The 55,881-nt window shown below is 72.4% G+C and carries 45 protein-coding genes and 1 pseudogene (1 of these 46 running past the window's edge); 28 read left to right on the top strand and 18 right to left on the bottom strand.

All coding sequences use genetic code 11. The features are described 5' to 3' along the window. Positions 1–155: 155 nt before the first annotated feature. Both ACZ3ZD_RS14230 and ACZ3ZD_RS14225 read right to left on the bottom strand, forming a co-directional pair. Complete coding sequence (locus ACZ3ZD_RS14230; RefSeq protein ID WP_467396490.1) at positions 156–560, bottom strand: cupin domain-containing protein; 405 nt, start codon at positions 558–560, stop codon at positions 156–158. Continuing rightward, on the bottom strand, positions 557–2,005 hold the full coding sequence (locus tag ACZ3ZD_RS14225) for an MFS transporter (protein WP_467396488.1): 1,449 nt from the start codon (positions 2,003–2,005) through the stop codon (positions 557–559). The genes ACZ3ZD_RS14230 and ACZ3ZD_RS14225 overlap by 4 nt, the downstream gene beginning before the upstream one ends. A gap of 57 nt (positions 2,006–2,062) precedes the next feature. Between ACZ3ZD_RS14225 and ACZ3ZD_RS14220 the strand changes: the two genes are divergently transcribed. Beyond that, the gene (locus ACZ3ZD_RS14220) at positions 2,063–2,731 is read left to right on the top strand and encodes a TetR/AcrR family transcriptional regulator (RefSeq protein ID WP_467396486.1); all 669 of its coding nucleotides are present in this window, start codon (positions 2,063–2,065) and stop codon (positions 2,729–2,731) included. 39 nt (positions 2,732–2,770) lie between these two features. Further along, positions 2,771–3,047 (top strand): annotated as a pseudogene (locus ACZ3ZD_RS14215) (helix-turn-helix domain-containing protein); the annotation flags it as partial. On the opposite strand, the gene ACZ3ZD_RS14210 reads toward ACZ3ZD_RS14215, so the two are convergent. The 4 genes from ACZ3ZD_RS14210 to ACZ3ZD_RS14195 form a co-directional block, all read right to left on the bottom strand. Then, a complete protein-coding gene (locus ACZ3ZD_RS14210) occupies positions 3,035–3,694 on the bottom strand; it encodes a M15 family metallopeptidase (RefSeq protein WP_467396484.1) in 660 nt (219 codons plus the stop codon). The pseudogene ACZ3ZD_RS14215 and the gene ACZ3ZD_RS14210 sit on opposite strands and share 13 nt — an antisense overlap. Positions 3,695–4,084: 390 nt before the next feature. Further along, positions 4,085–4,285, bottom strand: coding sequence for a hypothetical protein (locus tag ACZ3ZD_RS14205; protein WP_467396482.1), 201 nt, complete (start codon positions 4,283–4,285; stop codon positions 4,085–4,087). Between the two features lie 183 nt (positions 4,286–4,468). Next, positions 4,469–5,182 (bottom strand): class I SAM-dependent methyltransferase, encoded by a 714-nt coding sequence (locus ACZ3ZD_RS14200; protein ID WP_467396481.1) that lies wholly within the window; start codon positions 5,180–5,182, stop codon positions 4,469–4,471. Positions 5,183–5,391: 209 nt separating this feature from the next. After that, positions 5,392–5,643 carry a hypothetical protein gene (locus tag ACZ3ZD_RS14195; protein ID WP_467396479.1) on the bottom strand — a complete coding sequence of 84 codons (252 nt, stop codon included), beginning with the start codon at positions 5,641–5,643 and terminating at the stop codon, positions 5,392–5,394. Between the two features lie 415 nt (positions 5,644–6,058). Here ACZ3ZD_RS14195 and ACZ3ZD_RS14190 point away from each other — a divergent pair, with 415 nt between their 5' ends. The 7 genes from ACZ3ZD_RS14190 (at position 6,059) to ACZ3ZD_RS14160 (ending at position 13,621) form a co-directional block, all read left to right on the top strand. After that, the gene (locus tag ACZ3ZD_RS14190; protein ID WP_467396477.1) at positions 6,059–7,441 is read left to right on the top strand and encodes a hypothetical protein; all 1,383 of its coding nucleotides are present in this window, start codon (positions 6,059–6,061) and stop codon (positions 7,439–7,441) included. Between the two features lie 394 nt (positions 7,442–7,835). Further along, the gene (locus ACZ3ZD_RS14185) at positions 7,836–8,969 is read left to right on the top strand and encodes a type III polyketide synthase (RefSeq protein ID WP_467396475.1); all 1,134 of its coding nucleotides are present in this window, start codon (positions 7,836–7,838) and stop codon (positions 8,967–8,969) included. Next, on the top strand, positions 8,966–9,910 hold the full coding sequence (locus ACZ3ZD_RS14180) for an aldo/keto reductase (protein WP_467396473.1): 945 nt from the start codon (positions 8,966–8,968) through the stop codon (positions 9,908–9,910). Before ACZ3ZD_RS14185 ends, ACZ3ZD_RS14180 begins: the two co-directional genes overlap by 4 nt. Beyond that, on the top strand, positions 9,907–10,317 hold the full coding sequence (locus ACZ3ZD_RS14175) for a nuclear transport factor 2 family protein (RefSeq protein ID WP_467396471.1): 411 nt from the start codon (positions 9,907–9,909) through the stop codon (positions 10,315–10,317). The genes ACZ3ZD_RS14180 and ACZ3ZD_RS14175 overlap by 4 nt, the downstream gene beginning before the upstream one ends. A gap of 288 nt (positions 10,318–10,605) precedes the next feature. Further along, a complete protein-coding gene (locus ACZ3ZD_RS14170; RefSeq protein WP_467396469.1) occupies positions 10,606–12,027 on the top strand; it encodes an FAD-binding oxidoreductase in 1,422 nt (473 codons plus the stop codon). Positions 12,028–12,817: 790 nt separating this feature from the next. After that, entirely contained in the window at positions 12,818–13,237 is a 420-nt protein-coding gene (gene panD / locus ACZ3ZD_RS14165) for an aspartate 1-decarboxylase (RefSeq protein WP_467396467.1), read from the top strand. A 39-nt stretch (positions 13,238–13,276) separates the two neighbouring features. Further along, a complete protein-coding gene (locus ACZ3ZD_RS14160) occupies positions 13,277–13,621 on the top strand; it encodes a GNAT family N-acetyltransferase (protein ID WP_467396465.1) in 345 nt (114 codons plus the stop codon). A 705-nt stretch (positions 13,622–14,326) separates the two neighbouring features. Here ACZ3ZD_RS14160 and gndA read toward each other — a convergent pair. Beyond that, positions 14,327–15,766, bottom strand: a complete 1,440-nt coding sequence (gndA, locus tag ACZ3ZD_RS14155; RefSeq protein ID WP_467396464.1) for an NADP-dependent phosphogluconate dehydrogenase — start codon at positions 15,764–15,766, stop codon at positions 14,327–14,329. Positions 15,767–16,037: 271 nt separating this feature from the next. Between gndA and ACZ3ZD_RS14150 the strand changes: the two genes are divergently transcribed. Beyond that, on the top strand, positions 16,038–17,243 hold the full coding sequence (locus ACZ3ZD_RS14150) for a transglycosylase family protein (protein ID WP_467396462.1): 1,206 nt from the start codon (positions 16,038–16,040) through the stop codon (positions 17,241–17,243). Here the strand turns inward: ACZ3ZD_RS14150 and ACZ3ZD_RS14145 are convergent. After that, on the bottom strand, positions 17,233–18,441 hold the full coding sequence (locus ACZ3ZD_RS14145; RefSeq protein WP_467396460.1) for a DMT family transporter: 1,209 nt from the start codon (positions 18,439–18,441) through the stop codon (positions 17,233–17,235). The genes ACZ3ZD_RS14150 and ACZ3ZD_RS14145 overlap by 11 nt on opposite strands. A 227-nt stretch (positions 18,442–18,668) precedes the next feature. On the opposite strand from ACZ3ZD_RS14145, the gene ACZ3ZD_RS14140 reads away from it, so the two are divergent. The 7 genes from ACZ3ZD_RS14140 to ACZ3ZD_RS14110 all read left to right on the top strand — a co-directional run bounded on the left by ACZ3ZD_RS14140 (position 18,669) and on the right by ACZ3ZD_RS14110 (position 28,567). Continuing rightward, complete coding sequence (locus ACZ3ZD_RS14140) at positions 18,669–19,514, top strand: (2Fe-2S)-binding protein (RefSeq protein ID WP_467396458.1); 846 nt, start codon at positions 18,669–18,671, stop codon at positions 19,512–19,514. Positions 19,515–19,560: 46 nt separating this feature from the next. Next, positions 19,561–20,706 (top strand): glycogen synthase, encoded by a 1,146-nt coding sequence (glgA, locus tag ACZ3ZD_RS14135; protein ID WP_467396456.1) that lies wholly within the window; start codon positions 19,561–19,563, stop codon positions 20,704–20,706. 50 nt (positions 20,707–20,756) lie between these two features. Continuing rightward, positions 20,757–21,977: a glucose-1-phosphate adenylyltransferase gene (gene glgC, locus ACZ3ZD_RS14130; protein WP_467396454.1), complete on the top strand. Its 1,221-nt coding sequence runs from the start codon at positions 20,757–20,759 to the stop codon at positions 21,975–21,977. Between the two features lie 126 nt (positions 21,978–22,103). Beyond that, positions 22,104–24,425, top strand: a complete 2,322-nt coding sequence (locus ACZ3ZD_RS14125) for a GH92 family glycosyl hydrolase (RefSeq protein ID WP_467396452.1) — start codon at positions 22,104–22,106, stop codon at positions 24,423–24,425. Positions 24,426–24,572: 147 nt separating this feature from the next. Beyond that, positions 24,573–25,904, top strand: a complete 1,332-nt coding sequence (locus ACZ3ZD_RS14120) for a wax ester/triacylglycerol synthase family O-acyltransferase (protein WP_467396450.1) — start codon at positions 24,573–24,575, stop codon at positions 25,902–25,904. 505 nt (positions 25,905–26,409) lie between these two features. Beyond that, on the top strand, positions 26,410–27,927 hold the full coding sequence (locus ACZ3ZD_RS14115; RefSeq protein WP_467396448.1) for an SDR family NAD(P)-dependent oxidoreductase: 1,518 nt from the start codon (positions 26,410–26,412) through the stop codon (positions 27,925–27,927). Between the two features lie 466 nt (positions 27,928–28,393). Further along, positions 28,394–28,567, top strand: coding sequence for a hypothetical protein (locus ACZ3ZD_RS14110; protein WP_467396446.1), 174 nt, complete (start codon positions 28,394–28,396; stop codon positions 28,565–28,567). A gap of 37 nt (positions 28,568–28,604) precedes the next feature. On the opposite strand, the gene ACZ3ZD_RS14105 is transcribed toward ACZ3ZD_RS14110, so the two are convergent. Continuing rightward, on the bottom strand, positions 28,605–29,957 hold the full coding sequence (locus ACZ3ZD_RS14105; protein ID WP_467396444.1) for an amidase: 1,353 nt from the start codon (positions 29,955–29,957) through the stop codon (positions 28,605–28,607). 277 nt (positions 29,958–30,234) lie between these two features. Between ACZ3ZD_RS14105 and ACZ3ZD_RS14100 the strand changes: the two genes are divergently transcribed. Beyond that, the gene (locus ACZ3ZD_RS14100) at positions 30,235–33,255 is read left to right on the top strand and encodes an alpha-mannosidase (RefSeq protein WP_467396442.1); all 3,021 of its coding nucleotides are present in this window, start codon (positions 30,235–30,237) and stop codon (positions 33,253–33,255) included. Between the two features lie 11 nt (positions 33,256–33,266). Here ACZ3ZD_RS14100 and ACZ3ZD_RS14095 read toward each other — a convergent pair whose 3' ends face one another. After that, positions 33,267–34,688, bottom strand: coding sequence for a lipase maturation factor family protein (locus ACZ3ZD_RS14095; RefSeq protein ID WP_467396440.1), 1,422 nt, complete (start codon positions 34,686–34,688; stop codon positions 33,267–33,269). Between the two features lie 127 nt (positions 34,689–34,815). On the opposite strand from ACZ3ZD_RS14095, the gene ACZ3ZD_RS14090 reads away from it, so the two are divergent. The 3 genes from ACZ3ZD_RS14090 to ACZ3ZD_RS14080 all read left to right on the top strand — a co-directional run bounded on the left by ACZ3ZD_RS14090 (position 34,816) and on the right by ACZ3ZD_RS14080 (position 38,960). After that, positions 34,816–35,877, top strand: a complete 1,062-nt coding sequence (locus ACZ3ZD_RS14090; RefSeq protein WP_467396438.1) for a DUF6777 domain-containing protein — start codon at positions 34,816–34,818, stop codon at positions 35,875–35,877. Between the two features lie 95 nt (positions 35,878–35,972). Continuing rightward, positions 35,973–38,039 carry a SpoIIE family protein phosphatase gene (locus ACZ3ZD_RS14085; RefSeq protein WP_467396436.1) on the top strand — a complete coding sequence of 689 codons (2,067 nt, stop codon included), beginning with the start codon at positions 35,973–35,975 and terminating at the stop codon, positions 38,037–38,039. Between the two features lie 57 nt (positions 38,040–38,096). After that, positions 38,097–38,960, top strand: coding sequence for an Fpg/Nei family DNA glycosylase (locus ACZ3ZD_RS14080; protein WP_467396434.1), 864 nt, complete (start codon positions 38,097–38,099; stop codon positions 38,958–38,960). 37 nt (positions 38,961–38,997) lie between these two features. On the opposite strand, the gene ACZ3ZD_RS14075 is transcribed toward ACZ3ZD_RS14080, so the two are convergent. From ACZ3ZD_RS14075 to ACZ3ZD_RS14065, 3 genes are all read right to left on the bottom strand, one after another. Continuing rightward, positions 38,998–39,654 carry a zf-HC2 domain-containing protein gene (locus tag ACZ3ZD_RS14075; RefSeq protein WP_467396432.1) on the bottom strand — a complete coding sequence of 219 codons (657 nt, stop codon included), beginning with the start codon at positions 39,652–39,654 and terminating at the stop codon, positions 38,998–39,000. A 150-nt stretch (positions 39,655–39,804) separates the two neighbouring features. Further along, positions 39,805–40,317 (bottom strand): hypothetical protein, encoded by a 513-nt coding sequence (locus ACZ3ZD_RS14070; RefSeq protein WP_467396430.1) that lies wholly within the window; start codon positions 40,315–40,317, stop codon positions 39,805–39,807. A 140-nt stretch (positions 40,318–40,457) separates the two neighbouring features. Beyond that, the gene (locus ACZ3ZD_RS14065; RefSeq protein ID WP_467396429.1) at positions 40,458–41,006 is read right to left on the bottom strand and encodes a sigma-70 family RNA polymerase sigma factor; all 549 of its coding nucleotides are present in this window, start codon (positions 41,004–41,006) and stop codon (positions 40,458–40,460) included. A 218-nt stretch (positions 41,007–41,224) separates the two neighbouring features. Between ACZ3ZD_RS14065 and ACZ3ZD_RS14060 the strand changes: the two genes are divergently transcribed. Next, positions 41,225–42,373, top strand: a complete 1,149-nt coding sequence (locus ACZ3ZD_RS14060; protein ID WP_467396427.1) for a CapA family protein — start codon at positions 41,225–41,227, stop codon at positions 42,371–42,373. Positions 42,374–42,401: 28 nt separating this feature from the next. On the opposite strand, the gene ACZ3ZD_RS14055 is transcribed toward ACZ3ZD_RS14060, so the two are convergent. Both ACZ3ZD_RS14055 and ACZ3ZD_RS14050 read right to left on the bottom strand, forming a co-directional pair. Then, entirely contained in the window at positions 42,402–43,856 is a 1,455-nt protein-coding gene (locus tag ACZ3ZD_RS14055; protein ID WP_467396426.1) for an amino acid permease, read from the bottom strand. 131 nt (positions 43,857–43,987) lie between these two features. Beyond that, on the bottom strand, positions 43,988–44,464 hold the full coding sequence (locus ACZ3ZD_RS14050; RefSeq protein WP_467396424.1) for a universal stress protein: 477 nt from the start codon (positions 44,462–44,464) through the stop codon (positions 43,988–43,990). 96 nt (positions 44,465–44,560) lie between these two features. Between ACZ3ZD_RS14050 and lysX the strand changes: the two genes are divergently transcribed. Next, positions 44,561–47,839: a bifunctional lysylphosphatidylglycerol synthetase/lysine--tRNA ligase LysX gene (gene lysX / locus ACZ3ZD_RS14045; RefSeq protein ID WP_467396422.1), complete on the top strand. Its 3,279-nt coding sequence runs from the start codon at positions 44,561–44,563 to the stop codon at positions 47,837–47,839. A 92-nt stretch (positions 47,840–47,931) separates the two neighbouring features. After that, positions 47,932–48,768 (top strand): polysaccharide deacetylase family protein, encoded by an 837-nt coding sequence (locus tag ACZ3ZD_RS14040; protein WP_467396420.1) that lies wholly within the window; start codon positions 47,932–47,934, stop codon positions 48,766–48,768. 39 nt (positions 48,769–48,807) lie between these two features. On the opposite strand, the gene ACZ3ZD_RS14035 is transcribed toward ACZ3ZD_RS14040, so the two are convergent. Next, entirely contained in the window at positions 48,808–49,479 is a 672-nt protein-coding gene (locus tag ACZ3ZD_RS14035; protein WP_467396418.1) for a class F sortase, read from the bottom strand. A 332-nt stretch (positions 49,480–49,811) separates the two neighbouring features. On the opposite strand from ACZ3ZD_RS14035, the gene ACZ3ZD_RS14030 reads away from it, so the two are divergent. Then, positions 49,812–50,675, top strand: coding sequence for a hypothetical protein (locus tag ACZ3ZD_RS14030; RefSeq protein ID WP_467396417.1), 864 nt, complete (start codon positions 49,812–49,814; stop codon positions 50,673–50,675). A 166-nt stretch (positions 50,676–50,841) separates the two neighbouring features. Here ACZ3ZD_RS14030 and ACZ3ZD_RS14025 read toward each other — a convergent pair whose 3' ends face one another. Beyond that, positions 50,842–51,606 (bottom strand): bestrophin-like domain, encoded by a 765-nt coding sequence (locus ACZ3ZD_RS14025; protein ID WP_467396416.1) that lies wholly within the window; start codon positions 51,604–51,606, stop codon positions 50,842–50,844. Between the two features lie 33 nt (positions 51,607–51,639). Continuing rightward, entirely contained in the window at positions 51,640–51,768 is a 129-nt protein-coding gene (locus tag ACZ3ZD_RS14020) for a hypothetical protein (RefSeq protein ID WP_467396415.1), read from the bottom strand. A 778-nt stretch (positions 51,769–52,546) separates the two neighbouring features. Here ACZ3ZD_RS14020 and ACZ3ZD_RS14015 point away from each other — a divergent pair. The 3 genes from ACZ3ZD_RS14015 to ACZ3ZD_RS14005 form a co-directional block, all read left to right on the top strand. Then, positions 52,547–53,512 carry an SCO0930 family lipoprotein gene (locus ACZ3ZD_RS14015; protein ID WP_467396413.1) on the top strand — a complete coding sequence of 322 codons (966 nt, stop codon included), beginning with the start codon at positions 52,547–52,549 and terminating at the stop codon, positions 53,510–53,512. 277 nt (positions 53,513–53,789) lie between these two features. Further along, positions 53,790–54,602, top strand: coding sequence for an SAM-dependent methyltransferase (locus tag ACZ3ZD_RS14010; protein ID WP_467396411.1), 813 nt, complete (start codon positions 53,790–53,792; stop codon positions 54,600–54,602). Continuing rightward, on the top strand, positions 54,599–55,881 hold the 5' portion of the coding sequence (locus ACZ3ZD_RS14005) for a putative bifunctional diguanylate cyclase/phosphodiesterase (RefSeq protein ID WP_467396409.1). Its footprint extends 862 nt past the window's final position; the window shows 1,283 of its 2,145 coding nt (coding positions 1–1,283); its start codon is at positions 54,599–54,601; its stop codon lies beyond the right edge, outside the window. The genes ACZ3ZD_RS14010 and ACZ3ZD_RS14005 overlap by 4 nt, the downstream gene beginning before the upstream one ends.

The raw sequence follows: 55,881 nt of genomic DNA, 5'->3' as shown, positions 1-55,881 counted from the left end.
CCGAGCGGGGTCTGGTGCGTGCAGCTGCAAGGCGGAGGAGGGAGTCGACGCGGAGCGTCGGCGACCGACGACAACGCCGCAGATGTGCGTGCCAGACCCCGCGACGCCGGCAAGATCCGAAAGAGAGGGCCTAGCTGTGCCGGGCCATCCCGCTGTCAGTGAGTGCCGGTACGGTTCTCGAGGCGGGTGCCGTGGCGAAGGGTGATCGACAGCAGGTCGCTGGGCGCGTCCAGTTCCAGGCGGTGCCAGCGGCCACGGGGGACGATCACGGCGGTCCCCGGCTTCAGTCGCACCATGTCCTCGGTGCCGTCGGGCCTGGTGGGACGGAGGTAAAGGCGGACGCCGCCGGTCAGGCAGCACACCGCCTCCTCGGCCTGCGGGTGCATCTCCCAGTGATCTGCGTGCACGTCCGCGTCCGTCTCCACGTGGAACGCCGCGAGTTGCCAGGCGCCCAAGTCGCCGTGCGTCACCCGCCGTTCGGTGGCTCGGATATCGCCGTCGGGGTGGATGTGCAGCGCCGAGGCGAACAGGTCGACGGGTGAAAGGGGAGTTGTCGTCATGACGGTGTTCCTTCCAGTCGGTTCTCCGCGGTGGTGGCGCGTTGCGGGGCAGGTGTTCCGGCCCGGCGGCGGGGCAGCACGGTGATCGCCACGACGGCCGCGATCACGAAGAGGGCGGCGGCGATGGCAAGGCCCAGGGCGTAGCCGTCGTCGAGCGCGGCGGGGTCGGTTGCCGTGCCGGTGCGGTGTGCGGCGACGGTGGCCAGGGCGGCCAGGCCGACGCAGCCGCCGAGTTGGCGGGAGCTGTTCATGAGGCCGGAGGCCATGCCGGCCTCATGGCGGGCGACGCCGGTGGTCGCGGCGGCGACGATCGGAGCGATGACCAGTCCGACGCCGATGCCGGTGATGACGCAGGGGCCGAGCACGTCGGTAAGGAAGCCGCCGTCGGGGCTGATGAACGCGAACCATGCCAGGCCCGCGGCGGCCAGCAGCGCGCCGGGCACCAGGGAGGCACGGGGGGTGCGTGCGGCGGTGACACGGGTCGCGACGAGGGTGCCCGCGACCAGGCTTGCGGAGAAGGGCAGGAACGCGGCACCGGTCGCCGCGGCACTCATGCCCAGAACCTGCTGCATGTACAGGGACACGAAGTAGAACGCCGCGAACTGCCCGGCCGTGGAGAAGAAGACCAGCACGTTGGCGCCGGCGACCCAGCGGTTGCGCAGCAGGCCCAGGCGCAACAGCGGTGCGGAAGCCCGGGATTCGGTGACGACGAAGGCGGCCAGGAGCAGGGCCGCGGCGACGAGCATCGTCCATGTGGCCGGGGAGTCCCACCCTTGGGCGTCGGTGCGCACGACACCGGTCACCAGCAACCCGACTCCACCGGTGGCCAGGACGGCACCGAGCACATCCAGCCTCTCGCGCCGGGCGGGGCGTGCTTCGACGGGCACGCCTGTGCGGACCAGCGCGAGAGCCACCGCGACGATGGGCAGATTGATCAGCATCACCCAGCGCCAGCCCGCGTACTGGGTCAGCAACCCACCCGCCAGCACGCCCACTGCTCCCCCCGCGGCGTTCACCCCGCTCCACACCCCGAGCGCGCGTACACGCTGCGGGCCCTCGGGGAAGGTGGTGGTGAGCATCGCCAGCGTGGCCGGCGTGGCCGCGGCGGCTCCCAGGCCCTGGCCGGCGCGGGCGGCGATCAGTTGCCAGGGTGCCTGGGCGAGCCCGCCCGCCAGTGAGCACAGCCCGAAGACGGCCAAGCCGAGCACGAACAGCCGCCGTCGGCCGTAGAGGTCACATGCGCGGCCTCCCAGCAGAAGAAAGCCGCCAAGCGTGAGCGCGTAGACGTGCACGACCCATGACAGGTCGAGCGGTGCGAACCCCAGCGCGGAGCGGATCGCGGGCAGGGCGACATTGACCACGGATAAGTCCAGGGCGACGGCGAACTGGGCGACGGCCACGGCCGCCAGCACCGTTCCGGGTCGCCTTCGCGAGTTTCTATACATGTAAGGAAAGTAGCGTCAGCGAATTGGCGTTGTCGATACCTGGGGGATGATGAGGGCATGCCGCAACCGTCCGTGCCGCGCAGAACCCTCGGCCGACCTCCCCGCATCTCCCGCGAGGAGGTCGTCCAGGCCGCCCGTCGGATCGTGGACGCGGAAGGCGTGGACCGGCTGACCATGCGGCGGCTGGCCGCGGAGATCGGCAGTACGCCGATGGCGCTCTACCACCACGTCCGCAACAAGGAAGAACTGCTCGTCCTGTTGCTGGACGACTACGCCGCGCGGGCGCTGCGGCGACCCGAACTGCCCGCTGAGCCCCGCGAGCGGATCGTCGTCGCAGCGGCCACGATCCACGAGGCGCTCGCCGCCTGCCCGTGGATCGTGGAGGTGCTGACCGCCGACGACCTCATGGCCACATCCGCTCTCTGGTTCGTCGAGCAGATCGTTGACGGCCTGGTCGAATGCGGCCTGTCACCCGAGCGGGCAGTACACGGCTACCGCGCGATCTGGTACTACACCGCCGGAGAAATCGTCGTGCGCTTGACCGCAGCCAGGCGGCGCAAAGACGACGACCGACCCACCTACCGGGAGCGCGTCTTCGCCGATCTCGACCCGAGCGAGCTGCCCCGTCTGGCACAGGTCGCGGACCACTGGGCACCACTGACTGCCGAGGACACCTACCTGGACGGCCTCCGAGCCCTGGTGGACGGCCTCCTTGCTCCCCGTTGACCTGCTCGTTCGCCTTGTATTCCCAAGCGCCAATCCGGTGCCGACGAGGACACCGCCCGGGCGTGATCCACCGATTCGGAGAGATCGGCCTGGCCTTCTAAACCCTCGGTGGACGGGAGGCCGTCCCCGCCTTCTCAGCCCTGATGACGAGGACTTCGTCGTCCAGACGGCCACCGCTCACCCGACCAGGCTGGGCCGGCCCTTTACCCGCTGGTCCCTCCGCAGACTCGCCGCCTACCCGCGCCGGGTGCACGGCCGCGTGATCCGGATCGGCCGCGAGGCGTCACGGCGCCTGCGGAGACGTCATTCGGGGACGCCGTGCGGGTCCGGTCCGTAACAGGCGCTTGCCGCTCCCGTGGCCAACGCCCAGTAGCGGTCGCCGAACGACCAGTGCCACCACTCCGTCGGATAGTTCACCAGGCCCACGGCCTTCAGTGCGCGCCCCAGGATCTCCCGGTGGGCGCGCGCCTGCACGCCGATCCCGGCAGCGTCGGTGTAACAGGCGCCGGCACTCTCCTCTGGAGTCGCGTTCACAGGCGTACCCATTTCCAGCTCACGGCCGTCCGCATCCACGAGCGTGAGATCCACCGCCGCTCCCGCACTGTGCGGCGCGATCTCCGGTGGCGACACGAAACGGCTCGCCGCCGACCGGATCTGCTCATCGGTCCATCCAGGCTGCTCGGCTCGCAGTCCGGCCGCGTATGTCTCGAAGTAGCGCCGCTGCAACGCCGGAGGACGATAGCCCTCGACCACCAGGAGCCCCAGGCCGGCCGGCAAGTGCGCCTGTGCCTGTAGCAGACGCTCCAGGACGCCTTTCCGCAGGTAGAAGAAGGCGTCCGAGTCGTTCTGTTTCCGCAGGTCCACGAGGAGTGGCCCCCTCCGGACGTCGACCAGCCGCTCACCGCACTCGTGTACGGGGACAGCTGCCACCCGTGGATCCGACATCAAGATGATCTCGCTCATCCCGCGATGTTCCCCGAGCGCGGTCAACGACCACAACGTGGGACGGCGATCACGGACGTCCGTCGGGGGTGCTGCGTAGGCTTGGGCGGTCGCCACGGCGGGGTCCGCGAGAGTGAGCGAAGCCCCCCTCCGGACATCTGCCAGGGTGTCAGGAAAGTAGGCCAGCGGTCGGTGTGAGTCCTGAACAACCTGGGGACGGCTGCCCGGACAGGCGACTCGTTGCCTCGCCCGGGGCCTCCGGCTCCGCCTTCGGCGCACGCGAGCGGCCCGGCCGAGCCGCTTGCGTGCGCCACCGAAAGGTGGGGTCGACGGCGTCGTCGGGCTGAGGTACCGCCGTCATCGAGGCCACCCGCGAACCTACCGGCCTCGGTATGCGCCGACCGCCGCGTGCTACCTGAGATAGGCGGTGAGCGGGAGGTTCTGGCGGCGCACGTCATCGGCGACGAGTCCCGCGACCCGCTGGGCGCCGTAGGTGTCGAAGTGGGTGTGGTCGTTGCAGAAGAAGGTGCCCAGGGGACCGCTGCCTCCGTAGTTGGGCTGGCAGGGCAGCCGGCTGCCCTGCCGCCGGGAGGAGCTGCAGGGGTGGGCCATGATGCGCTGAGGGCCTGCCGGGTGAGACGCCGCATGCCGTCGGACCGGTCGCGCAGGGAGTCCGTCGATGCCGTCGACGAGCATCGCCGGTCGTGAAGGAGACGGTCGGCTTTCCGTGAGCCCGCGGCAGAGTATTCGCAGGGCTGAACGCCTCCGGCTCCTGGAGTTGCCCGCCTGCTTCGTTCACGTGCGGCGCAGGGCCATGAAGTACGCGGGGACGTCAGCGCGCCGGCCAGTGGGCAGGGTGTAGGTGGTGTGGACGGTGGTGTCCGATTCGGCGAGAACTGTGAACTCGTCCCTGCCCAGAAGGGCAAGCGCCTCGTCACGATGGACGCTACCGGGGTGGACACCGGTGTCGAGGACTCGGGTGAGGGCGGGGGGAGGGCCGTACGCTGCTGTGAGCTGACGCAGGTAGTCCTCGGAGCCTGGCGCCAGTTCGACCAAGGCGAGGATCCCTTTGGCGCCCAGCAGGGTGCGCAGGGAGGCCGCGAAGGCGCGGCGGTGCTCCGGCCGGATCTGGTGAAGGACGGTGCGCATGTAGATGCTGGCGTCGCCAAGCATTCCGTACAGGGTGTTCACGGCCGAGGAATCGAGCAGATCGAGCACCAGGTACGTGTGGTTGGGATCGTGGGCGCGCGCCTGACTGATGGCCGAGGGGGAAACGTCGGTTCCGATGACCCGTCTGTGGTGCTGGGCGAGGTAGCGGGTCTGTGTCCCGTTGCCGCACCCGACGTCGATCAGCGTCTGCTCGGGGTCGAGGTAGGACGCGAAGTGCGGCAGGTCACGGGCACTGGCGTACGCAGGGTCGCAGTCCCACAACGACGATTCCCCCTGGGCTGCTGTTTTGGCCCAGTAGGTCTCCCAACTGTCGGCGTAGGGGGACACGTTGATGCCCATATGTGGTGCTCCTGACTGTCAGAGCGGGTGGTGCGGGTGCTTGGTGACGGTGAATGGTGACCTCACACACCGAAGGGGCGACACGGCGAGCTGGGCCCAGGAGGCGTCCGGACGTGTCGCGGATACGACGGCAGGCGGCAGCGAGTGATGCACAGGCATGGACCGACCCTTTGTCGGTGCCGCTTCGTCGAGGTCGCTCAGCAGTGACTTCATGCGTCCGCCGCCTGCGCGATCAACGCCTGGTCCATCGGGGCCGACCCCAGCGACAGGTCGCTGCCGAGTGCCTCGGTCCGGCGGCGGTCGGCTCCTCGCGGACCGGTATCCGGCTGATCAGAACGGCTTCGGTCGTCGGACCGTACGAGTGCTTCGAAGATGAATGGATCCTGCATGATGCACACTCTGCAGACCTTTGCTGTGGGGATGGCGGCGACAACCTGCGACGCGCTCAGCTTCAGCCGCACGGACGCGGTGTTCGCTCTTGTCCTGCCCCTCGATACCGGCCCCCCGAAGGGCAGCGACCGGAGCCTGACAGGCGGCCTCGGTGGGCCTCTGGCCGGGGCTCGGCCTTGGGCGACGGTGCCGCACCGGTGCGGTGACTCTCCATTACAGTGCCGAACAAGCGGAATGAGAAGCTGCACACAGTACCGGACACGTGAACGCGTTGAACGACTTCGGACGTGCACCCTTGCTGCGTTCCGGCGGCCCGTTGGCCAGAAGTCGCCGGTATCGTCCGCCGAGTAGGGATTCGGGGCCGATTGCGTGGTAAATGTCTCCCTTGAGGGAGCGGACGTCGGCCAACGACATGCATCGGAGCAGGCGTCCTGCGCCAAGCACGTGCGTCTGCTGGATCGCTCGGTTCCGTGAGCCGGAGAACAGATGTCCCGTAAGCAGCCGAACCGACGACTCGCCGCCCTTCTCGTGGAAGCCGACTGGAACGGGGCCCAACTGTCCAGGGCCTTGAACACGTTGGGCAGCCAGCAGGGGTACCCGCTTCGTTATGACCGCACGGCGGTCGCGCACTGGCTGAAGGGCTCACGCCCCCGTCGTCCGGTAGCCGATCTGGTGGGTCAGGTACTGAGCCGCAGGTGCGGTCGGCTGATCACTGCCGAGGACACCGGACTCGTGGCCGGCCCCGACGAACGGCGGCACGACGCCCGTGGCTCTGCGGCGCCGCCACAGGAGGAGCCGGACCCCGTACGGCGCCTCACCCGGTTGTGTAGGGCGGAAGCCGATCCAGAACAACGCGTCTTCCTTACTCAGACCGTGTTCGACCTTTCAGGCGAGTCCGTGCCCCCGAGTGCGATCCCCTTGCAATCTCTCGGCTCTGCCGTCGGACGCCCGGTCCTTCGCACAGATCTGACTCTGCTGGGAGCTGCCACACGGCTCTTCGCGGCCAGCGTTGACGCGCACGGCGGCAACCATGCGCGGAGCGCGCTCGCCATCTACCTCGTCGACGACGGCATGGGCTTCATAGCCGGACCGGCGCCGGACGAGCTGCGCCGACAGGTCCTGACGGCGGTCGCCCAACTGACCCACGTGTTGGCCGTCATGACTGCGGACGCAGGACATCAGGGGCTCGCCCAGAACTATTTCAGGACCAGCCTCGGCCTGGCGCGTGCAGCGGGTGATCGACTGACGTGTGCCATTGTCCTGCGCGCTATGAGCACCCAGGCCGCGAACCTCGGCCACATCCGGCAGGCTTCAGATCTCGCCGCGGCGGCCCTCAGACACGCGCCACCCGGCGCACCTGCGGCAGTCCGTGCGTACGTGCTGAGCCAGCGCGCCCTGACCAGCGCCCTACTGCGCGATTCCCGTCAGGCGGATACCGATCTGGCTGCGGCCGAGGACGCTCTTCGGCAGTCGTCCGGCGAGGAGGGACCGTTCACCTCCTATCCGGCTGCGGCCTTCGCTTACCAGCAGGGCCGGGCCCTCTATGCCCTGGGGCGGCGCGACCAGGCAGTCGCCGCTTTCCAAGCCGCTGTGCACGGGCGCTCATCGAGGGAACACCGGCCGGCGGCGCTCACCCACGCGCGTCTCGCGCACCTTCTACTCGAAGCCGGGCGCCTGGGGGAGGCGTGCAGCCATTGGCAGCATTTCCTCGACCTCTACCCTTTGCTGCGCTCCGCTCAGGCGGATCGCGTTCTTGCGGACCTCATCGACACTCTCAGCGCGTTCCCACGCCACCCCAAAGCGGCCGCAGTATGCGAACAGGCCCGTGGGCTCATGGCGCTCGCCAGGAATCCTTTGCACGGCTCATGAGCGTCACTGTGCGCCGTAGGCCCAACGGGACGACACGAGGGAGGCCTCGCCGAGGGGGCTGATCCCGTGTCGAGCACAAGGTTTGTGCTTGGCACCAGGGGCGATGGTGGACCGTCGAAGGGACCCGTCTGCCCCCGCACCGGGCGGCGGCGACCTCATTCGGGCCCGTTCAACGTGTTCACAGCACGAGTCCTCAACGGCTGTTAGGGATTGCGGCACTGCGGTTAACCGGTTATCAGTCCCGGTGCGGAACTGACGAGCAGCACCTGACTGGGCTTTCACATCCGCGAGGCACCGCTGCTGACGGCGGCCGACCAGCACGTCACGCGACGGCGTCGTCCCCTTGCGTCCAAATCCGCCCCGAACCCCCAACCGACAACACCGGAGGAGTGCCATGGCGGTCATATGTTGCCCCGCCGTATGCGTCCCGGAGTACACCATCACCATCGAGGACACCCTGCACCTCGCGGAGCGTCTGCACGGGGACCACGATCAGCTGCCCCTTGCGCTCAAACTCATCTCCAACACAGGCGTGCGCACGCGACATCTGATCCAGCCCCTTGAGCGCACCCTTCGTCACCCAGGCGTCGAGGAGCGCACCAAGGTCTACGTGCGTGAGGCGAAGGCCCGTATCCCCGCCGTGGTCGACCGGGCCTTGAACAACGCAGGACTCACGGTCGCGGACATAGATGCCATCGTCTTCGTGTCCTGCACCGCGTTCACCATGCCGTCGCTCACCGCATGGATGATCAACGAGCTGGGCTTTCGGCATGACACGTGCCAGATTCCTATCGCACAGCTCGGCTGCGCGGCCGGGGGCGCCGCGATCAACCGCGCCCATGACTTCTGCGCGTCCCACACCGGCTCCAACGTCCTCGTCGTCTCCTGCGAGTTCTGCTCGCTGTGCTACCAGCCCGACGACCTGGAAGTCGGCAACCTGCTGTCGAACGGCCTCTTCGGCGACGCGGTCGCCGCCGCCGTCGTCAAGTCCCACTCCACGTACGGCCTGCGGCTGGAGGCCAACGGCTCCCGGCTGGTCCCGGACACCGAGGACTGGATCTCCTACGCCGTCAAGGACACCGGGTTCCACTTCCGTCTCGACCGCCGAGTCCCCCGTACCATGGAGCAACTCGCGCCCGCCCTGCGGGACGTGGCAGCCGCCCACGGCTGGAACGCCTCGGCACTCGACTTCTACGTCATCCACGCCGGCGGCCCCCGCATCCTCGATGACCTGTCCCACTTTCTGGGCGTGCCGTCGGACCTCTTCTCCTTCAGCCGCGCCACGCTCACCCACCGCGGCAACATCGCCTCCGCGGTCGTCCTGGACGTGCTCCGGCGGGTGATCACCTCAGAAACCCTGCGCCCCGGGCACCGCGGCATCGTCGCCGGGTTCGGACCCGGGATCACCGCAGAGATCAGCATGGGCACCTGGCTGGGCGACGAGGACAGGCCTATGGCCGGAGGGACATCGGCCTCCGACACCGAACAATCCCCCATCAGCTCAGCCGAGAGGAGCGCTACGGCATGAGTACGCCAACCGCCACACCTCCCACGGACTTCACGTTCGCCGATGGCCTGCGCGTCCACCGCATGGGGTACGGCGCCATGCATCTGACCGGCCCCGGCATGTGGGGCCCGCCCGCCGACCCGGACAACGCGATGGCGGTCCTGCGGCGCGCCGTGGAACTCGGCGTCGACTTCATAGACACGGCCGACTCCTACGGGCCCGGCTACAACGAGGAACTCATCCGCGCCGCGCTGCACCCCTACCCGGAGGGCCTGGTCATCGCCACGAAGGGCGGGATGCTGCGCAGCGGACCCGACGACTGGGTCAGGGCGGAGAACCGCTCTCCGTACATCGTGGCGCTCGGCCGGCCCGCATACCTGCGCCAGCAGGTCGAGGTGAGCCTCCTCCGGCTCGGTCTGGAGCGAATCGAGCTCTACATGCTGCACCGCATCGACGACGCAGTGCCGCTGGAGGATCAGATAGGAACCCTCGCCGACCTGCAGAAGGAGGGAAAGATCCGTCACCTCGGGCTGTCGGGCCAGCCCGAGGTGACCGTGCAGCAGCTGGAGCGGGCCCGGCGCATCACCGAGATAGCAGCGGTGGAGAATCTCTACAACATCGCGGACCGGGCTGGCGAGGACGTCCTCGACTACGCGAACCGGCACGGCATCGCCTTCATCCCCTGGTTCCCACTGGGGCACGGCGATCTCGTCGGCCCCGACGGCGTACTCACCGCCGTGGCCGGGCGCTACGGTGCCACCGCAGCCCAACTCGGCCTGGCCTGGCTTCTGCACCGCTCCCCGAACACCTTGCTGATCCCCGGGACCACTTCTGTGTCCCACCTCGAGGAGAACGTCGCGGCGGCCCGCCTCCAGCTCAGCGACCGGGAGTGGGCCGAGATCGAGAAGCTGTGTGCCGAAGCCACGCCCTGGCGCCCCGACGCCCAGGAGGCCACCCGATGACCGCCCCCGTCCATCCGCACGTACGCATCCTGGAAACCGTCTACGCCGACCTGCCGCGCCTGGTGGACTTCGCGGACCCGGACATCGTCCTCCACCCTGCGTACCGGGGCGACGACGAGGGCCGGGTGGTCCGGGGAAGGGACGTCGTCCTGGCCCATGAACGCGACCTCGTCCGGGCCACCGGCGGCACCCTCGTGATGGACACCGAACACATCGTCGCCAACGACTATTTCGGTGCCGTCCTAGGCACACTGCGGGCCTCCCGCCCTCGGACCTTCGCCATGCCCTTCTGCGGACTCTGGCGCTTCGCCGACGGGCTGATCATCGAACACTGGGAGAACGCCCATGCCCCTCACGCACTCCATCAGCTCCTCGCACCACCCCGCCCGGCCGGCACCCATGAGTGAGACGTCCGCCCCCGCCGGCCGGGACGGCACCGGTCGCCTCGTCGGCCGGCATCCAGATCCCCGGCGCGGGGAACGGCTCGGCTCCTTCCTCTCGGGATTCGACACGCCTGTCGCAACCGTCCGGGAACCGAACCTGACGGTGCGTGAACTCCTGATCGCTGTCTATCAGATGCCGGGTACCGGCCAGGTCGGCCGGACCTCGCACCATCCGGGTTCACCGCGATGAAGGCGGGCCGCGCACGCCGGGTGCCAGCCACCGTCGCTCCTGAGTTCCGCGGAAGGCTACTGGTGCCGGGAGACGACGACTACGACAAGCACCGCACGGTTTGGAACGCCATGGTGGACCGCCGGCCCGCGGCGATCGCTGTGTGCACCTCAGCCCTCGACGTGGTCCACGCCGTCGACGCCGCCCGGGCGGAAAACCTGCCCCTGTCGGTGCGCGGCGGGGGTCACTCCGTCTCGGGCCAGGCGCTGTGCGACGGCGGCCTCACCATCGACCTTTCGGGCATGCGCCGGGTGACAGTGCGCGCCGACGAGGGCCTGGTCGAGGCCGGGGGCGGCTGTCGCCTCGCCGACCTGGACCGGGCCACCGCCGCGCACGGCTTGGTGGTGCCGACCGGGACGGTGTCCGAGACCGGCTTGGGCGGCTTGGCGCTCGGCGGCGGTACCGGATGGCTGACCCGGGCCCAAGGGCTGACCTGTGACAATTTCGTGGCGTGCGAAGTGGTACTCGCCGACGGCCGGGTGGTCGAAGCCTCCGCGACCGAGCGAGCGGACTTGTTCTGGGCGCTGCGGGGCGGCGGCGGCAACTTCGGGATCGTCACCCGGTTCACTCTCCGCGCGCACCGATTCGGTCCCGGCATGCGTGTCGCCGTGTCCCTGTACCGGCCGGAGGAAGCGCACGAGGCACTGGCCGCGTACGCGGACCTCGCCCCGGGACTGCCCAGGACGATCGGCTGGCACGCGTCACTGAAAAAGCGGCTGCCACCCTATCCCTTCGTGCCCGCCGATCGCGTGGGCCGACCGGGGCTGCTGCTGATCGCCATGTGGCTCGGCGACCCCGCCGACCCCGCGGCCGCACAGGTGCGGTCCTTGACCCAGGTGGGCCGACCCTGCGCACGGGAGTGTCTCGTGCTTCCATTCGCGGACCGGGTGCAGCGGCTCATGGACGCCGAGTTCCCCGATGGAAGGCGCTACTACACCAAGGAAGCGCATCTTCGGGGCCTCCACGACGAGGCGATATCCGAGATCGTGCGCTTCTGGACCGAGATGCCGATGGACGGGGAGATCGTGCTGCTGGGTCTCGGAGGGGCGCTGTGCGACGTGCCCGAGGCGGACAGCGCCTTCTCCCACCGTGACTGCCCGTGGTGGCTGGAGTTCCTGTTGCACTGGCAGGACCCGCGGTGCGACGTCCCGTACGCACGACGGGCCCGGGAAGCCGTCGGTCGGCTCGGGGCCTGCGTGGCTGCGGGCACCTACCTGAACATGCGCAACGCCGACGAAGGCGACGACGTCCGGATGCTGACCGAAGCGTACGGAGGACCGGAGAAGTTCGCCCGACTGCGTCAGGTGAAGTCCCGCTACGACCCGGAGAACACCTTCCGGGGCAACTGGAACATTCCACCGGCCGACCCCGGCCCCGGCACGAGGCCGCGCCAACCGCCGCCTCGTGTCGCCGACCGGAACGAGGGGGACAGCTGTCCAGGCTGAATGACGCGCCCGCACGGCTCACGGGTGAAGTGGCGGTGGTCACTGGTGCTTCGGTGCAGCGATCGCGATGCGGCTCGCCGCGGAGGGCGCCACGCCGGCCGGCAACCACTCCTCGGACCGTCCCGGCAACAAGCAGGCTGGAGCGTGTCGTCGAGGCGATCCGCTCCACGGGCGGCCTTGCCCACGCGGTACGCGCCGACGTGAGCACGGACCGCTCTCCTCGAGGAGACCGTACGTCTCCTCGGACCGCCGACCACGACTGTGACGAACCATCTGCTGGTTTCGGTGCAAGCGGTCAGCGACACCGGTGAGACCGCGACCGTCAGCGCGGATGCCTCGGTCGACCTCGTCGGCAACCTGCAAGTCAGGATCCGCCTCTGAGCAGGGCAGGGGACCGGTGCGGTCGCTGACGATCCATGTCCGGCCCCCGCCGTTCAAGGGGCGGAGGACGGCGCCGTGCGCGAGCACGTGAAGCACCAAGACCCCCGTAGCCCTCGCGGACGCCGGGGCATCGACCTGCGCGTCGCCGCCCCGCCCGTACGGCCGATGCACCTTCCCCTGCGTGCGGCGCGGGGCCGCGTACAGCCGAGCAGGACGAACCGCACCGCGCGTCGGCGACGTGGCCGTGCTCCGTGAGCGGCACGACGACGAGCGAGACGTGGCGGGAAGGTAGGTCACAGCAATGCACGATCTTCTTGAAGGTCTTGGAGTCGAAGGCATGACCATGTACGGTGTTGGCCGCCCTTGACCTGCACAAAGCAGGCAGGGAGCCGTCTTCCAGGAGTCCGACATGCTGCGCACCATGTTCAAGTCCAAGATCCATCGCGCCACCGTCACCCAGGCCGACCTGCACTACGTGGGATCGGTGACCATCGACGCCGACTTGCTCGACGCGGCCGACCTGCTGCCCGGGGAACTGGTGCACATCGTCGACGTGACCAACGGGGCCCGGCTGGAGACGTACGTCATCGAGGGGGAGCGTGGGTCCGGGGTCATCGGGATCAACGGGGCCGCGGCCCACCTGGTGCAACCCGGGGATCTCGTGATCATCATCAGTTACGCTCAGGTCACCGACGCGGAGGCACGCGCGCTGCGGCCCCGGGTCGTGCACGTCGACGCCGGCAACCGGATCGTGTCCCTCGGCGCCGACCCCTCCGAGCCGGTGCCCGGTTCGGACCAGCAGCGCAGCCCGCAGGCCGTGGAGGCCTGACCGGCGGACCAGGACCGAGGACCAGGAGCGTGCGAGCCCATGAGCGAGACCGAGATCCGCGACGACCGGGCGGCGGGCCGCCTGGAGGCCGTCGGCGACGGTGAAGTCGTCGGCCGCATCGAGTACTTCGTACTGGAGGCGCCCGCACGCGCCCTGGTCCCCGTCCACACGGTCGTCGAGCCCGCGCACGAGGGGAAGGGCATCGCCGGGTCGCTCGCCCGCGAGCTGTACGCCCTCGCCGAGCGTGAGGGCATCCCGGTGGCCCCCCTGTGCCCGTACGTCGTGAAGTGGGCCGAACGCCATCCCGACGTCGCCCCGCCGGCCGACCCGGCCCTGCTGTCGTCCGCGAAGGACTGGCTGCGGGCCCACCCGGACCGGTTCTGAGGGGACGACCGTTTCCGCAGGGGGCTTCGCCGTCCGTCCGGTGCGCGAGGCGGCTTCGCTGCCCGGCGCGGGTGTGGTGGGGACCGGCTACGCCCCGGCCGGCCCGGCTGTCCGTTCCCTGCCCTCGACGACCACCCGCCTGGTCCCCTTCGGTGCTGCCGTCGGGTGAGTGGTCGCGCGGACGAGGGGTATGCGGGGGAGAAGTCCAGAGGCGACGTGCCGTGACTGCCCGGAGGACACCATGACGAACCCGCACCCCGACCCGGTCCCGCCGGGCCCGACACCGGGTCCGGGCCCGACACCCACCCCGCCGGATCCGTACCCCAGCCCGGTCCCGCCGCCGGATCCGGCCCCGCAGCCCACCCCACCCGCGCCGGGCCCCGACCCGACCCCGCCGCCGGCCCCGCCCCACCCGGGCCCCCCGGGGCCTTCCCCGTCCCCGATCCCGCCGGGCCCCGAGCCCGTACCCGACCCGGAACCGGGCCCGCCCCTCACCTGAGACAGCGGGCCGCAGCCAAGGGAGGCTCACCCCGCACCCAGGCCCACGCCGGGGTGGCCCGGCCCGGACGGCCGGGTTCCGGCGTGGGTACGGCCCGCCGCTCAAGCCCCCGCACGCCCAAGGGCACACAAGCCCCCGCACGCCCACGGGCACAAGGGCACAAGAGCCACACGCCCGCTCTCGCGCCCCCACCGCAACCGCTTCGCCTACGCCGACACCTCCGACCGGTCCCCGCCCCACAGCGTGTGGAAGGAGCCGTCCCGGTCCACCCGGCGGTACGTGTGGGCACCGAAGAAGTCCCGCTGGCCCTGGGTCAGTGCCGCGGGGAGCCGGGGGGCCCGCAGGGCGTCGTAGTACGCCAGGGCCGCGGCGAAGCCCGGCGTCGGTACGCCCTGCCGGGTCGCGGCGATCAGGACCTCGCGCCAGTCGTCCTGCGCCTCCGCGATCTCCCGGGCGAACGTCTCGTCGGACAGCAGGCTGGGCAGGTCGGCCTGGGCGTCGTACGCGGCGCGGATGCGGTCCAGGAAGGCCGCGCGGATGATGCAGCCGCCGCGCCAGATCGCGGAGACGGCACCGAGGTCGATGTCCCAGCCGTACTCCTCGCTGCCGGCCGCGATCTCGTGGAAGCCCTGCGTGTACGACACGATCTTGGACGCGTACAGCGCCTGCTCCACCCGGTCGGCGAAGGCCGCCGCCTCCGCCTCGCCCAGCGGCGACGCCTTCGGCCCGGCCAGGCCCCGGGAGGCCTCCCGCAGCGCCGCGTGGCCCGACAGGGAGCGGGCGAAGACCGCCTCGGCGATGCCGGACACCGGAACGCCCAGGTCCAGCGCGATCTGCACCGTCCAGCGGCCGGTGCCCTTCTGCTCGGCCTGGTCCACGACCACGTCCACGAACGGCTTGCCGGTGGCCTCGTCCACGTGGGACAGCACCTCGGCGGTGATCTCGATCAGGTACGAGTCCAGCCGGCCGGTGTTCCAGGTCCGGAAGATGTCCGCGATCTGCGCGGGCTCGTACCCGGCGACATCGCGCAGCAGCTGGTACGCCTCGCCGATCAGCTGCATGTCGGCGTACTCGATGCCGTTGTGGACCATCTTCACGAAGTGCCCGGCGCCGTCGGGGCCGCAGTGCGTGACACAGGGAGCGCCGTCCGCCGCCTTCGCCGAGATCTTCTCCAGCATCGGGCCCAGGGACTCGTACGACTCCTTCGAGCCGCCCGGCATGATGCTCGGCCCGTGCAGCGCGCCCTCCTCGCCGCCGGAGATGCCCGTGCCGACGAAGTGGATGCCCCGCTCGCGCAGCTCCCGCTCGCGCCGCCGGGTGTCCGCGAAGTGGGCGTTACCGCCGTCAATGATCATGTCGCCGGGCTCCAGCAACGGCGCGAACTCCTCGATCACCGCGTCCGTCGGCTCGCCCGCCTTCACCATGACGACCAGGCGGCGCGGGCGCTCCAGGGCCGCCACGAACTCCTCGGCCGTCTCGGCCGCGACGAAGTCGCCCTCCTGCCCGAACTCCTCCACCAGCGCCTTCGTGCGCGACACCGTACGGTTGTGCACGGCGACCGTGTAGCCGTTGCGCGCGAAGTTCCGGGCGAGGTTGCGGCCCATGACCGCCAGGCCCGTGACGCCGATCTGCGCTGAAGTGCTCATACCGCCTGCTCCCTGATTGCCTCGTGTACTACGGCTCCGTCAGTACGGGTCCTCGCCCATCCTGACGTGCCGCTCAGGCGAGCGCACATCCGACCCGCCACGCATGGGTACGCGCCGAGGCCCCCCTCCGCCTCACCCACCGGCCCACTGACCCAAGCAGAGGCCGTTCCCGGCCACTTGGGCCGGACGGGAGGCCGGATTTCCGTCTTGTCATGGCCAGTTCGCGGCGCTAACTTTTGCCGCTCCTGACGCATGCCGAGGGGATTCGGACATGGCCGTACGCGGCCGGCACCGCCGGTACCAGCCGAACAGGATCAACCGCGCCTCACTCACCGTCACGGCCGGTGGCGCCGGCCTGGCGCTCCCGCTGGTCGCCGCCGGCACCGCGCACGCCGCCGACGCGGCCACCTGGAACAAGGTCGCCGCCTGCGAGTCCAGCGGCAACTGGAGCGTCAACACCGGCAACGGCTACTACGGCGGGCTGCAGTTCACCCAGTCCACCTGGGAGGCGTACGGCGGCGGCCGGTACGCGGCGCGCGCCGACCTGGCCACCCGGGGCGAGCAGATCGCCGTCGCCGAGAAGGTCCTGGACGGGCAGGGGCCGGGCGCGTGGCCGGTGTGTTCGGTACGGGCCGGACTCACTCGGGGCGCAGCCGCTCCCGACGTGCACACCGAGACCGCGCGCTCCACGAGAACCGGCCCCGCCCACTCCGGTTCCGCCCACTCCGGCCCCGCCCACTCCGGTTCCACCCACTCCCGCTCCGCCAAGGACGTGCAGCCGCAGGTCACCCCGCAGTCCCGGGCCGGCCGCGCCGAGCTGTACACCGTGGTGCACGGCGACACCCTCTCCGGCATCGCGGTCGACCACCATGTGCCGGGCGGCTGGCACGCGCTGTACGCGGGCAACCGTGCCACCGTCGGCACCGACCCCGACCTGATCATGCCGGGGCAGCGGATCAGCCTGAACGGCACCCCCACCCGCCCCGCACCCCCCAAGTCGCCGAAGAAGAAGGCGCCTTCGGAGCACCACACCACACATCCCCGCACGCACCACACGACGCCTCCGGCCCGGCACGCCCTCGTCGCCCCGGTGACCGCGTCCATCGGCACCGGCTACCACGTGGCGGGCTCCCACTGGTCGAAGGGCTACCACACCGGCGTCGACTTCCTGGTGCCGACCGGTACCTCCGTGCACGCGGCGGAGACCGGGCGGGTCGTCACCGCGGGCTGGGGCGGCTCGTACGGCTACCAGGTCGTGCTCCGGCACGCCGACGGCCGCTACACCCAGTACGCCCACCTGTCGGCCATCTCCGTGCGGGTCGGCCAGACCGTCACCGTCGGCCAGCGCATCGGCCGCTCCGGCGCCACCGGGAACGTCACGGGCCCGCATCTGCACTTCGAGGTGCGGACGGGGCCGGGGTTCGGCTCGGACATCGACCCGCTCGCCTACCTGCGGGCCGGTGGCGTCAGGATCTGACGCGGCAGCACGGGCGGTCCAGGACCGGCAGCGGCGCGGGGACGGTCGGGGACGGCGCGCTGTACGACGCCGGGAGCGCGCCCTCGGCCGGTGGCCCGCCACGGTCGGCGTCCGCACCGGACGCTCCGACGGGTTCGGCGGGTTCCGCGGGCCCGTCCGGCTCCGCCGCGGTGTCCGCGGTGCGAGTGGTCTCCGCGGTGCGAGTGGGCTCCGCGGTGCCCGCGGCTCCTCGCTGCCGTGGCACTCCCGGACGCGCCCCGACGCCGACCGGCGAGACGGCGCCCGGGGAAGAGGCCGCCGGTGAGAGGGCCGTCGGTGTGCGACCGTCCGCCGGCACCGCATCCAGTGTCGCCGCGTCCCCGTCCGCCGTCCCCTCCATCCGCTCCGTCGTCAGCATGATCAGCCCGCCCGCCGCCACCACCGCGCAGCCCAGGGCGAGCACCGTGCCCGTGGTGTCGTAGCGGAACGTCTCGCCGAACATGAGGATGCCGACCGCGGCGGCCAGCACCGGGTTGACCACCGTGAGGGTGGCGAGCGGGGCGGCGAGGCCGCCGCCCCGGTAGGCGGCCTGGGACAGCAGGACGCCGGCCAGGGTGAACAGGCCGATCACCGCGAGCGAGGACAGTTCGCCCAGGCCGATGCCGTGGGTCCAGTCGACGGCCACGGTCTTGGTGAACACCGACGACATGCCGAAGGCGATCCCGGCAGCGGTGGCGAGCAGCACGCTGCGTACCGCGGGGTGCCGGTGCGCGGCCAGGCCCGCGCACACCAGCGCCGCCACCGCCGTGCCGGTGACCAACGCGACCGCCGGCCGCTGGGCCGGGGTGAGGGAGTGCGCGGCGGAGGCGCCGACCAGGGACAGCAGGCCGGCCAGACCCGCCGTGGCCATGAGGGCGCCGCGCCAGGCGGCCGCGCCGGCCCGGCGGCCGACGCACAGGGCCGCCAGGGGCAGCGCGAAGACGATGGTCAGCGCGCCGAGCGGCTGGACCAGGCTGAGCGGCCCGCAGGCCAGCGCCACGACGTGCAGCACGCCGCCGAGGCCGTTCAGCCCCAGCGCACCCCACCAGCCGGGCCGGCGTAGCGGGAGGTATCCGTTGCCGGGGGAGGACACCGCGACCTGCTCCTGCGCGATGGCTCCGCCCGCGTAGGCGAGGGCGGAGACGACCGAGAGGAGCACGGCCAACGCCAGGCCGCTCATCGGTGTCTCCTCTGCGTGCCCCGGGGGTGATCGTCGGGGTGCGGCGGGCGGTCGGCTTCCATGGCGCACACTCTGCCCGCCCGCGCCCCCGCCGTCGTCGTACCTGAGCACGCAATGCGTCCTACTGCCGATGGAGTACACCGGCCGGGTGATCATCCCCTGGTGGGGCGACGCAGGGAGGACACCCGCCCGCTCGTCCCGGTGACCCGCCTGGTACTAGTCGTGCCGTGGACCTCGACCCCGAACTCGCCGCGCTGCGCCCGCTCGGCGGCTTCTTCGTGCTGCGCACGCCGGCGGGCACGGCCGGCGCCGACCCGTGGCGGCTGCCGACCCTCGCGGACGGCTACACGGACGGCAACACGGACGGCTGCGCGGGCGGATGCGGGGACGGCCACGCGGGCGGCACGTCGGATCCCGGGCGCGATCCCGTGGCGCTGCGGGTCGCCACCGTCGCCGAACGCCTGCGGACCGCCGAGCCGCGCGTCGCCGCCTCCCTCGCCCATCAGGGCCTGGCCGCCAGGCTGTGGTCGGCGGCCCTCGGCTGCGCCGTCCTGTACGGCCACGTGCCCGACCTGGACCCGCGCCTGCTGCGCTGGGACGCCCGCGCCAGTGCCCCCGACGACCTGTGGCTCACCGAGCCGCGCCCGCTGCCCGGGGACGCGGCCACGCTCGCCGCGGCCGTGCTGCACGGCCATCTGGAGCCGCTTGCGGTGACCCTGCACGCCCGCTACGGCGTCGCGGCCGGTCTGCTGTGGGGCAACGCGGGCTCCGCGCTCGCCGCGACCGCCCGGGAACTGAGCCGCTGGGCCCGCGCCCACGGTCGTACCGACGTGGCGGCCCGCACCCGCGCGCTCACCGCCGAACTCTTCGCCCACCCCCTGCTGGAGACCACCGGCACCCGCACCGGCACGGCCTTCCGGCGCCGCAGCTGCTGCCTGTACTACCGGGTGCCCGGCGGCGGCCTCTGCGGCGACTGCTGCTTCACCCGGCCGCCGCACCCCGGCCCTCGCCCCGACCCGCGCTCCACCCCGCCTTCCTCTCCGCGCTCTTCCCCGGGCGGCGCATCTGGGTGACCATGAGGGGGTCGTACCGCCGAGACCAGGGGGTTGCCGGGTGCGAGTGGGACTGCTGACCCGGGAGTACCCCCCGGATGTGTACGGCGGCGCCGGTGTCCATGTGGAGTTCCTCGCCCGCGAGTTGGCCGCCCTGGTGGACCTGGAGGTGCACTGCTGGGGCGAGGGGCGCGGCGTGGGGGTCGTACGCCACCGGCCCTGGCCCGTCCTCGACGGCTCCAACGACGCGCTGCGCACCTTCTCCGTCGACCTCGCCATGGCCGCCGCCCTCGGAGGCCGCGAACTGGTCCACTCCCACACCTGGTACGCCCAGCTCGCCGGGCACGTCGCCAAGCTCCTGTACGGCGTCCCGCACGTCGTCACCGCCCACTCGCTGGAGCCGCTGCGGCCCTGGAAGGCCGAGCAACTCGGCGGCGGGTACGCCCTGTCGGGCTGGGCCGAGCGGACCGCGACCGAGGCCGCCGACGCGGTGATCGCCGTCTCCGGCGCCATGCGGGAGGACATCCTGGCCTGCTATCCGGCGCTGGACCCGGCCCGGGTCCACGTCATCCACAACGGTATCGACACCCGGCTGTACCGCCCCGACCACGGCACCGACGCGCTCACCCGGCACGGCATCGACCCCGCCCGCCCGTACGTCCTGTTCGTCGGCCGCATCACCCGGCAGAAGGGCGTGCCCCATCTGCTGCGCGCCGTACGGGACATCGACCCCGGCGCCCAGGTCGTCCTGTGCGCGGGCGCGCCCGACACCCCGGAGATCGAGCGCGAGTTCCAGGAGCTGTTCGAGGAGCTGCGCCGGGTGCGGGCGGGCGTGTTCTGGATCCCGCAGATGCTGCCGCGCGCAGAGGTCGTCCAACTCCTCACACACGCCTCGGTCTTCGTCTGTCCCTCGGTGTACGAGCCGCTCGGCATCGTCAACCTGGAGGCGATGGCCTGCGGCACACCGGTCGTCGCGTCCCGGGTCGGCGGCATCCCCGAGGTGGTGGCGCACGGCGACAGCGGTCTCCTGGTCGACATGGACGACGATTTCGAGGCCGGGCTCGCCCGGGCGCTGGACACCGTCCTCGGCGATCCGGACGCGGCCCGGCGGATGGGGGAGGCCGGACGGGAGCGCGCGGTACGGGAGTTCGGCTGGGACGCGGTGGCCCGCCGCACGGCGGGGCTGTACGAGGAGATCCTCAAGCAGGCTTAGTCCGCTCTGCTCGGGGCAACCATGGTTCAACCACGGTGAGGGGAGCGGTCATGCGTCGGGGAGGGCCTTCCGTACTGGGGATCGTGCTGGCGGGCGGTGAGGGCAAGCGCCTGATGCCGTTGACCGCGGACCGTGCCAAACCGGCCGTCACCTTCGGCGGCACCTACCGGCTCGTCGACTTCGTGCTGTCCAACCTCGTCAACGCCGACGTGCTGCGCATCTGCGTGCTGACCCAGTACAAGTCGCACTCGCTGGACCGGCACATCACCACCACCTGGCGGATGTCCAGCCTGCTGGGCAACTACGTCACCCCGGTCCCCGCCCAGCAGCGCCTCGGCCCGCGCTGGTACCTGGGCAGTGCCGACGCCATCCTGCAGTCACTCAACCTCGTGCACGACGAACAGCCCGAGTACGTGGCCGTGTTCGGCGCCGACCACGTGTACCGCATGGACCCGCGGCAGATGCTCGCGCAGCACATCGAGGGCGGCGCGGGGGTGACGGTGGCCGGCATCCGGGTGCCCCGCGCGGAGTCCTCCTCCTTCGGGGTGATCACGCCCGGCCCGGACGGCCGTACCGTCGAGCGCTTCCTGGAGAAGCCCGCCGATCCACCGGGCCTGCCGGACGACCCGGAGACGGTCTTCGCCTCCATGGGCAACTACGTCTTCACCACCAAGGTCCTGATCGAGGCGCTGCACCGGGACGCCGAGGACAGCCAGTCCGTGCACGACATGGGCGGCTCGATCCTGCCCCAGCTGACCGGGCGCGGCGAGGCCCAGCTGTACGACTTCGGCGACAACCACGTGCCCGGCGAGACCAGCCGGGACCGGGGCTACTGGCGGGACGTGGGCACCCTGGACGCCTACTACGAGGCGCACATGGACCTGATCGCCGAGCGCCCCGCGTTCAACCTCTACAACCGCCAGTGGCCCATCTACACGCACTCCTACCAGCTGTCGCCGGCCCGTTTCAACGCGAGCGGCATCGCGAGCGAGTCCATCATCAGCGCGGGCTGCCTCATCCGCGGCCAGGTCACCCGGTCCGTGCTGTCGCCGGGCGTACGGGTCGACCCGGGCGCGGTCGTGCAGGGCTCGGTGCTGCACGACAACGTGCACATCGGCCGGGGCGCGGTGGTGCGCGGTGCCGTGCTGGACAAGAACGTCGAGGTGCCGCCCGGCGCGACGATCGGCGTCAACCCGGAGCGTGACGCCGAGCTGTACACCGTCTCCAAGGGCGGGGTCATCGCGTTGGGCAAGGGACAGCGGGTGCCCTGACGGGCAGGGCGTCAGCGTTCTGCCGAGCGCGACGCGTTCCATGGAAATATGCACGAATGCCCGGGTTTTCGGACTCCGCCGTCCAGGATGCAGACAACGATGTCCAATCTGCGGAGGTCATCCGACATGAGAGGGACCCGGCGCACGCGGCTGTGCCTGGCCGGGGTGATGGCAGCGTCCACGCTGATCGCCACCCCCGCCGCACGGGCCGCCGAGCGGACCGACGGCCACCTCACCGACCTGGTCAACCCGTTCATCGGGACCCAGAACGAGGGCAACACCTTCCCCGGCGCGGCCGTGCCCTTCGGCATGGTGCAACTCTCCCCGGACACCGGGCACAACACCGGCTACGACTACACGCAGAACCGGGTCCGCGGCTTCTCCCTGGTCCACCTCTCGGGCGTGGGCTGCCGGATCGGCGGGGACCTGCCGGTGCTGCCCACCACCGGAGACGTCACACAGACGGACTACACCCGGTACGCGGCGGCCTTCTCGCACGACGACGAGGAGGCGACCCCCGGCTACTACCGGGTCGGCCTCGACTCCGGCATCCGCGCCGAGCTGACCGCGACCGCCCGCACCGGTGTGCAGCGCTACACCTTCCCGGCCACCGACAAGGCCAACGTCCTGCTCAACGCGGCCCAGTCGCTGCACAGACCGGTGAGCAGCTCGGTGCGGATCCTGGACGACCGCACCGTGCGCACCGAGATCACCGGCCACGGCTTCTGCCGGGACACCGGCCCCTACACGGTCTACACGATCACCCGCTTCAGCCGGCCCTTCACCGCCTACGGCACCTGGGACGGCGGGACCGTCACCCCGGGCGCCCGGAGCGGGTCCGGCGGTGCCTACGTCCGCTTCGACACCACCGGGGACCGTACGGTCGAGGCGACCACCGCCCTGTCGTACGTCGACGCGCGCGGCGCCGCCGGCAACCTGCGCGCCGAGGGCGGCCGGTCCTTCGACGCCGTGCGCGACCGGGCCCGTCAGGAGTGGGAGGACCGGCTCGCCGCCGTCCGGGTGCGGGGCGGCACACCCGCGCGGCGCCGCACCTTCTACTCCTCGCTGTACCGGTCCTACCTCGCGCCCAACATCGGCAGCGACGCCGACGGCCGCTACTTCGGCTGGGACCGCCGCACCCACCGCGCCCGGGGCTTCACGTACTACCAGAACTGGTCGCTGTGGGACACCTACCGCACCCAGGCCCAGCTGCTCGCCCTGCTCGCCCCGCGCGAGGCCCGGGACATGGCCCGGTCGGTCGTCGCGATCGACGAGGACGGCGGGTGGCTGCCCAAGTGGGGCTACGGCCCGGTCGAGACGAACGTCATGAGCGGCGACCCGGTCACCCCGTTCCTGACCACCGCCTACCGGATGGGGTTGCTCAAGGGCTACGAGGAGCGGGCCTACCGCGCGCTGCGCAAGAACGCCGACGGGGTGCCGCCGGCCGCGTACCCGGGGATCGGCCGGGAGGCCAACGCCGAGTACCTCGCGCACGGTTTCGCGCCGTACATCCAGGACCGCCCGCTGAGCAAGATGGGCGACTCCGACTACCACCACGGCGCCTCCGTCACCCTGGAGTACGCGCTCGCCGACGGGATGCTCGCCCAGATGGCCCGTGACCTCGGGCACCCAAAGGACGCGGCCCGCTACGCCGCCCGCTCGCGCAACTACCGGAACGTCTTCGACCCCGCCACCGGCTTCTTCCGCGCCCGTGACGCCGCCGGTGCCTTCACCGGCTCGCCCGACCCGGCCCGCGGCACCGGCTTCCACGAGGGAACGGCCTGGCAGTACCAGTGGCTGGTGCCGCAGGACGTGCCGGGCATGGTCGACCTCATCGGCGGCACCCGCGCCGCCAACGCCCGCCTGGACACCTTCTTCGCCTACGACCGGCTGCTCGCCGACCCGGAGCGCACCGCCCGCGAGGTGTGGGTGCACGGCGACCCGTATGCCTACTACAACGCCGCCACGTACAACCCGATGAACGAGCCGGACCTCATCGCGCCCTACACCTACCTCTCCACCGGCCAGCCCTGGAAGACCACGGACGTGGTGCACGCGGCGCTGACCCTGTTCACCGACAGCCCCACCGGCATGACCGGCAACGACGACCTCGGCACCATGTCCGCCTGGAACGTCCTGTCGTCCATCGGGCTCTTCCCGGTCCAGCCCGGCTACGACACCTGGGGCCTGACCACCCCGGTCTTCGAACGGGTCGACCTGACCCTGGACCGCCGCTACTGGCCCGGCGGCCGGCTCACGGTGACCGCGCCCGGCACCTCGGCCGCCGACCGCTACGTCCAGGCCGTGCACACGGACGGGACACCGCACGACCGGACCTACCTGACCACCCGTGCGCTGCGCTCCATGCGCTCGCTGGCGTTCACGGTCGGCCCGCGCCCGTCGGAGTGGGGTACGTCACCCGAAGCGGCGCCGCCCGTTCTGAGGTGACCTCAGGTGGCACCTGAGTCCCGCCGTCCTCACGGAGGGCGGGACTTAACCTGACCTTAACTGAGCGTAGCCTGATCGTACTTGACCGTAATCGCTCCGCCGGGATTGACTGCTGATCCGCCCGTCGCCGACGCGTGAGGCAAGCCCTTGACTTCCGACCCGCTCGCTCCACTCGACCTGGCCTTCTGGAACATGGAGTCCGACCGGCACCCGATGCACCTCGGGGCGCTCGGCGTCTTCGCCGCGCACTCGCCCACCGCCGGCGCCCACGCCGCCGACCTGCTCGCCGCCCGCGCCGCCGCCGTACCCGGCCTGCGCATGCGCATCCGCGACAGCTGGCAGCCGCTCGCCTTCGGCGGCGCGACCCGGGAGAGCGACCCGGACTTCGACCCGCTGAACCACGTACGGCTGCACGCCCCGACCGACGACTTCCACGCGGTCGCCGGTCGGCTGATGGAGCGCTCGCTGGAGCGCGGCCGGCCGCCGTGGGAGGCGCATGTGCTGCCCGGCGCGGACGGGGTGTCCTTCGCCGTGCTGTTCAAGTTCCACCACGCCCTCGCCGACGGGCTGCGCGCGCTGAAGCTCGCCGCGGGCGTCCTGGACCCGGTCGACCTGCCCGAGCGCGCGCCCCGCGCCATCGAGCCGCCGTGCGGCCTGCTGTCCGACGTGCGCGCGCTGCCCGCGCGCGTGCCCGGGCTGCTCAGGGGCGCGCTGTCCGACGTGGGCCGGGCCCTGGACATCGGCGCCTCGCTCGCCCTGTCCACGCTCGGCATGCGCCCGACCGCCGCGCTGGCCTGCGCGCCCAGCGGCACCCGCCGCACCGCCGGGGTCGTCGTCGACATCGACGACGTGCACCGGGTGCGCAAGAGCGCCGGCGGCACCGTCAACGACGTCCTCATCGCCGTCGTCGCCGGTGCGCTGCGGCGCTGGCTGGACGAGCGGGGCGACGGCAGCAGGGGTGTGGCGCCCCGCGCGCTGATCCCCGTCTCCCGGCGCGGCCAGCGCACCGCCCAGCGACCGGGGAACCGGCTCTCCGGATACCTGACCCGGCTCCCGGTGCACGAGCCCGATCCGCTCGGCCGGCTGGAGACCGTGCGGACGGCGATGATCCGGAACAAGGACGCGGGGCCGAACCGGGGCGCCGGCGCGGTGGCGCTGCTCGCCGACCACGTGCCGGCGCTCGGCCACCGGCTCGGCGGACCGCTGGTCGGGCAGGCGGCCCGGCTGTGGTTCGACATCCTGGTCACCAGCGTGCCGCTGCCCGGGCTCGGCCTCCGGCTCGGCGGCCACGAGCTGACCGAGGTCTACCCCCTGGCTCCGCTCGCGCCCGGGCAGGCGCTGGCAGTGGCGATCTCGACGTACCGCGGACGCGTCCACTACGGACTCGTCGCCGACGCCCGCGCCGTACCGGACCTGGACCGGTTCGCCCACGCGGTGTCAGCCGAGGTGGAAACCCTGCTGGAGGTGTGCGACCACTGACCGCGACGCCCGCCCCGGTGCGCACGCGGTGCGCGGGGCGGGCCGGCCGGCGATGTGCGACACACCGGTGACCGGCGGCCGGGCCCCTCCTGGCCTGGACCGGTTCGCCCACGCGGTGTCGGCCCAGGTGGAGCCCTTGCTGGGGGTAGGGGACCGCTGACCGTGGCCACCGGCGCCGGGCGGGGGGCGCCTGCCCGGCGCCACCGCCCGCTGATCCCGCCCCCCGGTCGGACGGTGGTCCTCGCCCGCGCCACCGCCCGCTGACCCCAGCCCCGGGCCGGACCCGGATCCGTCCCCGCGCCACCCGTACACCCCCCTCGCCGGGCGCAGGTCGGCCGGTGGTGTGGTGGGCGCCGTGGGCCGGTGGCCGGTGGCCGGCGGAGCGCTTCGGTGGGCCGGGATCATCGTGCGGTTTGGTGCCTTGGGCCGACGCTCCGTAAAATCCGCTGTTCGATAGCGGGCGCGTGTCGAGCGCCGCGCGGGTGACCAGGGAAACGGCAGCGCGATGACGGTGACAGAGGACGGCTCGGCGTCCATGGACATGCCCACGGACACCTCCGTGGACGAGCTGGTCCACGGGCCCGGCATCGACCCCGAGCGGCTGGCCGTCTGCCTGAGCGTGCTGGAGGAGCTGGACCGGATCGACGTCGACCACCCCGACGCGATCGCGGTCCGCCGGGCCACCTCGCACATCTACCGGACGGTGAAGCAGCGCCGCCGCCAGGAGCGCCGGGCCGCCAAGACCGCGCACGACCGCGCCGTGACCGAGGCCACCGCCACCGGATCCGCCGAGCGCATCGACGACGAGACCGAGGGCATCCTGCCCTCCTCCAAGGTCGAGACCGGCAGGATCGCGGGGATACTCCAGCGCCCCCGGTCCTGCTACACCTGCAAGACGCGGTACGTGGAAGTCGACTACTTCTACCACCAGCTCTGTCCGGACTGCGCCGGCGTCAACCGCGCCAAGCGGGACGTGCGCGCCGACCTGACCGGCAAGCGCGCCCTGCTCACCGGCGGCCGGGCCAAGATCGGCATGTACATCGCGCTGCGCCTGCTGCGCGACGGCGCCCACACGACGATCACGACCCGGTTCCCCAAGGACGCCATCCGCCGCTTCAAGGCGATGGAGGACTCGGCGGACTGGATGCACCGCCTGGAGGTCGTCGGCATCGACCTGCGCGACCCCGCCCAGGCCGTCGCCCTGGCCGACCAGGTCGCCGAGGCGGGCCCGCTGGACATCCTGATCAACAACGCCACGCAGACCGTACGCCGCCTGCCCTCCGCCTACGCCGCCCTCGTGGACGGCGAGAGCGCCCCGCTGCCCGCCGGTGAACTGCCCGCCCACCACGTGATCGGCGCCTTCAACTCCGGCGCGGTCGACGGCCTGGCCGCGCTGCCCCTCGGCACCAGCGGCCTGGACGCCCAGAAGGTCGCCGACCTCGCCCTGGTCGCGGGCAACGCCAGCGTCGCCCGGCACCTCGACGGCACCGCCATCGACGCGGGCGGCTTGCTCCCCGACGTCGTCGACAGCAACACCTGGGTGCAGACGATCGACCAGATCTCCCCCGTGGAGCTGCTGGAGACCCAGCTGTGCAACTACACGGCGCCGTTCATCCTCATCAGCAAGCTCCGCCCGGCCATGGCCGACGCCGCGCGGAAGGCGGCGAGCGGACGGGCGTACATCGTGAACGTCTCCGCCATGGAAGGCGTCTTCAGCCGTGGCTACAAGGGCGCGGGCCACCCCAACACCAACGCGGCGAAGGCCGCGATGAACATGGTGACGCGGACCAGCGCCCACGAGATGTTCGAGGCCGACGCCATCCTCATGACCTCGGTCGACACCGGCTGGATCACCGACGAGCGCCCGCACTACGACAAGCTGCGCCTCGCCGAGGCCGGCTTCCACGCACCGCTCGACCTGGTCGACGGCGCCGCCCGCGTCTACGACCCGATCGTGCGCGGCGAGGCGGGCGAGGACCTGTACGGCGTCTTTCTGAAGGACTACGCGCCCGGCAAGTGGTGAGCCGCCGCCCGGGTGACGCGCGGGGCGCGGCGGCCGGCCGTCAGCCGACCGCGCCGAGCGGCGCGTGACGCCGCTCGGCCGACAGCACGCGAAGAGGTGTTCGCCGCTGTAGGCCACATGGGTGATTCACCGGGTCGTACGAGTAAGCAGCTTGTTTCAAAAAGCCCCATATTAGGGGGTATTGAGCGGCTGAATGCAGGGCATCGGTTACCGCTTGTTTGCATTCCCTATCGAGCGTATGCCCGCTCATTTGGTTAATCTGGAGGAGACGGACAGCAGCAAGGGGTCCCACCCGCACCCAACGTCCGTCCTGGGGTGAGCCGGTCGACAACGGCCTGCTCCGACAGCGACACCGGCGCCACCGCGTCCGAACTGGCCTTCCATGCAGACCCGAGCGGGCGTCATGCGCCGGAGCGCAGACTGTCCGGTACGCCCCAAGGGTGACCCGACACATAAGGAGTGCGCGGTGACACCGGAGAAGACGAATCGCGAACAGCGCCCCGAGGAGCAGACGAAGCGCGCGGGCCGCAGGCCCGGGGAACTCGGCAGTCTCGACGTGTGGGCCCGGTCCGCCCCGATCCGCCTCGCGGGTTACGAGGAGGACCTCGCCGAGCCGCACATCCTGCCGAGCGTGGACTGAGCGCCGCACCGCCCCGCGGCCCGCACCGGCCCCCGCCTCAGGCCCCGCCGGTCGCGGGGGCCGTCCGCGGCCACGGGCTCAACTCCTCCAGTTCCTCCGCCAGCTCCAGCAGAACGGCCTCCGTCCCCGGCCGGCCCACGAGCTGTACGGCGCAGGGCGCGCCCGAGGGCAGGGTGCCGGCCGGGACGGACATCGCGGGCCAGCCGGTCAGGTTCCACGGCGGGGTGAACGGCGAATAGGCCGTGTTCGCCAGCACGTTGGGCAGCCAGCCGCGCTCGTGCCACGGGCCGGCCTGCGGGGAGCGGCGGGCCAGCGCCGCGGTGAGCAGCACGTCGTACTCGGTGAGGAAAGGCGTCAGCCGCGCCCGCAGCCGGTCCCGGGCCCCGCCGGTGCGGACCCGGCGGACGAACGGGCGGCCCACGGCCGCGTGCACCCGGGTCCGGCGGGCCAGCAGCGCCCGGTCCAGGCCCTCCGCGTCCACCGCCGTACCCGCCGTCCAGTGCTGGAGCGCGGTCACGCCGAGCGAGAGCGGGTACGGCGGCTCGGCCCGCCGCACCCGGTGCCCGGCCCGGGCCAGCACCCCGGCCGCCTGCCGGACCGCGGTCGTATACGGCCGGCTCACGCTCACCCCGGCGAGCGGGCTGCGCACCGCGGCGGCGATCCTGAGCCGGGGCCGCTCCGTCCGGGGCTCGAACTCCCGGTCCGCGAGGACAGCCAGCATCAGCCGCAGATCCGCGACCGTCGTGGCCAGCGGCCCGTTCTCCGACATCCCGAACCAGTCGCCGTTGCCGATCCCGGCCGGCACCACCCCGTGCCCCGGCTTCAGCGTGACCAGCCCGCAGTTCGCGGCCGGGATGCGCAGCGAGCCCATCCCGTCGTTGCCGAGCGCGAGCGGCACCAGGCCCGCGGCGACCGCCGCCGCGCTGCCGCCGGAGGAGCCGCCGGCCGTGCGGGCCGGGTCCCAGGGGTTGCGGGCGATGCCGTACGGGCCCTCCGTGGTGCCGAAGACGCACAGCTCGGGCACGTTCGTCAGGCCGACGACCACCGCACCGGCCGCCCGCAGCCGGGCCACCGTCACATGGTCCTCGCCGGCCGGGGCGTCCGGGGTGGCGACGCTACCGTTGCGGGCCGCCTCACCGCGCACCGCCAGGTTGTCCTTGACCGCCAACGGCACGCCGGCCAGCGGCAGTTCCGGCAGATCGGCACGGGAGGCCACCTCGTCGGCCTCGGCGAGCGCCGCCTGGGCCCGGACCTTCCTGAACGCCCCGATCCGGCCGTCGAGCCGCTCGATCCGTGCGAGGTGCTCGGCCACCACCTCCCGGGGCGTGACCCGCTTCTCACGGACGGCGGCGGCGATCTCGACGGCACTGCGGCCGGCCCAGCTGCTCACGGGCACTCCTCGTTACTCATCGGTACGGACGTCGGGTAGGAGAACTCTGCACGCAGGCGGGGGAGTACGTCGAGAGGCCGTGCCCGGTGAACAGGGCGCGTGGGCACGGTTGTCGGTCCGGCCTCCGGGAGCGAGGCTGGGGGTGTGAACGCCGGGCCGGCGGTGGCGGCGGCCGAACCGGGGGCGCCGGTGGCGGCGCCGGTTCGGTGCCCGTCAGCGCCGCCCGTCCCTGCCGCCCAGCCTGGTCGGCACCGGAAACCCGCAGGGAGCATCCCGTATGCATGACGACCGCATTCTGGTGGAAGCCCGCCTCAGGCGCGTCCTCGACGAGCGCATCCGGCCTGCCGTGTACCCCGAGTCCGTGCCGCTCCGGGTCGCGGTGTGGCACGCGCCCGGCGAGCCCGTGCCGGTCGCGGAGGGCCTCGCCGCCGAGCCCGGGCCGATCGAGGTGGGCGCCCGGTGGGGCGCCCCGTGGGGCACCAGCTGGTTCCGGGTGACCGGGACCGTGCCCGAGGCGTGGGCCGGCCGGACCGTCGAGGCGCTGCTGGACCTCGGCTTCGACGAGAACATGCCCGGCTTCCAGTGCGAGGGCCTGGTGTACCGGCCCGACGGCACCCCGGTGAAGGGCCTCAACCCGCGCAACCAGTGGGTACGGATCGGCGCGCCCGTCGCGGGCGGCGAGGAGGTGCGCCTGCACATCGAGGCCGCCTCCAACCCGGTCGTCCTCGGCTACCACCCCTTCCGGCCCACCCCGCTGGGCGACAAGGAGACCGCGGGCAGCGAGCCGCAGTACACGCTCACCCGCATGGACCTCGCCGTGTTCGACGAGACCGTGTGGCAGCTGGTGCTGGACCTGGAGGTGCTGGGTGAGCTGATGGCCGAACTGCCCGTGGACTCCGCGCGCCGGCACGACATCCTGCGCGCGGTCGAACGCGCCCTGGACGCCGTCGACCTCCAGGACGTCAACGGCACGGCGGACCGGGCGCGGGACCGGCTGACCGGTGTGCTGTCCACCCCGGCCGTGCCGTCCGCGCACCGGATCAGCGCCGTCGGGCACGCGCACATCGACTCGGCGTGGCTGTGGCCGCTGCGCGAGACGGTACGCAAGGTGGCCCGTACGACGTCCAACATGACCGCGCTCATCGAGGATGAGCCGGAGTTCGTGTTCGCCATGTCCCAGGCGCAGCAGTGGGCGTGGGTGAAGGAGCACCGGCCCGAGGTGTGGGCGCGGGTGAAGAAGGCCGTGGCGGAGGGCCGGTTCGTGCCGGCCGGCGGGATGTGGGTGGAGTCCGACACCAACATGCCCGGCTCGGAGGCGATGGCCCGGCAGTTCGTGCACGGCAAGCGGTTCTTCCTCGACGAGTTCGGCATCGAGAACGAGGAGGCGTGGCTGCCGGACACCTTCGGCTTCGCCGCGGGCCTGCCGCAGATCATCAGGGCGGCCGGCTCCAGGTGGCTGCTGACGCAGAAGATCTCCTGGTCGCAGACGAACAGGTTCCCGCACCACACCTTCCACTGGGAGGGCATCGACGGCACCCGGATCTTCACCCACTTCCCGCCCGTCGACACCTACAACTGCTCGATGAGGGGCGGCGAACTCGCCCACGCGGCCCGCAACTTCCGGGACAAGGGCCGGGCCCGGCACTCCCTCGCGCCCACCGGCTGGGGCGACGGGGGCGGCGGCACCACCCGCGAGATGGTCGCCAAGGCCGCCCGGCTGCGCGACCTGGAGGGCTCCCCGACGGTGACCTGGGAGACCCCGCGCGCCTTCTTCGAGAAGGCCGAGGCCGAGTACCCCGAACCCCCGGTCTGGGTCGGCGAGTTGTACCTGGAACTGCACCGCGCCACCCTCACCAGCCAGGCCAGGACCAAGCAGGGCAACCGGCGCAGTGAGCACCTGCTGCGCGAGGCCGAACTGTGGGCGGCCACCGCGGCCGTACGCACCGGATTCCCCTACCCGTACGAGGAGTTGGACCGGATCTGGAAGACGGTCCTGCTGCACCAGTTCCACGACATCCTGCCCGGCTCCTCCATCGCCTGGGTGCACCGGGAGGCACGGGCGACCTACGAGCGGATCGCCGCCTCGCTGAACGGGATCATCGGCGCGGCCCAGCGGGCCCTGGCCGGGGAGGGCGGCACCGAGCTGCTCTTCAACGCGGCTCCGCACTCCCGCCACGGCGTCCCGGCGGGCGGTGCCGCCGCACCCGCCGTGGCGGGAAGCACGCGGCTCGCCCCGCGCGAGGACGGCGGGTTCACCCTCGACAACGGCCTGCTGCGGATCACCGTCGACGCCCGGGGCCTGGTCGTCTCCGCCTACGACCCCGCCGCCGACCGCGAGACCGTCGCCCCCGGCCGGGCCGCCTGCCTCCTCCAACTGCACCCGGACCTGCCGAACATGTGGGACGCCTGGGACGTCGACTCCTTCTACCGCAACACCGTCACCGACCTCACGGACGCCGAGTCGGTCACGGCCGGCGAGGACGGCGCCTCGGTGCGGATCGTCCGGGCCTTCGGCTCGTCCCGGGTCACCCAGCTGCTGACCCTGCCGCCGGGGGAGCGGCGGCTGCTCATCGACACCGAGGTCGACTGGCACGAGACGGAGAAGTTCCTGAAGCTGGCCTTCCCGCTCGACCTGCACGCCGAACGGTACGCGTCCGAGACCCAGTTCGGGCACGTCTTCCGCCCCACCCACACCAACACCTCATGGGAGTCGGCCAAGTTCGAGGCCTGCAACCACCGCTTCGTCCACCTGGCCGAACCCGGCTGGGGCGTGGCCGTCGTCAACGACTCGACGTACGGCCACGACGTCACCCGCACGGTCCGCACCGACGGGGACCGCGGTACGACCATGACCGTCCGTGTGTCCCTGCTGCGCGCCCCGCGCTTCCCCGACCCGGAGACCGACCAGGGCGTCCACCGCTTCCGGCACGCCCTGCTGCCCGGGGCCGCGATCGCCGACGCCGTCCGCGAGGGCTGGCGGGTCAACCTGCCGGAACGCCGGCTGACCGGCGCCCGGGAGGTCGCCCCGCTGGTCACGGTCGACAACGAGGCGGTGGTGGTGACGGCGGTGAAACTCGCCGACGACGGCACCGGCGACGTGGTCGTCCGCTGCCACGAGGCCCACGGCGGCCGCGCCCGGGCCACCCTCACGGCCGGCTTCCGGGTCGCGGGGGTCACGGCGACGGACCTGCTGGAGCGGCCGTGGGACGAGGGCGCGCCGCCGGAAACGGACGGCGACCGCGTCACCGTGCGCCTGCGCCCGTTCCAGCTCGTGACCCTGCGGCTGCGCAGGGCGTGAGCCGCCTGGGGCTACGAGCGCTGCGTCACCCCCGCCAGCCGGGTCGGCGGCAGGTACTCCCGCACGAACGTCCGGTCCCAGCAGGCCCCCGTCTCGCGCAACTCCCGCCAGTTCGTGTACCGGTAGCGGAACAGCCGGGCCCGGACGTAGCGGGGCGGGGTGTCCGGCGGGAACGGGGAGCGGCGCAGCAGCTTCAGCGTGTCCCGGTCGTTCTCCAGCAGACGTTCCATCAGGGCGCCGAACCATTCCCCGGCGTAGCCGGGCGACAGCGCCGCGAACCACATCAGCCAGTCCAGGCGCAGATGGTAGGGGGCGAACTGGCGCGGCCAGCGCCGGGGATCGCCGGGCTTGCCCTTGAACGCGTACTCCCGCCAGTCGGAGTCCGGGCGCGGGGTGTCGTCCAGGGTGCCCTCGACCACCACCTCGTAGCGCACCCGGCTGACGCTGCCGAACGCGCCGTAGGTGTTCACCAGGTGCAGCGGGTCGAACGAGCGGTTCATCACCTGGCGGCGGGAGACCATGTTCACCACCGGGCGGTAGCTGAGGAAGACCAGCAGCGCGGCGACCGCGAGCACCAGCACCTCGTACCACGGCGGCGCCGCCGGTCCGGGCGGCGCGGTCGCCGGCAGGCGCAGCGCGGACAGCGCCAGCACGATGGTGATCCAGTTCAGCCAGGAGAAGTTCCCCGACAGCACCAGCCACAGCTGCGTGACGATCATCAGGGCGGCGGCGGCCGAGGCGACCGGCTGGGGGGTGAACACCAGGACCGGCACGACCAGCTGGGTGACGTGGTTGGCGGCCGCCTCCACCCGGTGCAGCGGCTTCGGCAGACGGTGGAAGACCCAGCTGAGCGGGCCCGGCATCGGCTGGGTCTCGTGGTGGTAGTACAGGCAGGTCAGCTTCCGCCAGCAGGCGTCGCCGCGCAGCTTGATCAGCCCGGCGCCGAACTCCACCCGGAACAGGATCCAGCGCAGCAGGAACAGTACGACGACCGGTGGCGCCACCTCGTCGTTGCCGAGGAACGCGGCCAGGAAACCCGTCTCCAGCAGCAGCGACTCCCAGCCGAACGCGTACCACGTCTGGCCCACGTTCACGATCGACAGGTACAGCGCCCACGGCACCAGCCACAGCAGGATCCCGGCCCACAGCGGCAGCGCGGAGTCCGCCCCGGCCAGCAGGGCCGCGGCCACCGCGCAGCCCGTCCAGGCGCAGGCCGCGAAGAAGCGGTCGGAGTAGTGCAGGTGGAACAGGCTGGGGGCGCGCCGGAACCGCACCCGGGCGGTGAACCGGGGGATCGGCAGCATCCCGCGCTCGCCCAGCAGGGCCCGGAACTGCAGGGCCGCCGTCAGGAACGCGACCAGGTACAGGGCGGCCAGGGCCCGCTGGAGGACCAGCCGGCTCAGCCAGTAGTCGGGTGCGGTGAACCAGTCCACGGCTGTGCGCGCCTCCTGTGCGGGGGACACCGGCGCCGCTCTCGTCACGGCGGTCCCCGAGTTGCCAGGCAAAGCCGGGCGATGCCAACAATAGGGCGTAATCACCCACAGTGATGCGGAGTGTGCGGTGCGGATACACACCCGATCCATCGGCACGGCCTGCGTGCTCTTCGTGATGCTCCTGGCCGCGGGCTGCGCGGGCACCGGCGTCAAGCAGACCAGGGCGGGGGAGCCGGTCCTTCTGCAGGCCGCCACCGAGCAGGGCCCGGAGCCCTTCACCGAGTCCACCGACACCGGTGCTCCAAGCCCCGCGTCCCCCCGGGCCACCGCCCGGGTCCAGCCGGGCGACGTCGAGGCGCCGCTGCGTGCCGCGCGCACCCTGTCCGGCGCGACACCCGGCCTGTACCGGGGCTCCCGGAGCCTCGCCAGCTGCGACGTCGAGCGGCACATCCGCCGGCTGACGGCGGACCCGGCCAGGGCCGACGCCTTCGCCGGGGTGGCCGGCGTCACCCGGGCGGCGCTCCCCGGCTACCTGCGCGGGCTGACCCCGGTCGTCCTCGGCGCCGACACCCGCGTCACCAACCACGCCTACCGGCACCGTGAGGCGTTCCGCTACCAGGCCGTGCTCCAGGCGGGCACCGCCGTCCTCGTGGACGACCGGGGCGTTCCCCGGGTGCGCTGCGCCTGCGGCAACCCGCTCGACGAGCCCGCGCCGACCCAGGGCGGGGCCGGCGCCCGCGGCACCCCGTGGGCCGGCTACCGGCCGAACCAGGTCGTCGTGGTCACCCCGGCGGCCCGCACCGTCACCAGCCTCACGCTCGTCGACACCGCGCACCGCACCTGGATCGAACGCCGGGTGGGCACCGACGTCCGCCGCGACCGGGTCGTCCCCGCACCCGACCCGACGGACGCCGGAGCGACGGTCACCAGCCCGGCCGGCAGCGCCTCCCCGACCCACACCGGCCCAGCCCCCTCGCCCCCCGGCCCCCCGGTCCGGACCACCGCGACGAACCCCCCGCTCCTCGACCCCGACCCCGACCCCACCCCTTCCGGCGGGACCGGCCCCACCGGGGCCGGCCAGACCCCGGCCGACCCACCCGCCCCCGGATCGGGCACGCCCGCCCCGGCCACGACCGGCGCGGCCTCCCCCGGCACGTCCGGCACGGCTCCCGCCGGCCCAGGCGCCTGAGCCCCCGACCGACCCGCCCGCCCCCGGCCGCCCGGCACCCGCCGCACCCGCCGATCAAGTCGAAGAATCCGCCGGATCCTGGCAGTCTGGGCCCCATGGCCGATCGGGGAGCGAGCGCCCTGTCACTCCCGGAGGACTGGCCCGCTCACCCGGACCCGATCCTCGCGCTCAACCGCATGGGCAGTTTCGACTGGGACCTCGACACCGGTCTCGTCCACATGGACGCCCAGGCCTTCGAGGTGTTCGACCTGCGGCCCGACGAGTACGACGGGCGCCCGGAAACCCTCGCCGCGCGGGTGCCGCCGCCGGAGGCCGCCCGGCTGGACGCGGTCGTCGCCCGCGCGATCAAGGACGGCAGCGAGAACTACGGCACCTACTTCCGCCTCCGCCTGCGCGACGGCACCCTGCGCTGGACGCACACCCAGGGCTACATCCGGCGCGACGACACCGGCCGCCCGCGCCGGGTCGTAGGCATCGTCCGGGACGCCACCCGGGAACTCGCCGACAGCGCCGCCCGCAGCCTGCGCGCCGCCCAGGACGAGGCCTTCCGGCAGCAGACCAGCGTCGTCCAGGCCATCTCCGCCGCCCTCGCCCACGCCCGCAGCGTCCAGGACGTCATCGACGTCCTCAAGGACACCCACGGCGTCCGCCACGTGGGCGCGACCAGCCTGGTCATGGGCCTGGTGGAGGCCGGCCGGATCCGGCTGGTGGCCGAGGGGCCCGCGGGCGCCTCCGTCCCCGGCACCCGCATCACCCGGATCGACGAGCCGTACCCGATGAGCGAGGTCGTCCGCACCCTCAGCCCCCGGTTCATCGAGTCCCCGGAGGAGTTCGCCGCCGGCTACCCGATCCTCTGGCCGCACCTCACCGACCTGCGCATCACCTCGGCCGCCTATCTGCCCCTGATCGCCCAGGCCCGCCCGATCGGCGCGATGGGCCTGCTCTACGACGACCGGCGCGGCTTCTCCGCCGAGGAACGCGCCGTCCTGGTCGCCCTGGGCAGCAGCATCGCGCAGAGCCTCATGCGAGCCATGCTCTACGAACAGGAGAAGGACCTCGCCCAGGGCCTCCAGCAGGCCATGCTGCCCCGCACCATCCCCAGCGTCCGCGGCGCCGACATCGCGGTCCGCTACCGCTCGGCCGCCCTGGGCCGGGACATCGGCGGCGACTGGTACGACCTGATCCCGCTGCCGGGGGGCCGGGTCGGCGCGGTCATCGGCGACGTGCAGGGCCACGACACGCACGCGGCGGCCGTCATGGGCCAGCTGCGAATCGTGCTGCGCGCCTACGCCGCCGAGGGCCACACCCCGGCCACCGTGATGGCCCGCGCCTCCGTCTTCCTCCACGAACTCGACACCGACCGGTTCGCCACCTGCCTGTACGCCGAGGCCGACCTGTCCACCGGGGTCGTCCAGGTGGTCCGCGCCGGGCACCTCGACCCGCTGGTCCGGCACAGCGACGGCAGCTGCGCCCGGGTCACCGTCGAGGGCGGACTGCCGCTCGGCCTGTCCGCCGAGTTCGGCCGGCTGGAGTACCCGGTCGCCACCCTCGAACTCGATCCCGGGCACACCCTGCTGCTGTGCACCGACGGGCTCGTCGAACAGCCCGGCGCCGATCTCGACGACGGCATGCGCGCCCTGGCCGCGCTCGTCGCGGACGGCCCGGCCGAGGTGCGCGACCTCGCCGACCGGCTGATCCAGCTGGCCGAGGAACGGGGCGGCGACGACGACGTGGCCCTGCTCCTGCTGCGCCGCCGCGCCCCCGACACGCCGCCCGCGGGCGGCCGGCTCCGCCAGCATGTGGCGCCCGGCGACCCCGAAGCCCTCACCCAGGCCCGGCACATGATCCGCGCCGCGGTCCGCGCCTGGGGCGCCGGCGAACGCGCCTACGAGATCGAGCTGGCCGCCGACGAGCTGATCACCAACGCGCTGATGCACACCGAGGGCTCCGCGATCGTCACCCTGCGGGCCCTGTCCGGCGACGGCCGTCGGCTGCGCGTCGAGGTCGAGGACTCCTCCAGCGCGCTGCCCCGGCGCCGGGACGCCGGGGAGAGCCGGGTGTCCGGCCGCGGCCTGCTCCTCGTGGACCGGCTGGCCGACGCCTGGGGAGTGGAGGCGCGGGGCGGCGGCAAGGCCGTGTGGTGCGAGTTCCGGCTGCCGTGAGGCACCGGCCGGGCGCCACCGCGGGGCGTTGTCGGTGCCGGGTGGCACTCTGGACGTATGCCGGAACTGCCCGAGGTAGAAGCGCTGACGGACTTCCTCACCGAGCACCTGGTCGGCCGCCGGGTGGTACGGGTGCTGCCGGTCGCCGTCAGCGTCCTGAAGACGTACGACCCCCCGCTCACCGCCGTGGAGGGCGGCACGGTGACGGCCGTGCGCCGGCACGGCAAGTTCCTGGACATCGAGACGGACGGCGGGCCGCACCTGGTGGTCCATCTGGCCCGCGCGGGCTGGCTGCACTGGCGGGAGCAGCTCCCGGACGGCCCGCCGAAGCCCGGCAAGGGCCCGCTGGCGCTGCGCGTGGCGCTGGAGGGCGGCGAGGGCTTCGACCTGACCGAGGCCGGCACCCAGAAGCGGCTCGCCGTGTACGTCGTCCGCGACCCGCGGGAGGTCCCGGGCATCGCCCGCCTCGGCCCGGACCCGCTCGCCGCCGGCTTCGACGAGGACCGCTTCGCCGCCCTGCTCCGGGACGAACGGCGGCAGCTGAAGGGCGCCCTGCGCGACCAGTCGCTGATCGCGGGCGTCGGCAACGCCTACAGCGACGAGATCCTGCACGCGGCGAGGATGTCCCCGTTCAAGCTCGCCGCGTCCCTCACCCCGCAGGAGACCCACCGGCTGTACACGGCGCTGCGCGAGACGCTCACCGAGGCGGTGGAGCGCTCCCGTGGGGTGGCGGCCGGCCGGCTGAAGTCGGAGAAGAAGAGCGGCCTGCGCGTGCACGGCCGTACCGGCGAGCCCTGCCCGGTGTGCGGCGACACCATCCGCGAGGTCTCCTTCAGCGACTCCTCGCTCCAGTACTGCCCGACCTGCCAGACGGGAGGCAAGCCGCTGGCCGACCGCCGGCTGTCCCGCCTGCTGAAGTGAGGCCGGGCCGCGCGGGCTCGGAGGCCCCCGGGGCCCGTCACCGCGCCTCCACCGTGACCAGGCGCTCTCCCTGCGCCGTACGCACCTCGTAGCGCGCGATCTGGTCCGGGTGCAGGGCCGCTGCGCCCATCGTGGTGGTGGGCCGGGTGCCGTCGCCGGAAGCGGTCCAGCCGGCGACGACCTGCTCGCTGCCGTCGCGGCCGACCGCCACCAGCCGGCAGGTGTGCCGCCCGGAGCCGTCCCTGACCTCCAGCCGCAGGTCGCTGCCCCAGTCCTGGTCCGCGGAGGTGACCCGCGCCCACACCCCGGTGCGCGGATCGGTGGCCGCGGTGACCTGGGACGCGGCCGCCTCGGTCTGGCCGGAGAAGGCCACGATCCCCGGGCCGGCCACCGCCAGCACCACCGAGGCGGCCAGGCCGTACAGCAGTCGGCGGCGCCGCGCCCGGTGCCGCTGCGCCAGCTCGCCGAGCAGCCGGTCCAGCAGCCGGGGACCGGGCTGTGCCATGGGGTGCACGAAGCGCGGTGTGGCCCGGCGGTACAGCATCAACTGCCGGGTCGTGGGCCCGAATTCGGTCACGTGTGCCGCGCAGCGAGGGCACTCCATGAGGTGGTCCTCGAAGCGGAAGGCCTCCGCCTCGTTCAGCACGCCGAGCGCGTACGCGCCGACGTCACGATGCCGTTCCAGGGACCTCATGCCGAATCCTCGTGCCGATGGGTGTGGGTGGGGTTACTCCTTGCTCCCACCCGTACGCAGCCGACCGCCGAATCACTCAAGCCGCGCGGAGAATCGCGGCAGGAGATTCGGAGCGGCCCGGCCCGCGGATTGGTGTGAATTCCGATTGGTTCAGAAGAGGTGGATCGCCAGGTGCCCGAGGGGCAGTCCGAGCCGCCAGGCCGGGGTCCACACCTTCGGCCCGTCGTCCTCCCCGAACACCCCGCCGCCCGGCACCGCGTCCAGGTCCGGCGCGAGCAGCTCGGTCTCCTCCAGCCACCGCCAGGCGTCGGCGGCCAGCGCCAGATCGGGGTCCGGGGCGTCGGAGCCGGCCGCCCGCCGCGCCAGCTCGGCCATGCGCGCCCGCACCCAGTCCCGCCACGGCTGGTCGTAGGCGGTCAGCGAGAGCCAGTTCTCCAGCTGGGAGATCACCCGGATCCCGGACAGCTCTCCGTCGGTGTCGGACAGGAAGACGGTCAGCGCCAGCGCGTCCCGGCCGGCCCGGAACTCGAAGGACGTCGGCGGCATCAGATCGCCGGTGCGCAGCAGTTCGTCGGCGATGTACTCGGCGTACAACCAGGCCATGGGTACGGCCAGTTCACCGCCGTCGGTGCCGTCCGTGCTCTCGTGCCCTCTGTGCAGCATCCCGTCCTGCCTTCCTCCGGTGCGTGCGCGTCACCCGGCCCCCGGGACCGCCCCCGACCGGAACGCGGATGAGGACAGCCCATTGCCCGAACGGGGGCCACAGCAAGGCGCTTTACCGAGGTTTGACCAGGCTTCCGGTTTCACCGCAGGTCGGCCGTGTAACCGGGAAGGACCCGGCGCAGGGCGCGCAGCGCGTAGTACGCGCGGGATTTCACCGTACCGGGTGGGACGCCCAGGGTCTGCGCCGCTTCCGCCACACTGGCCCCGAGGAAGTACACGAGTACCAGGACGTCACGGTGCTCGGGCGTGAGTGTCTTCACAGCCTCCCGGACGTCGAGCGCCGCCGCGGCCCGCTCGGCGTGGTCGGCGGTCACCCGCGCGTTCTCCGGTACCTCGTCGCCGCTCTCGGGCGGCCGTGCCTGCCGGGCCCGCCGGGCGTCGATGGCGAGCCGCCGGGCCACGGTGAGCAGCCAGGGCCGTACCGAGTCGAAGCCGTCGGCGTGCAGTGCCTCGGGGTGCTGCCAGGCGCGCACCAGGGTCTCCTGCACGAGGTCCTCGGCGCGCTGCCGGTCCCCGTCGCAGAGCCGGTACAGCAGGGCGAACAGGGGGCCGCCGTGCTCGCGCTGGAGCGTGGCCAGCTCGTGCTCGGCGGTCGTCGTCCCGTGGGTGAGTGTGGTTCCGGCCGTCATGGCCCGTATCGCAGCGCAGGGCGCGGCCCGGCGGACAGGGGGCGGGGCCGGTCGTGCGGCGGACGGTCGATCGCGTCGGCGAACGGTCGGACGGACGGTACGCCGGGACACCGGACGGGCTAATGACACCACCCGGGCTGTTTATCCGGCACATCAGATTCATACCCATATGCCCGTCACGGCTTCGTCTGTATATACGACAATCTTGGGGTGAGTTGATGATCGGACGCAGACAGCAGGTGGCGCTGGCCCTGACCGCGGTCCTCGCGGCCGGGGCGGCCTGCCAGAACCAGAACCGGGAGACCGGCGCCCAGGGACACCCGGCGCCCGCCGCGCCCGGCGGCTTCACCCTCGTCGCCTCCGGGGACGTCCTGCCGCACACCTCCGTCATCGAACGGGCCGCCTACGACGCCGGTGGCAACGGCCACGACTTCCGCCCCATGCTGGCCGGCGTCGCGCCGGTCGTCTCCGGCGCCGACCTGGCGCTGTGTCACGTGGAGACCGTCTACGGCGCCGACGGCGACTACGCCGGCTACCCCGCCTTCAAGTCTCCGCCGCAGATCGCCGCGGGCCTCGCCGCGACCGGCTACGACGGCTGCTCCACCGCCTCCAACCGCGCCCTGGACGACGGCGCCGCCGGTATCCGGCGCACCCTGGACGCCATGGACAAGGCGGGGCTCCGGCACTCCGGCACGGCCCGCAGCGAGGCCGAGGCCCGCTCGGTCACCATGCTGCGGGCGGGCTCGGCCAAGGTCGCCCATCTGTCGTACACCTTCGGCACCAACGGCAACCCGATGCCACCCGGACAGCCCTGGGCGGTCAACCTGATCGACGCCGACCGGATGATCGCCGACGCCCGCGCGGCCCGGCGGGGCGGCGCCGACGTGGTCGTGCTCTCCGTGCACTGGGGCACCGAGTGGCAGGACGAACCGGACCGGCTCCAGCTCGGCCTCGCCCAGCGGCTCACCGCCTCGGCCACCGACGGCCACCCGGACATCGACCTGATCCTCGGCACCCACGCCCATGTCCCGCAGGCCTACGAGAAGGTCAACGGCACCTGGGTGGTCTACGGGATGGGCGACCAGATCGCCGGCGAGATGTACAACAGCGACGGCGTCCAGGACCCGCGCGGCAACGAGTCGACCCTCGCCCGCTTCACCTTCGCCCCGCCCGCCCGGCCGGGTCAGGCATGGCGGGTCACCAAGGCCGAGTTCGTCCCGCAGCTGTACGACCTCGACGCCGGCCGCGTCCTCGACCTCAACCACGCCATCGACCAGGGCGCCGAACTGGAGGCGGTGCGCGACCGCATCAGGGACGTCGTGCTCAGCCGGGGGGCCGCCCAGGACGGCCTGGTCATGGCGGAGTGATCAGCCCAGCGTGATCAGCCCCGTGTGATCAGCCCTGCCCGGCGGGCCGCCCGGTGGATCCCCCGGTGGACCCCCCGGTGGCCAGCGCCGAGCGCCGGTAGGAGTAGCCGAAGTAGATCCCGCAGCCGATCAGGAACCACACCGCGAACCGCACCCACGTCTGCCACTGCAGGAACGTGATCAGCCAGAGCGAGAACACGACACCCAGCGCGGGTACCACCGGCATCCCCGGCGTCCGGAAGGAACGCGGCAGCTCCGGCCGCCGGTAGCGCAGCACGATCACCGCCGCGCACACCACCACGAACGCCAGCAGGATGCCGATGTTGGTCAGCTCGGCCGCCTCGCCGATCGGCACCAGGCCGGCGATGGCGGCCGAGGCCACCCCGACGATCCACGTCACACGGGTCGGCACGTGCCGCGTCGGGTGCGTCCTGGCGAACCACCGGGGCAGCAGCCCGTCCCGGGACATCGAGAACCACACGCGGGTCACGCCCAGCATGAACGTGAACATCACCGTGAGGATGCCGATGATCGCGCCGACCGCGATCACGTCCGCCAGCGCGTTCAGTCCCACCGACTTGAACGCCGTCGAGAAGCCGCTCTCCTTGTCGATGTCCTTGTAGTTCTGCATGCCGGTCAGCACCAGGCAGGCCGCCACGTACAGCACCATCGAGATCACCAGGGAGTAGATGATCGCCTTCGGCATGTGCCGCAGGGCGTCCTTGGACTCCTCGGCCGCCGTCGACATCGCGTCGTAGCCGAACACCGCGAAGAACACCGTCGCGGCGCCCGTGAACGCCCCGCTGAGGCCGAACGGGAAGAACGGGGTGTAGTTGGCCGAGTCGATGTGCATCAGGCCCACGCCGATCACCAGCAGCACCACCAGCACCTTCAGCGCGACCACGAACGTCTCGAAGCGGGCCGCGCTGCGGATCCCCAGGTTCAGCAGCCACGCGATCAGCAGGCACAGGACGGCCGCGAACAGGTCGACCCGGTGCCCGGCGCCGGTGCCGGGCGCCCCCAGCATCCAGGCGGGCAGGTGCGCGCCCATCTGCTGCACCAGGAAGCCGAAGTAGCCGGAGATGCCGATGGCCACCACGGCCACGATCGCGGTGTACTCCAGCAGCAGGTCCCAGCCGATGAACCAGCCCGCGAACTCGCCGAGCACCGCGTACCCGTACGTGTAGGCCGAGCCCGCCTTCGGGATCAGCCCGGCGAACTCGGCGTACGACATCGCGGCGCACGCGCTCGCCACACCGGCGATCAGGAAGGACACCAGCACCGCGGGCCCCGCTGTGCCGTTCGCCACCGTGCCGGCCAGCGTGAAGACACCCGCGCCGATGATGCCGCCGACGCCGATGGCCGTCAGCTGCCACAGCCCCAGCGACTTGTCCAGACCGGTGCCCTCGCCGACCTCGGTCTCCTCGATGTGCTCGATGGGTTTGCGGCGGAGAATCCCCTCACCCGCACGGAGCTTGGCCATACGCCTCACCTCTTCGCCGACGGCAAACGGCTGACGGCGGATCATGATGGCTCAGCGCGGACCCGCAGGGAAGACGCCACGCACGGCGGCACCGCCCGCGGCCACCGGGGGCGCCGGGTGACCTTGGCGTCCTACGGCACGACCGTCACCGGCCAGCGGCCCGTCTTCACCAGGCGGACCGCCACCGAGCCGACGATCCGGTGGCCGGCCTGCTCCGAGGCGCCCACCACCACCGCGTCCGCCCGCAGCTCGTCCGCCGCCTTGACCAGCCCGCCGTACGGATCCCCGCGGAAGGTGTGGAACTCCCAGCGCACCTCGAATATCCCCTTGAGCCGCTCGGCGCCCGCCCGGATCTGCGCGACCAGGTCCTCGGCGATCTCGTCGGTGGTCTCCGCCACCGGCGCCCCGAGCGCCGCCCCGGCGGCGAGCACCGGCTGCACGTACACCACCGCCAGCAGCGCGTGCTGGCGCCGGGCCAGACCGGCCGCGTAGGCGGCGGCCCGCATCGAGGAGTCGGAGCCGTCCACGCCGACCACGATGACCTTCGGGCCGTCCGTGCCCCGCTCGAACCGGTGTGCGGGCGAGTGCCGCTCGTGCTGTTCCGTCACGGCCGTGAGGCTATCGGAACTCCTCCTTCCAGGACGCGGCGGCCACCCGGACCGCTCGACGGGCGAGCCGCCGCGCCGCTTCCTAGAGTCGGAACCATGACCGCCACCGCGGAGCCCGCCGCCGGCAGGGACGCCACGGCCCCGGCACGCCCGCCCGCCGGCCGGCGCCTCGGCTGGGTCCCGGAGGCCTTCGCGACCCTGTTCGCCGCCCTCGGCCTGCTGTGCGCCCTGCTCGCGGTCGTCTCCCCGCTGCGCGGCCCGCTCCGCCCGGTCGTCCGCACCCTCGACCTCCTCCTGGTCCCCATCAGCGCCAACCTCGCCTACGCCGTCTTCCTGTTCCTGCTGGCCGGCGCCACCGCCGCCCGCAAGAAGGTCGCCTGGTGGCTGGTCGTCGTCTATCTCGGCCTGCTCGTCCTCACCGACGCGCTCGGCGCGGCCGCCGGCCTGTACGCCGCGTCACTGCCGTCCCTCTGCCTGTGCGCACTGCTGCTGCTCCTGCTGGTCCTGGCCCGCCACGAGTTCTACGCCGCCTCCCGCCACGGTGCCGTCCGGCGGGCCCTGGCCGTGCTGCTGGCCGGGCTGGCCCTGGCGATCCTGCTCGGCTGGGGCCTGGTGCTGCTCTTCCCGGGCACGCTCCCGGCGGGCCAGCACCTGGCCTGGGCGGCCGACCGGGTGTGCGGCGGGCTGGTCTCGGCCGGCTCCTTCGGCGGCCGCCCCCCGCACGAGATCACCTTCCTGCTCGGCCTGTTCGGCGCCCTCGCCCTGCTCAACGCCGCCGCCACGCTGTTCCGCTCACAGCGCCTGGAGGCCGCCCTGCACGGCGACGAGGAGGCCCGCATCCGCGCCCTGCTCGGCGGGTACGGCGAGCGGGACTCCCTCGGCTACTTCGCCACCCGGCGCGACAAGGCCGTCGTCTTCTCGCCCAGCGGCAAGGCGGCCGTCACCTACCGCGTCGAGGCCGGCGTGTGCCTGGCCGGCGGGGACCCCGTCGGCGACCCGGAGGCCTGGCCGCACGCCATCGACGCATGGCTGGACGTGGCCCGCCGGCACGCCTGGGCGCCCGCGGTGATCGGCGCCTCCGAGGCCGGCGCCCGCGCCTATGCCCGCGCGGGCCTGGGCGCCCTCCAACTCGGCGACGAGGCCATCGTGCACGTGGCCTCCTTCGACCTGAAGGGCCGCGACATGCGCGTCACCCGGCAGGCCGTGCACCGGGTCCGCCGTACCGGAGCCGTCTGCCGCATCCGCCGCCACGCGAGCCTCACCGAACGCGAGATGGAGGAGATCGTCGGCAAGGCCGACGCCTGGCGGGACACCGAGACCGAACGCGGATTCTCCATGGCCCTGGACCGGCTCGGCGACCCCGCCGACGGCGACTGCCTGCTCGTCGAGGCCCTCGGCGAGGACGGCCGGCTGCTCGCCCTGCTCTCCTTCGTGCCCTGGGGCCGCCACGGGGTCTCCCTGGACCTGATGCGCCGCGACCGGGCCGCGCCCAACGGCGTCATGGAGTTCATGGTCGCCGAACTGTGCGCCGCCGCGCCGAAACTGGGCGTGCGCCGCGTCTCGCTGAACTTCGCCGTCTTCCGCTCGGTCTTCGAGGAGGGCGCCCGCATCGGCGCCGGACCGGTCCTGCGGCTCTGGCGCCGGCTGCTGCTGTTCTTCTCCCGCTGGTGGCAACTGGAGGCGCTGTACCGCTCCAACGCCAAGTACCGCCCCGAGTGGTACCCGCGCTTCCTCTGCTACGGCGACACCGGCTCCCTCGCCCGCATCGGCATCGCCTCCGGCATCGCCGAGGGCTTCGTCTCCGTACCCAGCCTGCGCACACTCTGGGGAAAGGGGCACCCGGGGACCGGACGGCGGCCCGCCACCGCGGTGCTCCCTCCGTCCGCGCCGGCGCTCGGCCCCGACGGAGGGGACCGGACCGGGCCCGCCGCCCCGGACGCGGACCTGCCCGACCAGGTCCGCGTCCGGTACCGCACCCTCGACCGGCTGCGCGCCACCGGCACCGACCCCTACCCGGTCGGCGTCCCCGCCCCGACCCACGCCCTCGCCGACGTCACCCCCGGCACGGACGTCACCGTCGCCGGACGCGTCCTGTTCGTCCGTGACTTCGGCGGCATCGTCTTCGCCGTGCTGCGCGACTGGTCCGGCGACCACCAGATCGCCCTCACCCGCGACGGCTCGGGTCCGGACCTCGACCGCTTCACCGCCGGCACCGACATCGGCGACCACATCACCGTCACCGGCCGCGCCGGCCTGTCCGACAAGGGCGAACCCACCGTCTTCGGCACCTCCTGGCAGCTCACCGGCAAGTGCCTGCACCCGCTGCCCGACAAGCGCCGCGGCCTGACCGACCCCGAGGCCAGGGTCCGCCGCCGCCACCTGGACCTGATCACCAGCCCCGACGCCCGCGCCGTCCTCCGCGTCCGCTCCGCCGCCGTACAGGCCCTGCGCCGGCAACTGCTGGACCGCGGCTACCTGGAGGTCGAGACCCCGGTGCTCCAGCAGATCCACGGCGGCGCCAACGCCCGCCCCTTCACCACCCACATCAACGCCTACGACCTCGACCTGTACCTGCGCATCGCCCCCGAGCTGTACCTCAAGCGGCTGTGCGTCGGCGGCCTGGAGAAGGTCTTCGAGCTGGGCCGCACCTTCCGCAACGAGGGCGTCTCCCACAAGCACAACCCCGAGTTCACGATGCTGGAGGCCTACCAGGCCCACGCCGACTACGACGTCATGCTCGACCTCGCCCGCGAACTGGTGCAGGCCGCGGCGACCGCCGCGTTCGGCTCCCCGGTGGCCCGCAAGGACGGCGCGGAGTACGACATTTCCGGGACCTGGCCGGTCAGGACCGTCCACGGGGCGATCTCCGAGGCCGTCGGGGAGGAGATCGGCCCCGGCACCGAACTGCTGCGGCTGCACCGGCTGTGCGACCGCACCGGGGTGCCGTACACCGCCGACGACGGACCCGGTGACGTGGTGCTGGAGATGTACGAGCGGCTGGTCGAGCACCGGACCGGACCGCCCACCTTCTACAAGGACTTCCCGACCGGCGTCTCCCCGCTGGCCCGGCAGCACCGCACCGACCCCCGGCTCGCCGAGCGCTGGGACCTCGTCGCCTTCGGCACCGAACTCGGCACCGGCTACTCGGAGCTGACGGACCCCGTCGAACAACGCCGCCGGCTCACCGAGCAGTCGCTGCTGGCCGCCGGCGGCGACCCGGAGGCCATGGAACTGGACGAGGACTTCCTCCAGGCCCTCGCCTACGCCATGCCCCCGACCGGCGGCCTCGGCCTCGGCGTGGACCGGATCGTCATGTTCCTCACCGGTCTGACGATCCGTGAGACGCTGCCCTTCCCGCTCGTGCGCCGGCGCTGAACCCCCTGTCCGCTGGGCCGGACGGGTGAATTCCGGCCGCCGCACCGGTGCCGTTGTGGTGCGCCGGAGTCCGGCGGGGCGACTGATGAGTCATGCAGAAGGATCAACTGTTCACGCGGCGCCGGATGCTCCTCGCCGGCGGCGCCGCCCTCGGAGCCGCGGCCACCGCCGGAGCCGTCCTGGCGAGCAGCGCCGGGGAGGCCGTCCGGACCACCACGGCGCCGGCCGCCGGACCCCAGGCCCGCCCGGCCCTGGGACCCTCCGCCTTCCGGCTCCAGCCGCTCACCGGAGACGGTCCGCCGCGCGCCGCGCCCCGCAAGCTCAAGGTCCGCGACGAACCCATCCTGCGCATCTCCGGACGCGGCCGGCGCATGATGCTGACCTTCGACGACGGCCCGAACCCCGAGTACACCCCGCACATCCTGGACACCCTCGCCAAGTACCGGGTACGCGCGATGTTCTTCGTGTGCGGCGAGTGCGTCGTGGAGAACAAGGAGCTGCTGGCCCGGATGGCCGACGAGGGCCATGTCGTCGGCAACCACACCTGGACCCACCCGCTGCTGACGGAGCTGACCCGCCGGGAGATCCGCTCCGAGATGGCGAGCACCAGCGACGCCATCGAGGACGCCTACGGCGAGCGCCCGCAGTGGTTCCGCGCGCCCTACGGCGCCTGGAACCGCGCCACGTTCCAGCTGGGCGCCCAGATGGGCATGGAGCCGATGGCCTGGACGGTGGACACCACCGACTGGATGGAGCCGGGCACCGACACCATCGTGGACCGGGTGGAGAGCGGCGCCGCCCCCGGGGTCGTGGTGCTCTCCCACGACGCCGGGGGCGACCGCTCGCAGACCGTCCAGGGGATCCGGGAGTGGCTGCCCTACCTGATCGACTCCGGCTACCACCTCACCGTGCCGCCCCGGCGCACCTGACGGCTTGAGGACCCCGATCTCCCGCCGGGCCGCGGCGGTTCACATGACCGCGGCCAGGCGGGCGAAGACGACGACGTTCCCCTCGTAGCCGTTCTGCTTAGAGAAGCCGCCCCCGCAGGTGATGACCCTGAGTTCCGGGGTGCCCTTCGAGCCGTACACGCGGTCGCCGGGGAAGTTGGCCTTCGCGAAGACCTCGACACCGTAGATCTCGAACACCGCGGTCCTGCCGTCCTGGCGCAGGACCTCGATCTGGTTGCCCTTCTTCAGCGCCCCGAGGCCGTAGAACACGGCGGGGCCCTGCTTGTTGTCGACGTGTCCGACGATGACCGCGGTGCCCTTCTCACCCGGGGACACCGCGCCGGTGAACCAGCCGGCCAGGCCCGGGTTCTCCGGCGGCGGCGCGGCGACCCAGCCGTCCGTGTCCAGCCCGACCTGGACGACGGGCGCGTCCACCCGGATCGCCGGGATGCGGACCCGCTGCACGGGGGAGAACGCCAGCGCGGTGGGCGCGGGCGCGAAGGTGCCCAGGGTGGCGCGGCTGTCCGGGGCCGCCGCCGAGGCGGGCTGCGGCGGGCCGACGTCGAACTCCCCGGAACCGTTGCGGATCAGGGCCAGGCCGGTCAGCAGAACAAGCGCTATCACGCCCCAGGGGGCACGCTTCCTCCGCCGCTCCTCCTCTTCGGCCAGTGCGGCCAGCTTGGACGCAGACATTCGCCATCCCCTCTCGACACGGTCGCCGCCACGCCCGTCGCGCATGGGAAAACGCTAAGTCCCGCGCGGGCGGCGGGCGACGGGGCGATCGGCGAACGGGTGGCCGCCCGCGCGCCCGGTGCGCCATCCGAGTTGCCGTTCCCAGGAATTTTCTGACGGTCTGTGACCTGCGGCAATATCGGATTGTGTGGTTGTCCGACGGCGTGTCGGATCACCAGGACGGACCATTCTCGACATGCGGGCGTGTTCCGCGCGTCCGAGGGTCTGTACGGGAGGTGATTTCTCGCCGATCCACCGGGGACGGGACCCGGTGACCTCCCGCGGAGGAACACATGCGCAACCAACGTGCCCTGGCGGCGGCGTGCACCACGGTCGCCGTGCTCGGGCTCGCCGCCCCCGTGGCTGTCGCGGACGGCATGGGCAACGGGGGCGGTCCGAGCAGCACCGACAACACCACCGTCATCGTCCCCGGCACCGGCAACATCGGCACCTTCAGCGGGGGCGGCGTCCTCCCCGGCACCGGCAACGTGGGCGGCAACGGCCACGCCAACGGGAACGGCAACTTCAACGGAAACGGCAACTTCAACGGAAACGGCAACTTCAACGGAAACGGACGCGAGAACTTCGGCAACGGCCGAGGGGGCGAGGGCAACAACGGCCGCGGGGGCGAGGGCAACAGGGGTGAGGGCAACAACGGCCGGGGTGGTGAGGGCGGCGAAAACGGGCGCGGCGACAACGGGCGCGGGGACCACGGGGACGAGTTCGGCGGGGGCGGGGGCGGGGGCCGGGGTGACGGCATCGGCAACTCCCGCGACATCTTCGTCACGCCCGACATCGTGCCCGCCGGCGGCCGCGTCACCATCATCGTCAACGGCTGCCGCAGCGGCACGGCCAGCTCCGACGCCTTCGGTGTCACCCGGCTGGAGTCGTTCCGCGACGACACCGCGCGGGGAGTCGCCACCGTCGACCGCGAGGCCCGCCGAGGCCGCTACTCCGTGACCGTCCGCTGCGACGGCCGCACCATGACCCGCCGGGACGCCTTCACCGTGATCGGCGGTGTCAACGGCGGTCTGGGCGGCAGCAGGACCACCGGCGCGACACCCACCGACATGGCCATCGGCGGCGGACTGGTGGCCTCTGCGGTGATCGGCGGGGGCGCCTTCTGGCTGCGCCGCCGGCACGAGAGGCGCGTCTGAGTCCCTGGTGCGCCGCCCAGGCCACCGGATCCGTCCCCGTCCCCCTGCCCCCGTCCCCTCCCCGAGCCACGCACGTCGACAGGCCTTCGCCCCCGCTTCCTTCAGGAAGCAAGGGCGAAGGCCTGTCGTGGCCGTTCGCGACCGTCGTGCCGGCCGGGTGGACGGGTTAGCCGCCGAGGCCCGGGAACAGGCTGAGGAACGGCTGTGCGGTGACCGCGATACCGCGGCTGTAGGGCGCGTCGAAGTCCCAGATGAGGAACAGCATGAAGGCGATGGTCGCGGAGAACAGCCCGGCCAGGACCAACTCCCTCCGGGTGCGCCGGATCTGGAGCGCGAAGACCATGCCGATGGTGATCAGCGCCCCGGTGATCAGCCCCCACCACACCACCGGCGGCATGGTGGCCCCGGTGGCGTCGGCCCGCGCGTTGCGTGCCTGGTCGGCGGTGGCCAGCTGGTCCAGCAGCGGCTGGTAGGCCTGCGCCTCGAAGTCGCTGCGCGGCTGGTAGTCGGTGACGTCCGCCCGTACCGTCTGCAGCAGTTCGGTGCCGCGGTCCGTGACCTTCTCCTTGTCCGCCATGGTCCGCCACTCGGTGTGGACGACATACCCCACGTAGGCGTCCACGTCGGTGCGGATGCGGTCGCGGACGTCCGGCGGGTAGACCCGGACCCGCTCCGAGATCTCGTGCAGCGCCTGGGCCTCGGTCTGGACATAGCCCTGGGCGGAGTTGCGGGCCTCCCAGACGCCCGCGATGGCGAGCCCCAGCACGATGGCGTAGATGACGCCGATCCACATCGTCATGTACTCGATGACGTCCGGGGTCTCGTTCGGATCCTCGTCCTCGGGGGCCGCCCGGTGCCGTAGCAGCGTGATGACGACCACCACGGCGCAGGCCGCCAGCATCGCGAGGATGAGAACAAGCCAATCCGACAACTGGTGCCTCCAGAAGTGAGCGGGGCCGGCGCGTCAGCGCGGGCGCAGCGCCGCGACGGCGACGATCGCGGGGACGGTGATGAGCAGGACGTAGGTGACGGGTGTGGTGTGGCCGCGGGGGTGGTGGCTGACGGCGTGCGGGTGGTACGCGGGGTAGCTCACCGGGGTCACCGAAGGCCGCGGGGTGGGCTTGGGTGTCGGCCTGGGCTTCGGCTTGGGGGCCGGCTTGGGCGTGGGGACCGGCTCGGGTGCCGGCGGGGGCGTCGGCCGGGGCGCCGGGGGAGCGGGTGGTGCGGGAGCGGGCCTGGGCGGCCGCGGCTTGGGCGTCGGTTTCGGCGTTGGCTTGGGCGTCGGCTTGGGGGTGGGCGTTGGTGTCGGCGGAGGCGGAGGCGGAGGCGGAGGCGGCGTGGGGGTGGGTGTCGGGGTCGGTGTCGGCGTCGGTGTCGGCGGGCACGGAGGGGGCGGCTTCGGGCAGGGCGGGTCGGGCCAGTGGTGGCCGCCGGCGTAGGCCACGGCCACCGTGCCGTCCGGGCCCGTCGAGGCGTACGCGCAGGCGTCGGCCGACGCGCTGCTCGTCGGACAGCCCACCAGCGCCCACGTCAGCGTCACGAGCGCCAACACCCTGGTGGTGGGCGCACGTCGGGTCACTTCGGGTGCATGCACGACGGAGATCATGAGGCGCCTCCGGCCGCCGTACCCCACAGTCCGTCGAGATTGCTCCGAAAGAGGGAGATGGGGCGGTCGCAGGTTTGAGGGACCGAAGCGCCCGTGTCGCACCGCTCTGTCCCGGTGTGCGCACCGGCGGCTCCCCGGGCGCCTCACGGCTTCCCGGAAGAAATTCCGCCCGCCGTTGAACACGGCGGCCCCCCGGCCGCGTACCCATGGCCGTGCGGCGGCGCAGCAGGCGCTGCAATATCCAGGCGATATGGGGAGTTTGACGATGAAGACCTCCTGGCGGACCGCCTCACTGGTGGCCACAGCCGCTTCGGTGCTGGCGCTGACGACGGCGTGCGGTCAGGACAACGCCACCGCCCCCGCGTCGGCGGCCCAGAACGTCGGGGCCACCGCCCCGGCCGGCGACTACGGCAATCCGGGCGCCGGCACCGCGACCGGCGCGGGCAACGGATACGGCGCCGACGGCAGCACGACCTCCGCCTCCCCGGCCCCGGCCGTCCCCGCGGGCAAGCTCACCGTGGCCACCAACCCGGACCTGGGGAACGTGCTCACCGACGGGTCCGGCCTCACCCTCTACCGGTTCGACAAGGACACCGCCAACCCGCCCAAGTCCAACTGCGACGGCGACTGCGCCACCACCTGGCCGCCCGTCCCCGCCGACGACGCCACCGCCGGCGCCGGCATCGACAAGGCGCTGCTCGGCGAGGTCACCCGCGCCGACGGCAGCAAGCAGCTCACCATCGGCGGCTGGCCCGCCTACCGCTACGCCAAGGACGTCAACGCCGGTGACGTCAACGGCCAGGGCGTGGGCGGCAAGTGGTACGCGCTCGCCCCCAACGGCAAGAAGGCCACGCTGTCCGCCCTGCCCGGCCTGTCCGTCCGCAAGGACCCCAAGCTCGGCGACATCATCGTCGACAAGAACGGCATGACGGTCTACCGCTTCCTGAAGGACCAGGCCTGGCCCAAGTCCGTCTCGAACTGCACCGGGGCCTGCCTGGAGAAGTGGCCGGCCGTCGGCCCGGTCAAGGCCGACGACACCGAGGGCGTGAAGAAGAAGGGCCTGATGCCGTTCACCCGGCCCGACGGGGTCAAGCAGATGAGCGTCAACTGCTGGCCCATCTACACCTTCTCCGGGGACAAGGCCCCGGGCGACACCAACGGTCAGGGCGTGGGCGGCACGTGGTACGCCGTCTCGCCCGACGGCAAGCCGGTCGGCGCGCCGGGCAAGTAGATCACCTCCCCAGGGTCGATCGTCCCGCCCGCCCTGGCGCACGGCCGCAGATCCGCCCCCTCCGCACCGCACGGAGGGGGCGGATCGTTGTGCGCGCAGGCGCGCGCACCGGGCCGGTCAGCCGTCACACAGCGGGGTCATACGGGCACTTCCCGCAGGCAGTGACCGGGAACGGACGGTCAATTTCCGGTTCAGGTCGCCCGTTTGGCGGGCGATCAGTAGCCTCAGCTCGAACACCGGATCGCCCGTTCCCGTCGTCTACGCCTTGGAGTGATACATGGAGCGCCCCGCCTGGGCCCCCCGGAGCATCGACATCTCGGTGCCGAGCGTCTCACGGATCTACGACTACTACCTGGGCGGTTCGCACAACTTCGAGGTGGACCGCGAAGCGGCCCGCAAGGCCATGGAGTTCCTGCCGGGACTGCCGAAGACCATGCAGGCCAACCGGGCGTTCATGCGCCGGGCCGTGCGGTACGCGGCCGGGGAGGGCATCACCCAGTTCCTCGACATAGGCTCGGGCATCCCGACCTTCGGCAACGTCCACGAGGTGGCGCAGGCGGCCGCGCCGGGCGCCCGCGTGGTCTACGTCGACCACGACCCGGTGGCGGTCGCCCACAGCGAGGCGGTGCTGGCGGGCAACGACGACGCCGACGTCATCGCGGCGGACCTGCGCAAGCCCCAGGAGATCCTGACCAGCCCCCGACTGGACCGCCTGATCGACCTGAACCGGCCAGTGGCTCTCCTCCTCGTTGCCATACTGCACTTCGTGGAAGACGCGGACGACCCGTACGGTGCGGTGGCCGAGCTGCGCGAGGCGCTCGCGCCCGGCAGCCTGCTGATCCTCACCCATGCCTCGTACGAGGGAATCCCGCTGCCCGCCGAGCGGGCCGAGGGCGCGGTGGACGTGTACAAGGACATTCGCAACCCGCTGATCATGCGCTCGCGTGACGAGATCGCGCGGTTCTTCGAGGGGTACGACATGGTGGAACCCGGGCTGGTGCCGATGCCGCACTGGCGCCCCGAATCGGCGCCGGAGGACGAGGACCCGTACGCCTTCTCCGGATTCGCCGGCGTGGGGCGTACGGCGTGAGCGCGGAACCGGACGAGCCGGAGGGCAGACTGCGCCGGCTCACGACGATCTGGAGCCGGGCACTGTTCCCGGTGACCTCGACGTCCCTCACCCGCGCCGAGTTCGAGGAGCAACTCCTGCCGCTTGCCCGCAGGTTGAGCGAGCTGCTGCGTGCCCGCAGCTTCGACGCGGACGCGGCGAAGGCCGTGGGCGCCGCCCTGGTCGAGGCGCACTGCACCGACCCCGAGGCGCTCGCCCGCACCCTGGACTGCGTCGACGCCTACCTGGTCCTGTACTGCGGCGAGGACGGCCCGCAGGACGAACTGCGCATGCGTTCCTCGCGGTTGCAGCACGCGATGGCCGGCGGCTACGCCCAGGCGCTGCGCGAGCGCACCCTCGCCGAGCAGGAGTCCATCGCCCAGGCCGCGTTGCGGGCCCAGGGCGTGGTGGCCCAGGCGTTGCACGCGAGCGAGGCCCGGTTCCGCGCGGTCTTCGAGGGGGCCGCGATAGGGATCGGCATCGCCGACCTCGACGGAAACGTCCTCCAGGTCAACCAGGCGCTGCTGCGCATGTTCGGCCTCTCCGAGCAGACCCTGCGCGGCCGCCGCGTCCAGGACTGGGTGCACCCCGAGGACGCCCCGCAGACCTGGCGGCTCTACGACGAACTCGTGCGCGGCGCACGCGAGCACTACCACCTGGAGAAGGCCTTCAACCGCCCCGACGGCACGGTCCTGTGGACCAACCTGACGGTCTCCCTGCTCCGCGACGCCGACGGCGACCCGCAGTACCAGCTCGCCCTGATGGAGGACACCACCGAGCGCCGGCTGCTCAACCTCCGGCTGCGCTACGAGGCCACGCACGACGCCCTCACCGGCCTGCCCAACCGCACCCTGTTCTTCGAACGCCTGGAGAAGGCGCTGGCCGCGGGCGACGGCCAGCGCTTCGGCCTGTGCTACCTGGACCTGGACGGCTTCAAGACCGTCAACGACAGCCTCGGTCACGCGGCCGGCGACCGGCTGCTGGTCGAGGTCGCCGACCGGCTCCAGTCCTGCGCGACCGCGCCCGGCGAGATGGTCGCCCGGCTCGGCGGCGACGAGTTCGTGGCCCTCACCACCGGTCCGGGCACCGAGCGCACGGTGGACGAACTCGCCGAGCGCATCATGAGCGCGCTGGTCACCCCGATCAGCATCGACGGCCGCGACCTCCTGGTCCGGGGCAGCCTCGGCATCGTCGAGGGCCCGGCCGGCGAACGCACGGCCGCCGAGGTCCTGCGCAGCGCGGACATCACCATGTACCGGGC

The organism is Streptomyces sp. NPDC023481 (assembly GCF_055560195.1).
This window is presented reverse-complemented; position numbering and strand designations above follow the sequence as displayed.

What these genes read in the sequence shown, in the direction of transcription:
- ACZ3ZD_RS14225 (WP_467396488.1), bottom strand. Translation starts at nt 2,005, where the DNA reads ATGTATAGAAACTCGCGAAGGCGACCCGGAACGGTGCTGGCGGCCGTG.
- ACZ3ZD_RS14220 (WP_467396486.1), top strand. Translation starts at nt 2,063, where the DNA reads ATGCCGCAACCGTCCGTGCCGCGCAGAACCCTCGGCCGACCTCCCCGC.
- ACZ3ZD_RS14175 (WP_467396471.1), top strand. Translation starts at nt 9,907, where the DNA reads ATGACCGCCCCCGTCCATCCGCACGTACGCATCCTGGAAACCGTCTAC.
- ACZ3ZD_RS14035 (WP_467396418.1), bottom strand. Translation starts at nt 49,479, where the DNA reads ATGTCTGCGTCCAAGCTGGCCGCACTGGCCGAAGAGGAGGAGCGGCGG.
- ACZ3ZD_RS14150 (WP_467396462.1), top strand. Translation starts at nt 16,038, where the DNA reads ATGGCCGTACGCGGCCGGCACCGCCGGTACCAGCCGAACAGGATCAAC.
- ACZ3ZD_RS14230 (WP_467396490.1), bottom strand. Translation starts at nt 560, where the DNA reads ATGACGACAACTCCCCTTTCACCCGTCGACCTGTTCGCCTCGGCGCTG.
- ACZ3ZD_RS14145 (WP_467396460.1), bottom strand. Translation starts at nt 18,441, where the DNA reads ATGAGCGGCCTGGCGTTGGCCGTGCTCCTCTCGGTCGTCTCCGCCCTC.
- panD (WP_467396467.1), top strand. Translation starts at nt 12,818, where the DNA reads ATGCTGCGCACCATGTTCAAGTCCAAGATCCATCGCGCCACCGTCACC.
- ACZ3ZD_RS14065 (WP_467396429.1), bottom strand. Translation starts at nt 41,006, where the DNA reads ATGACGGCCGGAACCACACTCACCCACGGGACGACGACCGCCGAGCAC.
- ACZ3ZD_RS14100 (WP_467396442.1), top strand. Translation starts at nt 30,235, where the DNA reads ATGCATGACGACCGCATTCTGGTGGAAGCCCGCCTCAGGCGCGTCCTC.
- ACZ3ZD_RS14085 (WP_467396436.1), top strand. Translation starts at nt 35,973, where the DNA reads ATGGCCGATCGGGGAGCGAGCGCCCTGTCACTCCCGGAGGACTGGCCC.
- gndA (WP_467396464.1), bottom strand. Translation starts at nt 15,766, where the DNA reads ATGAGCACTTCAGCGCAGATCGGCGTCACGGGCCTGGCGGTCATGGGC.
- ACZ3ZD_RS14030 (WP_467396417.1), top strand. Translation starts at nt 49,812, where the DNA reads ATGCGCAACCAACGTGCCCTGGCGGCGGCGTGCACCACGGTCGCCGTG.
- ACZ3ZD_RS14205 (WP_467396482.1), bottom strand. Translation starts at nt 4,285, where the DNA reads ATGGCCCACCCCTGCAGCTCCTCCCGGCGGCAGGGCAGCCGGCTGCCC.
- ACZ3ZD_RS14055 (WP_467396426.1), bottom strand. Translation starts at nt 43,856, where the DNA reads ATGGCCAAGCTCCGTGCGGGTGAGGGGATTCTCCGCCGCAAACCCATC.
- ACZ3ZD_RS14210 (WP_467396484.1), bottom strand. Translation starts at nt 3,694, where the DNA reads ATGAGCGAGATCATCTTGATGTCGGATCCACGGGTGGCAGCTGTCCCC.
- glgC (WP_467396454.1), top strand. Translation starts at nt 20,757, where the DNA reads ATGCGTCGGGGAGGGCCTTCCGTACTGGGGATCGTGCTGGCGGGCGGT.
- ACZ3ZD_RS14190 (WP_467396477.1), top strand. Translation starts at nt 6,059, where the DNA reads ATGTCCCGTAAGCAGCCGAACCGACGACTCGCCGCCCTTCTCGTGGAA.
- ACZ3ZD_RS14185 (WP_467396475.1), top strand. Translation starts at nt 7,836, where the DNA reads ATGGCGGTCATATGTTGCCCCGCCGTATGCGTCCCGGAGTACACCATC.
- ACZ3ZD_RS14015 (WP_467396413.1), top strand. Translation starts at nt 52,547, where the DNA reads ATGAAGACCTCCTGGCGGACCGCCTCACTGGTGGCCACAGCCGCTTCG.
- ACZ3ZD_RS14075 (WP_467396432.1), bottom strand. Translation starts at nt 39,654, where the DNA reads ATGAGGTCCCTGGAACGGCATCGTGACGTCGGCGCGTACGCGCTCGGC.
- ACZ3ZD_RS14080 (WP_467396434.1), top strand. Translation starts at nt 38,097, where the DNA reads ATGCCGGAACTGCCCGAGGTAGAAGCGCTGACGGACTTCCTCACCGAG.
- ACZ3ZD_RS14125 (WP_467396452.1), top strand. Translation starts at nt 22,104, where the DNA reads ATGAGAGGGACCCGGCGCACGCGGCTGTGCCTGGCCGGGGTGATGGCA.
- ACZ3ZD_RS14180 (WP_467396473.1), top strand. Translation starts at nt 8,966, where the DNA reads ATGAGTACGCCAACCGCCACACCTCCCACGGACTTCACGTTCGCCGAT.
- ACZ3ZD_RS14115 (WP_467396448.1), top strand. Translation starts at nt 26,410, where the DNA reads ATGACGGTGACAGAGGACGGCTCGGCGTCCATGGACATGCCCACGGAC.
- ACZ3ZD_RS14010 (WP_467396411.1), top strand. Translation starts at nt 53,790, where the DNA reads ATGGAGCGCCCCGCCTGGGCCCCCCGGAGCATCGACATCTCGGTGCCG.
- ACZ3ZD_RS14070 (WP_467396430.1), bottom strand. Translation starts at nt 40,317, where the DNA reads ATGCTGCACAGAGGGCACGAGAGCACGGACGGCACCGACGGCGGTGAA.
- ACZ3ZD_RS14200 (WP_467396481.1), bottom strand. Translation starts at nt 5,182, where the DNA reads ATGGGCATCAACGTGTCCCCCTACGCCGACAGTTGGGAGACCTACTGG.
- ACZ3ZD_RS14060 (WP_467396427.1), top strand. Translation starts at nt 41,225, where the DNA reads ATGATCGGACGCAGACAGCAGGTGGCGCTGGCCCTGACCGCGGTCCTC.
- ACZ3ZD_RS14160 (WP_467396465.1), top strand. Translation starts at nt 13,277, where the DNA reads ATGAGCGAGACCGAGATCCGCGACGACCGGGCGGCGGGCCGCCTGGAG.
- lysX (WP_467396422.1), top strand. Translation starts at nt 44,561, where the DNA reads ATGACCGCCACCGCGGAGCCCGCCGCCGGCAGGGACGCCACGGCCCCG.
- ACZ3ZD_RS14040 (WP_467396420.1), top strand. Translation starts at nt 47,932, where the DNA reads ATGCAGAAGGATCAACTGTTCACGCGGCGCCGGATGCTCCTCGCCGGC.